This is a genomic window from Pseudomonas sp. Pdm06, from assembly GCF_014851795.1.
Lineage (GTDB): Bacteria > Pseudomonadota > Gammaproteobacteria > Pseudomonadales > Pseudomonadaceae > Aquipseudomonas > Aquipseudomonas fluorescens_AA.
In genome coordinates this window covers 113,593-168,598 of record NZ_JACVAH010000013.1, presented here as the reverse complement: position 1 = coordinate 168,598, position 55,006 = coordinate 113,593, and the positions used below count along the sequence as shown (strand labels likewise).

The window sequence follows — 55,006 nt, the reverse complement described above, 5'->3', positions numbered from 1 at the left end:
ACTACGACTTCGAGCCTATGCCGATCCACTAGCCGGTAGCGACCGTTATTTCTCTGAGGTCCAGCGAATGCGGGCGATGGATATAGAAGGTTGGGAAGTTGTACTTGATTTAGGCGTTGCTCGCTATGAGGCGATTCAAAATCAATATCCCTGGCCTACCGAATTAAGCAATTTGCCGGGTATGCACACCGTCGAGTCTCGCCCGGATAATCTCGATGTCTGGGGGGATAACATTCGGGTATTTGACGAGCCGCTACAACTGGCTGACCTCAAGCGAGAAGCCTTGGCAAAACGCGAAAAACTGTTGCTGGAGGCTGTTCAGAAAGTTGCTCTCTTTCAGTACGCCAAAGACATTGGCGACGCGAGCGATCAGGAGCAACTGGCGCTGATGGAGTGGAAACTCTACAGCGTTGAATTGAATCGCATCCAGCATCAGGTCGGTTTTCCAACCGATATCGACTGGCCTGTCATGCCTGAGCCTGCTGCTTAAGCAATCGCCAGAAAATTCTCAATTTCCCGTGCCACCGCCGAATGAACAACAGGTGAGGTTTTTTATCGCCTTCATTTTGGTCGCTGGCTAATCAGGAGCGAAAATTTGGATTACCCAAAAAGTGTGCCTAGTGCGGGCCTGTCGAACGGCAGGTTTGTGGACGAAGATCCCTTGGCGGGTAAGCCGGGGTCCTTGATCCCCGCCAGTTGGGGCAACGGTGTGACGCAGGAATTACTCAATGTCATTCAAGCCGCCGGGATAGCGCCGTCGGAAGCTCTCTCCAACCAATTGCTTACAGCCTTGCGGGGGAGCGGGTTGTTTCTCACCGCGCCGCTATTCGATAACAGCCGGGCCGTCGCAACGACTGAATACGTACTCCGCCGAGGGGTGCAATATGGTGGGTTCGATGTCTACAACACCGGTGCGACATTGACAGTGTCGGATGTTGGCGGAGTTGCCAGTTTCGCCAGTAACACACCGGTTACCGCCAGACTGCCGGCTACCGCCGAAATTATACAGGGCGCCACAGTGACGATTGTCAATGCGGGAACCGGCATGGTCACCGTTTCAACGGCATCCGCTATTGATGTGCTATGCGCGTCGAATGGTGCGCAGGGGGCAATCACTATTGGTCTGGGCGAAACGGCGGAGTTCATTAAACTCACTAACCAATGGCGTCTTATTGGCGGTACTGTTGCCTTGAAGTATTCGGCCATGTCCATTTCGTCATTGCAACCCAATGGCTGGAAGCGCACGCCTGATGCAACGAGTCCGACGGGATATGTTATCGAGCAGTGGGGCATTTCTTCCAGCGGAGCGGATGCCAACGGCGTTATCGTAACGTTTCCAATGTCCTTCCCTAATGCCGTCAGAAACATTGTAGTGACCGACGGAGGCCCCACTTGTGCGTCTTTTGGAGTCTCCACAGGCTCGCTGAGCCAATTCAGGCTTTATGGGCGGGACTACAATGGCGCCTATTCAAATTGGACTGGATTATGGCGAGCGATAGGTTATTGAGGGGGAGATGAATATGTTGATTTATTACGCTCAATCCACGGGCGGGTTTTACAACTCTATCGATCACGCTAACAATCTTCCTGAAGACGCGATCAAGATCACCGATGAAGAATATAGAGCGTTATTTGCCGCACCCTTTCTGAACAAATGTATCGAGTCGGACGCCAAAGGTCGTCCGGTGCTCTCGGATATGTCCGTTAATGAGCTCACGGTACGAGCGACCAGTGAAAAGAATTGGCGTGATGCATTGCTCACAGCAACCGACCGCCTCATAGCGAGAGATCGCGACGAAATGGATGACGGTGGCGGTACGACGCTGGACCAAACACAGTACACGCAGCTTCAGGCTTATCGCCGGGCTTTGAGGGATTGGCCACAGGATGAGCACTTTCCAGCCACTGAACATCGTCCGGTTGCGCCGTCCTGGCTGGCCGGACATCTTTGATCATGCACTTGCGATGACCTGAACATGGATCTTACGCAGCAGCAACTCATCAACATCATGCCCGACGCCCGCGCCCAAGCGGGCGTTTTTATTTCCGCGCTAAACACCGCGATGTCCCGCTATCGTATCGACACACCCAAACGCATGGCCGCGTTCCTGGCCCAGGTCGGTCATGAGTCGGGGCAATTGCGTTATGTCCGCGAGCTGGGCAGTGAGCAATATCTGAGCAAGTACGATACCGGAACCCTGGCCGTTCGCCTGGGCAACTCACCCCAGGCCGACGGTGACGGCCAGAAATATCGTGGCCGAGGACTGATCCAGATTACCGGCCGCGACAATTACCTTCGTTGCAGTCAGGGCCTGTTTGGCGACGCGCGTCTGCTGACGTTGCCGCAGTTGCTGGAGCAACCGCAATGGGCCGCTGAGTCCGCGGCGTGGTTCTGGGAGCAGAACGGCTTGAACGAACTGGCCGACCGCGATCAATTCAACACCATCACCCGCCGTATCAACGGTGGTTTGAATGGCTTGGAGGAGCGCCTGCAACTCTGGGCGCGGGCGAGGGCGGTGTTATGCCAGTCTTCGGCCTGATGCCTTTTTCTGCTCGCACCCTTGGCATTGTCGTTTTACTGACAGTGTTGGCGGGTGGTCCGGCAATGCTCGCGTGGCGACTCCAGGATTGGCGTTATGGCCAACAATTGGCGCAATTGGCACAAGCCCAGACTGCGACGTTGAGTCAGATAAGCCAGGCGGCCGCGATGCAGCAAAAGGCCGAGCGGGACAAACGCCTCGCCCTTGAGCAACAACTCTCCACCAGCGAACAAACCCATTACCGAGCCTTGAGCGATGCCCAACGTGACCAGGATCGCCTGCGCGATCGCCTTGCTACTGCCGATGTCCGGCTGTCAGTCCTCCTCGACGCCAACGATGTTGCCGCCGGTTGTGCAGTGTCTGCCGCCACCGGCGCCGGCGGCCTGGATCATGGCGCCCCACGCGCCCGACTTGACCCGGCGCATGCTCAACGAATTATCGCCATCACCGACGCCGGTGATCGCGGACTGATTGCCTTGCAGGCCTGTCAGGCCTATATCAGAGCGCTGGGTCGGTAATCCGGCGAGCCTTGCAAGCGTCGCCTGCTCGTGTACGGTAGGTCTCAATCGTGGGGAATCAGGAGAGCACCATGGACGACATTACCGAACTGGCCGCTGAATTGGGCAGACGCCTGCAGTTGCTCAATGCCCACGTCACCACGGCCGAGTCCTGTACGGGCGGCGGGATTGCCGAGGCGATTACCCGGATTCCGGGGAGTTCCGCCTGGTTCGAGGCCGGTTATGTCACCTATTCCAATCGCCAGAAAAGCCAGCAACTGGAGGTGCCGGCCCAGTTGTTCGAGAAGGTCGGGGCGGTCAGCCGCGAGGTGGTCGAGGCCATGGCACAAGGCGCCCAGCGCAAAAGCCTGGCGCGTTTTGCCGTGGCGGTCAGCGGGGTGGCGGGGCCAGATGGGGGCTCGCCGAGCAAACCGGTGGGCACCGTGTGGCTCGCCTGGGCCGTCGGCCAGACGTTGATCAGCGAGCAGCGCTTCTTTGCAGGCAACCGCGACGAGGTCCGCCGACAAACGGTGAAGGCCGCGCTAGAGGGGCTGCTGCAACATGCCGCTGTAGAAATCTCAAATCAGGGGTAGGCGATCCTCAATCGCTGTGGAATAATACTGGCTACTTATACAGGTGTTGGCCGTCAGGCCTTATTGATTACGTGAGGACTTTAATGGACGACAACAAGAAGAAAGCCTTGGCTGCGGCCTTGGGTCAGATCGAACGTCAATTCGGCAAGGGTGCCGTAATGCGTATGGGCGATCAGGACCGTCAGGCTATTCCTTCCATCTCCACCGGCTCCCTGGGCCTGGACATTGCGCTTGGCATCGGCGGTCTGCCAAAAGGCCGAATCGTTGAAATCTACGGTCCTGAGTCTTCCGGTAAAACCACACTGACCCTGTCCGTGATCGCCCAGGCCCAAAAAGCCGGCGCGACTTGCGCCTTCGTCGACGCCGAACACGCCCTGGACCCGGAATACGCCGGCAAACTGGGCGTCAATGTCGACGACCTGCTGGTTTCCCAGCCGGACACCGGCGAGCAGGCCCTGGAAATCACCGACATGCTGGTGCGTTCCAACGCGGTCGACGTGATCATCGTCGACTCCGTGGCGGCACTGGTGCCAAAGGCTGAAATCGAAGGTGAAATGGGCGACATGCACGTGGGCCTCCAGGCTCGTCTGATGTCCCAGGCCCTGCGCAAGATCACCGGTAACATCAAGAACGCCAACTGCCTGGTGATCTTCATCAACCAGATCCGTATGAAGATCGGCGTGATGTTCGGCAGCCCGGAAACCACCACCGGTGGTAACGCACTGAAGTTCTACGCCTCGGTTCGCCTCGACATCCGCCGTACTGGCGCGGTGAAAGAAGGTGATGAGGTTGTCGGTAGCGAAACCCGCGTCAAGGTCGTGAAGAACAAGGTGGCTTCGCCGTTCCGTCAGGCCGAGTTCCAGATTCTTTACGGCAAGGGCATCTACCTCAATGGCGAGATGATCGACCTGGGTGTGTTGCACGGTTTCGTCGAGAAGTCGGGCGCCTGGTATGCCTACAACGGCACCAAGATCGGTCAGGGCAAGGCCAACTCGGCCAAGTTCCTGGCGGATAACCCGGAAGTCGCCGCTGCTCTCGAGAAGCAACTGCGTGACAAGCTGTTGAGCCCGGTTGCAGACGTCAAGTCCGTGGCTAATCGCGAGACCGCTGACGATCTGGCTGACGCTGACATCTGATCGATCCGATGACCGCCGTACTCGATACCCTCGTCGCGGTGCGGCGAACCGCGATGGACCTGCTCGCCAGGCGCGAGCACGGTCGGGTCGAGCTGACGCGTAAACTGCGTCAGCGCGGCGCGCCCGATGAATTGATCGACACGGCCCTCGACCGTTTGACTGAAGAGGGCCTGCTGTCGGAGTCCCGTTACCTGGAAAGCTTCGTCGCTTATCGCGCGCGCTCCGGCTACGGTCCTTTGCGCATTCGTGAGGAACTGGGCCAGCGCGGTTTGCAGCGCCCGGATATCGAACTCGCCTTGCGCGAAAGCGGTATCGATTGGCAGGAGCAACTGACGGACACCTGGCGTCGCAAGTTCTCCGGACATTTGCCCATCGATGCACGAGAGCGAGCCAAGCAAGGGCGTTTCCTGGCGTACCGAGGCTACTCCATGGAAATGATCAACCGCTTGTTCAGCGGTCGCGGCATGGATGATTAAATAAAAACGGCCCGCTATTTCGATAGCGGGCCGTTTTTTTATGGGCTCAGGTTACCTTGATCGGCTCCCAGGTAAGGGGATGGGTCTTTGGGGCGGGTTGGGCCCAGTTTTCCGGCAGGTTGATGTAGTCTACCAACTCCCTCAAACGACCATGATTGCGGGCGTTGAAGGTAAACGTCAGGCGTGTCAGGTGACTGAACCGGGCCTCGTCGTGCTCTTCACCGCTGTAGTCATGTTGATGAAAACAGTCGTTCAGGCACAGGTCGGCGAAATCTACCTGCATCTGCTGCAGTGCCTGTTCGCTTAGCTTGTGATTCATGCGGATCACGAACTGATGCTTGAGCCAGCGACTGGAGTGGAAGTTGCGGTAGAACTGATTGATCTCCTCCACGGCCTCTTCGGCGTTGTACACCAGGCGCATGAGCTTCATGTCGGTGGGCAGGATGTAGCGATTTTCTTCCAGCTGCTCGCGGATAAAGTCCAGGGCGCTTTGCCAGAACTTGCCCCCGGGAACATCCAGCAGGACCACCGGTACCAGTGGGCTTTTACCGGTCTGGACCAGCGTCAGGACTTCCAGCGCCTCATCCAGCGTGCCGAAACCGCCAGGGCAGAGCACCAGTGCATCGGCCTCCTTGACGAAAAACAGCTTGCGGGTGAAGAAGAAGTGGAACGGCAGCAGGTTCGACGTGCCTTCGACGGTCGGGTTTGCGTGCTGTTCGAAAGGCAGGGTGATATTGAATCCGAGGCTATGGTCACGCCCCGCGCCTTCATGGGCAGCGGCCATGATGCCACCGCCGGCACCGGTGATGACCATCATGTCCGAGCGGGCCAGCGAAGCGCCCAACTCTCGGGCCAGTCCGTACAGCGGATGTTCGATAGGCGTTCGGGCCGAGCCGAAAACCGTGACCTTGCGCCGGCCCTTGAATTGTTCGAGCGTACGGAAGGCGTGTTCCAGTTCCCTCAGGGCCTGCAGCGTGATCTTGGCATTCCAGCGGTTGTGATCTTCCTGGGCCATGCGCAGCACAGTCAGGATCATGTCACGGTAAATGGGGAGGTTGGGGCTGTTGGGAGACACCAGGTTGAGTTGTTCTTCGACCTTGCGGGTGAGGTCGTGGCCGTGGTTCTCAAAATGACGACTGAGCAGGTCATTCGGTTTATAAGGCATTCAACTTCTCCTTCTTAACAGGACCCTGGCCCGGATGAGAGATTCATCAGGGCCACGACACCTCGTGTGTCGTCGTCAGCCCAGGCAGAGGCCTGGCGGTTGACCTGGCTTGACGCGGTCTGCAGCACGGCGACCAAGCCATCCAGCGGGTTCTGTTTTTCCCTTTTGATGAAAACAAGCACGCCAAGGTGTTGGTCGGGCAGCCTCTTTCTGCCCGATGCAAATACTCAGAATACTTCTGAATCTAGCCGATCTTTGCTGTCCTGATCATGGCGCTCAAAAGTGACCGTTGGCAACCGCTGGATAAGTGCACCGCAATATCGCACCGCTCGTCAGATTGCCGGCCGGGTGTGTGCCGCTCTGATTTACTGATAACAAGCGTGCCAATGCAATTTGGCGCTCAGGGCTGGTGCTAGGTGATGGATTGAAGCGGACGGGCATGGAGGCGGGAGAGATGACCAGGGTGACTCTGGAGCTCGACAGGCAGTTGTACTTGATGCTGTTGGAATCGGCGCAGGCCAATCGGGTGAGTCTTGAGGAGGAATGCTGTCGTCGACTGGGAGGGCGGGCATGGCGCTCGCGCTACCTGCAGGCGCTGGTAGCGGAGTTGCGCGCCGACGATGAGCAACGGCGCGCAAGCTCGGGTTGATTACTTCTTCGTCTTGGCGGGTTTCGGGCAATCCGATTCCTGGAAGCGCTCGGTCGCGACCGGGCGGTTGGTCTTAACCTCGGTGAATTCGTAGCGCATTGTCGCGCCCTTGGCCATCAACTTGCGAAAGCCCGGATTGGTGCACACCGTGGAGCCCAGCTGGAAATACACGGCCTTCGGATCGGCACGCATTTTCTGGGCATGGCTGCTTTGCACGCTGAGGTGGTTGATCAGCTCGGTGCCTTCGACGGTATACCCCTGGTCGAGAATGTCTTCGTTGATCGCCCGCGGCGTACCGACGCTACTTTCCTTGGCAACGTTCTGCAGCATCTTGTTCAGTTCGAGTTCTTTCAGCGAGGCAGCCTGAGCGCTGAAGGACGTCGCCAGCAGAACGGCAACGGTAGGGACGATAAGGCGCAGCATGAAACTCTCCTGGTTCAGTGACTGGTGGTTCGACCGATCACATGACTGTGCGTTCAGTGGCCGGGGATTATAGGGGAGCCCGGGTGGACGGTACAGGCTCGTGCGCTCTGGTAGACTGCCGGCCTTTATTGCCCTGCCGAGTGTTGTTCGTGTCGAGTTTTCCTGTCTGTCGGCGTCGCCCACGATGAATCACGCCCCTAACGCCGTAGCCCGCCTGCGCGACCAGCGCATCGATGAAGGGATCAGGCCGATCCAGGCCCGAGGCTGGCGCGCCCCCCGTTGCAGCGCCTGTCGGGTGATCGAGAGCCATTGCCTGTGCGCCTGGCGTCCGAGCGTCGAAACCCGTTCCGGGGTCTGCCTGATCATGACCAACAAGGAAGTGTTCAAGCCGAGCAACACCGGTTGGCTGATCGCCGATGTGGTGCGCGACAACCATGCCTTCATCTGGTCGCGCACCGAGGTCGATGAGCAACTGCTGGCGTTGCTGAACGATCCGCAATGGCAGCCGTACCTGGTGTTTCCGGGTGAATACGTCGAGCCATCGCGGGTCACCCACACGGTGGACCTCGATCAGTCCAAGCGCCCGTTGTTCATTCTGCTGGACGCGACCTGGACGGAGGCGCGGAAGATTTTCCGTAAGAGCCCGTATTTCGACCGGCTGCCGATCCTGAGCCTGCTGCCCGACAAACTGTCGCGCTACCGCTTGCGTCGTTCGACCCGCAGCGAGCACCTGTGCACTGCGGAAGTGGCGGCGTTGTGTCTGGAGTTGGCGGGGGACAGCGATGCCGCGTCGGCCCTGGATGCCTATTTCGATGTGTTCAGCCAGCATTACCTGGGCGCCAAGGGCCAGCAGGAGGTCAACGTGTCGACCCCGGCCCATGCCGAGTTGCAACCCTTCATTCGTACGCCGCACACAGTATTGGCTCAATAGTGGCCCATACTGGACTCAGGGGCGGCCGTGCTGCTTGACCACCCCGGCTTCGCTGGGCATGCTTGGCGCCGACCAGGGCGCCGCCCGTGTTGAAACGTCATGTTTGGCGTTGCACGTGCCCTGTGGATGCCACCGCAGGGTGGTGTCTTGAGTTGTCTTGGCGAGGCGCGAATGCTTCGGGCCTGCCATTAAAAACAGGATCATTTGAAAAATGGCCACATACGAAATCCTGATTGCCGATGACCACCCGCTCTTTCGCAGCGCGTTGCATCAGGCGGTGACCCTGGGCCTTGGCCCGGATGTCCGATTGACGGAGGTGGCCAGTATCGCCGAACTGGAGGTCCAGTTGACGGCGAAGTCCGATTGGGACCTGGTGCTGCTGGATCTGAACATGCCCGGTGCCTATGGTTTTTCAGGACTGGTGCTGTTGCGCGGCCAATACCCGCAGATCCCCGTGGTCATGGTCTCGGCCCAGGAAGAAGCGTCAGTGATGGTCAAGGCCCGGGAGTTCGGCGCCAGTGGCTTCATCCCCAAGTCCAGCTCCCTTGAAATGATTCAAAAGGCCGTGAAGGCGGTCCTGGACGGCGATGTCTGCTGGCCGCCCCAGGCGTTTGAGGCCGTGAGCGTGTCCGAAGAAGCCAAGGCCGCCAGCGCGGGCCTGGCCAGCCTCACGCCGCAGCAGTTTCGGGTGTTGACCATGGTCTGCGAAGGCCTGCTGAACAAGCAGATTGCCTATGAATTGAACGTGTCGGAGGCCACTATCAAGGCCCACGTCACGGCGATCTTCCGTAAACTGAACGTACGCACCCGGACCCAGGCGGCCTTGCTGCTGCAACAACTTGAGTCAATTTCGCCGCCGGCTTAGTGTTCGGGTTCACGCTTTTTTGACCGGGTTTGAATTAGTTTCTCCACTCCTTTTCGATCAGTTGCTCACTCTATGTCACCTTTTAAAGGCCAGACCGGCCTGAAACGCATCCTCAACGCCTCCGGCTATTCCTTGGACGGGCTGCGCGCGGCTTTTGTCGGCGAAGCGGCTTTCCGTCAGTTGGTACTGCTCAACGTCGTGCTGATTCCGTTGTCGTTCTTCCTGAACGTCAGCCGTGTCGAACAGGCGCTGCTGATTGCCGTGTGCCTGCTGGCATTGATCGTGGAATTGCTCAACTCGGCGGTGGAAGCGGCCATCGACCGCATCTCCCTGGAGCTGCACCCATTGTCGAAAAACGCCAAGGACATGGGCAGCGCTGCCCAGTTCGTCGCCCTGACGATGATCGCGTTGGTGTGGGGCCTGATCCTGCTGTAACGGCTCAGGCAATGGCCGGTAGCACGATTTCGTCGCTGCGCTGGGCCCCGGCGGTGAACGCCCGGCACAATTCGAGAAATTCGCGCATGGCGGAGGTCTGGTACTTCTGTTTATGCCAGATGAAATAGAACTGCCGCGCCAGGTCCATGTCCGGTGTTTCCACCGCGACGAGGCTGCCGCGGCGGAAGGCATCCCGCAGGGCCAGGCGTGAGATGCAGCCAATGCCCAGGCCGGATTCAACGGCGCGCTTGATCGCTTCGGTGTGTTCCAGCTCCAGGCGGATGTTCAACGCGCTGCGGTGGTGGCGCATGGCCTGGTCGAAAGTCAGTCGTGTGCCCGAACCCTGTTCCCGCAGAATCCAGGCTTCATGGGTCAATTCCTCCATGGTCGCCTGGCCGCGTTTGGCCAGCGGGTGTTGAGGGGCGCAGAACACCACCAGTTCGTCCTCGACCCAGCTTTGCACTTCGATGTCCGGATGGCTGCAGTCGCCTTCGATTAGACCCAGATCAATTTCATAGTGGGCAACCTGGTGCACGATATTGGCAGTGTTCTGCACATGCAGCTTCACCTGGCTTTCCGGATGGCGCTGCATGAACCCGCCGATCAACAAGGTCGCCAGGTAATTGCCGATGGTCAGCGTCGCGCCGACCGCCAGTGAGCCGAAACCGGACTTGCCATTGAGCAGGTCTTCGATCTCCTTGGCCTGGTCCAGCAACGCCACTGCCTGGGGCAGCAGCTGTTTGCCCAGGGCATTGAGGCTCAGGCGTTTGCCGGCACGGTCGAACAGCTGGCAGCTCGATTGCCGCTCCAGTTCGGTGATGGAGGTGCTGGCCGCCGACTGCGACAGGTTGAGTTGGCCCGCAGCGCGAGACACGCTTTCTTGCTGGGCGACGGCGACGAAGACTTGAAGTTGACGTAGAGTAAATCGCATATCGATATAACCGATAACCCTTATCTTAATAATCCATTTAACAGATATTGTCGCCGCCATTAGAATGCGATGCAATTGCGCAGATTATCGGCGCAGGCATCATTCCCAGGAGTCCCCGTACATGAGCAACATGAACCACGAGCGTGTCCTCAGTGTTCATCACTGGAACGACACTCTGTTCAGCTTCAAGTGCACCCGCGATCCGGGCCTGCGCTTCGAGAACGGTCAGTTCGTGATGATCGGCCTGCAACAGCCCAACGGCCGCCCGCTTATGCGCGCTTACTCGATTGCCAGCCCGAACTGGGAAGAGCATCTCGAATTCTTCAGCATCAAGGTGCCCGATGGTCCGCTGACTTCCCAGTTGCAGCACCTGAAGGAAGGCGACGAGATCATCATCAGCAAGAAACCCACCGGCACCCTGGTGCTGGACGATCTCAAGCCTGGCAAGCATTTGTACCTGCTCAGCACCGGTACCGGCCTGGCGCCGTTCATGAGCGTCATCCAGGATCCGGAAACCTACGAGCGTTTCGAAAAAGTGATCCTGTGCCACGGCGTGCGTTACGTCAATGAAGTCGCTTACCGCGAATTCATCACCGAGCACTTGCCGCAGAACGAGTTCTTCGGCGAAGCCCTGCGTGACAAGCTGATCTACTACCCGACTGTGACGCGCGAGCCGTTCGAGAACGAAGGCCGCCTGACCGACCTGATGCGCAGTGGCAAGCTGTTCCGCGACATCGGCCTGCCACCGATCAACCCCCAGGACGATCGCGCCATGCTGTGCGGCAGCCCGAGCATGCTCGACGAGACCAGTGAAGTGCTCAACAGCTTCGGCCTGACCGTTTCGCCGCGTATGCGCGAGCCGGGTGACTACCTGATCGAGCGGGCGTTTGTAGAGAAGTAAGCTGTTGTGGTGGCTGATAGATCGCCATCGCGAGCAAGGGATGTTCATTGAACACAGATTCTCTGTTCACAACAGACCCAGTGTGGGAGCGAGCTCGCTCGCGATGGCAGCGACTCGGTCTAACTGACACAGCATAAAAAAGCCCGCGCCGCCTGATAAAGGCCGCGCGGGCTTTTTCGTTCCCGGGTTTTATTTAACGGCAGGAACGACTTCCAATACCCGGATCACCCCCGGTTGCGGGTAATGCCAACGAACGTCCACATCCCAGAACTGCGCACCATATTCCCGTTCGGCTGTGGGCATCTGGTACGCCGGGCGTGGGTCTTGGGCCAGGCATTGTTCGATCAGCTCCACCAACGGCTCTTCCAGGCGCGTGGCGTGCTCGTGTGCTTGAACCAGGGCGGTGTCCGCCCATTGCACCGCAATCAACTCAGGCGCGGCGCTGGCGATGCTGTTGGAGGCCGAGTCGATGATGTCGGCGTAGGGCACGTAGGGCTTGATGTCGAGCACCGGCGTGCCGTCCAGCAAATCGATACCCGAGAGCCACAGGCGCCCGGCTTCGACCCGTTCCAGCTTCACGACCGACTGGCCAATGCCGTTGGGGCGATGGGTGGCGCGGGTGGCGAACACGCCCATGGACTTGTTGCCGCCCAGGCGTGGCGGTCGCACTTTCAAGCGTGGCTTGTCCTCCAGGGCCTGGTGGAACAGGAACAGCAGCCAGACATGGCTGACCTGCTCCAGGCCTTGCACCGCCTCGCCCTGGTCGAACGGCGCCACCAGCTCCAGCACACCGCGTGCGGCCGGAGCCAGTTGCGGTTGGCGGGGGATGGCGAACTTCTCCTTGAAGCAGGAGCGGACGAAGCCGATGGGAGAGACGCTGTAGGTCATGGGATGGGATCGAGGCGAGGTTGAAAGGGCATCATAACGCGAGGGGCGGGGTTGGCACTGTTCTCTGTGGCGAGGGAGCAAGCTCCCTCGCCACAAAAGCCCCCAGGATTCAGCGGTTCTTCAAAGTCAGCCGCGAACGCGCAGCGTCAGGCCCTTGAGGAAGTTGCGCAGTAATTGGTCGCCGCACGGGCGGTAGTTGGTATGGCCGAACTTGCGGAACAGCGCGCTCAGTTCCGGCTTGGACACCGGGAACTCGGCGGCCTTGAGGATGGCGTGCATGTCGTCTTCCTTCAGCTCGAAGGCCACCCGCAGTTTCTTGAGGATGATGTTGTTGGTCACCGGCACTTCGATCGGCTGCGGCGGACGGCTTTCGTCCTTGCCACGCTTGAAGATCACCAGGCCATCGAGAAAATGCGCCATGACCTCGTCAGGGCAGAACACGAAGCCTTCTTCCTCGTCTTTCTTGAGGTAGCCCGCCAGATCCGCCAGGGAGACGTCCAGGCCGCCCAGCTTGATGATCTCGATGACTTTCTTGTCGCTGATGTCGAGCATGTAGCGCACGCTGCGCAGTACGTCGTTGTGAATCATGTGTGCAGTCCTGATCAATCGGCAGTGGGCGCGCGCGTTCGGTGCGGCGCCGGAAAAAATTAGAATTTCTCTTTCGCAGACAGGTAGCGCCACTGGCCCAGCGGCACCTTGCCGATGGACACGCCGCCGATGCGGATGCGGCGAATGGCGACGACCTTGAGCCCGACCGCCTGGCAGAACAGAGCGATCACGCCGGGCTGCGGGTTTTTCATGGCAAAGCGCAGGCGGTTCTCGTTCTGCCAGCTGGCCTTGACCGCCGGCAGCTCCTTGCCCTTGTAGGTCAAGCCATGGTTCAGGCGATTGAGGCCATGGGCGACCATGTCGCCTTCGACTTCCACCACGTATTCCTGCTCGATCTTGGCGGCGTCGGCGGTAAGCTTTCGCAAAATTTTCCAATCCTGGGTGAACACCAGCAGCCCGCTGGCGTTGGCTTGCAGGTCGGCACTGGCGGTCAGGCGCAGGAAATGGCCCTTGAGCGGCCGCTTGCCGAAGCGATGTTCTTCGCTCAGGGTCTGCGGGCCGAGGGAGGCCATCGCGGTGTCTGCGTCCATGCCGGCCGGGACGTTCAGCAGGAGTGTCACCGGCTCCGGCGCGGTGGCCTTGGCCTCGGCGTCGAGTTCGACCTTCTGGGTCGTTACCTTGAACTGCGGCTCGTCGATCACTTCGCCATCCACGGTGACCCAGCCGCCCTCGATGAACAGCTCAGCCTCGCGACGGGAACAGCCGACGAGTTCGATGAGGCGTTTGGAGAGACGAATCGGGTCAGTCATGACGGGGGCCGTAACAAAAAGAGGGTGGGCATTGTACCTGCCTGGGGCCGGTTAATCGCGGGTCCATTTGCCTCATGCAGCTTTTAGCCGCGTCCGGCCTTCAGGTCGGGCTGCTTGTAGCGCATGTGCAGCAGAGGGTAGGGCTGGTTCATGCCATCTTTTGCCGAGCGCCCGACCACTTCGAAGCCTTGCTTGAGGTAAAAGCCCAAGGCTTGCGGGTTCTGTTCGTTGACGTCCAGTTGATCGGCGTTCAGGTGTTCCATGGCATAGCGCAGCAACAGCTTGCCCAGGCCCTGGCCACGGTGTTGCGGGTCGATGAAGAGCATCTCGACCTTGCCAGCCGCGACACCGGCGAAACCGGTGATCCGCTGGCGTGCGTCCCGGGTGCAAATGAGCATCACCGCATCCAGGTAACGGGTGAGCACCAGGTTTTTCAGCAGTTCGATGTAGCTGTCGGGCAGAAACTCATGGGTGGCCCGCACCGAGGCTTCCCAAACCTGGGTCAGTTCCTGGTAATCGCTCGGTTTCGGTGTATGGATGACCGAATGCTGGCGCATGTCCGCCTGTTCCTTGTGCTGGATGTGCTGGGTTTCTCCATACGATAGCCGTAAAAAAGCCCCGCATCCTGTGAGGATGGCGAGGCTTTTCAATTTTTCGGCGATGAAAGAACTTGTGGGAGCCGAGCTTGCTCGCGATAGCGTCGTGTCAGCCAACATTCATGCTGATTGATGCACCGCTATCGCGAGCAAGCTCGGCTCCCACAGGTATTGCAGCAGCCTGTAAAGCGCGGCAGATCAACCGATCTGCTCAGCCCACAAGTCATATTCATCGGCGTCGGTCACCTTGCACCAGACCTTGTCCCCTGGCTTGAGGTTGCTGCCGTTGTCGATGAAGACGTTGCCGTCGATTTCCGGCGCGTCGAAGAAGCAGCGGCCCACGGCACCTTGCTCGTCCACTTCATCCACCAGCACTTCGATTTCACGGCCGATGCGCATTTGCAGGCGCGCCGAGCTGATGGCCTGTTGGTGCGCCATGAAGCGTTCCCAACGGTCCTGCTTGACGTCGTCCGGCACCACGTCCAGGTCCAGGTCGTTGGCCGGTGCGCCTTCCACAGGGGAATACTGGAAGCAACCAACGCGGTCGAGCTGGGCTTCGGTCAGCCAGTCCAAGAGGTACTGGAAGTCTTCTTCGGTTTCGCCGGGGAAGCCGACGATGAAGGTCGAGCGGATGATCAGGTCCGGGCAGATTTCGCGCCAGTTCTTGATGCGGGCCAGGGTCTTGTCTTCGAAAGCCGGGCGCTTCATGGCCTTGAGGACTTTCGGGCTGGCGTGCTGGAACGGGATGTCCAGGTACGGCAGGATCTTGCCGGCCGCCATCAGCGGGATCAGTTCGTCGACATGCGGATACGGGTAAACGTAATGCAGGCGGACCCAGACGCCAAGGGTGCTGAGGGCTTCGCACAGTTCGGTCATGCGGGTTTTCACCGGCGCGCCATTCCAGAAGCCGGTGCGGTATTTCACGTCGACGCCATAGGCGCTGGTGTCCTGGGAGATCACCAGCAGTTCCTTGACGCCGGCCTTGACCAGGCGCTGGGCCTCGTCGAGCACATCGCCCACCGGACGGCTCACCAGCTTGCCGCGCATCGACGGGATGATGCAGAAACTGCAGCTGTGGTTGCAGCCTTCGGAAATCTTCAGGTAGGCGTAGTGGCGCGGAGTCAGCTTGATGCCTTGTGGCGGCACCAGGTCGATCAGCGGGTTGTGGTCCTGGCGCGGTGGCACCACGTCATGCACGGCGTTGACCACCTGCTCGTACTGCTGCGGCCCGGTCACGGACAGCACGCTTGGGTGCACGTTGCGGATGTTGCCTTCTTCCACACCCATGCAGCCAGTGACGATGACCTTGCCGTTTTCCTTGATGGCTTCGCCGATCACTTCCAGGGACTCGGCCTTGGCCGAATCGATGAAGCCGCAGGTGTTGACCACGACCACGTCGGCGTCCTGGTACGTGGACACGACGTCATAGCCTTCCATGCGCAGCTGGGTCAGGATGCGCTCGGAGTCGACCAGAGCCTTCGGGCAACCCAGGGATACGAAGCCAACCTTCGGATTGGCTGGCGCGGTAGTGGTGGACATGTCTAACCTCGGTGTAGGGGGGATCGTCTCTTGCCGAGACAGGGCGCCTGGCGCGCCTCTGATCAAAAAGTGCGCAATTCTATCCAGGGTCGACGCACTTGACCAGCTTTATACCGGGAAATGCGACGAGTGCTGCGCTATGCTTCGCGCCTTTGCGTTCTGGCGATTGCTACAGTCAATAAAACGTCTGTAACAATACGTAAAACAGCGCATGCTGCCGCAACAAAACATAGCGCTTCGTTCAAGAAGCCAGGTCTGGGAAACGGGAGTGTTGGATGGGTCATGCAAGTAGTCAGGTGGCAGGTGCCGAGCATTCGGCAGCGAAGCCGCTGAGCATGCTGGTCGCGGCGGTCGGAGTGGTTTATGGCGACATCGGTACGAGCCCGTTGTACACCCTCAAGGAAGTGTTTTCCGGTGCCTATGGCGTGCCAGTCAATCACGATGGGGTGCTGGGGATTCTGTCGCTGATTTTCTGGTCGCTGATCTGGGTCGTGTCGATCAAGTACATGATGTTCGTGCTGCGCGCCGACAACCAGGGCGAGGGCGGGATCATGGCGCTCACCGCCCTGGCGCGGCGAGCCGCGGCGGGAAGGGCGCGACTGCGGACCTTCCTGGTGATCTGCGGCTTGATCGGCGCGGCGCTGTTCTACGGCGACAGCATGATCACGCCAGCGATCTCCGTGCTCTCGGCCATTGAAGGCCTTGGCCTGGCGTTCGAAGGTATCGATCACTGGGTGGTGCCCTTGTCGCTGGTGGTGCTGGTGGGGCTGTTCCTGATCCAGCGCCACGGCACTGCACGGATCGGCACCCTGTTTGGCCCGATCATGGTGACCTGGTTCTTGGTGCTTGGCGCCCTGGGCGTGTACGGCATCGCCCAACATCCGGAAGTGTTGCAGGCGGTTAACCCGGTCTGGGCCGTGCGTTTTTTTATCGTCCACCCGGGCATGGGCGTGGCGATCCTCGGTGCCGTGGTACTGGCGCTGACCGGCGCCGAAGCGCTGTACGCCGACATGGGCCATTTCGGCCGCAAACCGATTGCCCGTGCCTGGTTCATTCTGGTGTTGCCGGCGCTGGTGCTTAATTACTTCGGTCAGGGCGCGTTGTTGCTGGGCGACCCGGAAGCGGCGCGCAACCCGTTTTATCTGCTGGCGCCGAGCTGGGCGCTGCTCCCGCTGGTGGGCCTGTCGACCCTGGCCACGGTGATCGCCTCGCAAGCGGTGATTTCCGGCGCGTTCTCCCTGACGCGCCAGGCGATCCAGCTCGGTTACATCCCGCGCATGTACATCCAGCACACCTCCAGCGCCGAGCAGGGCCAGATCTACATCGGTGCGGTGAACTGGTCGTTGATGGTGGGTGTAGTGCTGCTGGTGCTGGGTTTCGAATCTTCCGGCGCGCTGGCTTCGGCCTACGGCGTGGCCGTGACCGGTACGATGCTGATGACCACGATCCTGGTGTCCGCCGTGATACTGCTGTTGTGGAAGTGGCCGCCGCTGTTGGCTGTTCCGTTGCTAATCGGTTTTCTTTTGGTGGACGGCCTGTACTTCGCCGCCAACGTGCCGAAAATCATTCAGGGCGGTGCATTCCCGGTCATCGCCGGTATTGCCTTGTTCGTGCTGATGACCACCTGGAAACGCGGCAAGCAATTGCTGGTGGAGCGCCTGGATGAAGGGGCGCTGCCGCTGCCGATCTTCATCAGCAGCATCCGTGTGCAGCCGCCGCATCGGGTCCAGGGCACCGCCGTGTTCCTGACCGCGCGTTCGGACGCTGTGCCTCACGCGCTGTTGCACAATTTATTGCACAACCAGGTGCTGCATGAGCAGGTGGTGCTGCTGACCGTGGTGTACGAAGACATTCCCCGGGTGCCACCGCAGCGGCGCTTCGAGGTCGATGCCTATGGCGAAGGGTTCTTCCGGGTCATCCTGCACTTCGGTTTCACCGACGAGCCGGACGTTCCGCAGGCGCTCAAGCTCTGTCATCTCGATGACCTGGACTTCAGTCCGATGCGCACTACCTACTTTCTCAGTCGCGAGACCGTCATCGCCTCCAAGCTTGAGGGCATGGCCCGCTGGCGCGAGATACTGTTCGCCTTCATGTTGAAAAATGCCAACGGCAACCTTCGTTTCTTCAATCTGCCGTTGAACCGGGTGATTGAACTGGGGACGCAGGTCGAGATGTAGCATCAGGAAAACAAAAGCCCTCGTTGCCTTGCGGCGGCGGGGGCTTTTTTGTGGGCGACACAGAAGCTGATGCCAGGATGAAGCCCCTGTGGGAGCGAGCTTGCTCGCGATAGCGGAGTGTCAGTTTGCAAAGATGTTGAACATGCCACCGCCATCGCGAGCAAGCTCGCTCCCACAGGGTAATGCTGTTCACTTAAGGCAATCGACAAGCCTGTGGCGAGGGAGCAAGCTCCCTCGCCACAGGTCCATCATTTCTCTTGAATGAACAGTATTAGCTCCCACAGTGGGGGGCAGTCGAGCACAAAAAAGCCCCGGCAACCTTGAGGCTGCCGGGGCTTTTTGTCAGGCGTGTATCGACTTACTGTTCGGCGACCTTGTTCTGCCGCTCGTTGATCTCATCGATCAGGCGCTTGGCCAGGGCCGGGTAGTTTTCGTCGAAGTGATGGCCGCCAGGCAGCTTGATGGCTTCGCCAACGGCGGTCTTGTCGGTGCAGCCGCTTTCGTCGGCTTCTTCACCGCCGTAGATGCACACCACTTTCTCGGCTGGCAGCTTGGCCATTTCCGGGCCGGTGGCGGCTTCGGTGCCGGCGTTGCCGAGCCAGCCTTCGACTTCGATCTCGAAGCTGCCGGTGCGGGCGAAGGCCAGCAGGATGATCGCATCGACTCGCTGTTGTTCGGTGGCCGGCAGGCGATTGTAGATGGCCGGCAACACGTCGGCGCCGAAGGAGTAGCCGGTCAGGATGAAGCGCTTGGTGCCCCAGATCTGCCGGTAGTGCTGCATCAGCTCGGTCAGGTCCGCCGCGCTCTGCTCCGGACTCTTGTGTTGCCAGTAGTAGCGCAGGGTGTCGATGCCGACCACCGGGTAGCCGATCTTGGCCATTTCATCGGCCACGTCGCGGTCCAGGTCGCGCCAGCCGCCATCTCCGGAGAGAAACAGGGTGACGGTGTCCCGTGTCTGGCTGGCCGGGACTTCCACTACCGGGATGCTCAGGCCGCCCTTGGCCTTGTCAGTGCCCACCAGGATCTTGCGCAGTTCGTTGTTCAGCACTTGCGGCAGGTTGATGTCGTAGTCGCTGATGCTGGTCTCGGCATTCGATTGGTCGCGTACGAAACCGGCGCTGGTGTCGTCAGGGTTATCGTTCCAAGCCACCAGCCAATGGCCGTGGGCTGCCTTTTTAGGCAGCAGATGGGTGCAGCCGGGTTTTTCCAGGGCCAGGTCCACTGAAACGGCCTTGGCCTTGTCGTCCTTCTGTTCAGCCAGCCAACGCCAGGCCAGCACGGCGCCAGGGCCGATGCCGCTGACCAGCGTGGCCGGGCCCTGGAGCTCTCTCAGGCCGGCCTGCAGGGCACGCCCTTGCAACATGCAGTCCTTGGGCAGGATCACCTGGACGATCTGCGCCGAGCCGCTGCGGCTGAGGGTCGTCAATTGCGTGTCGTTGAGCTTCTGGTCTTCATTGACTGCCACCAGCACCCGGGCACGTGCCTTGGTGCCGGGGGTGACCCGGGTCAGCGCTGCGCCATCGGCGGGCGCCAGTTGTTCCAGGGTCGGTTGCGGGGCCGGGCGGTTCCAGTACCAGTAACCGCCACCGAGAATCACCGCCAGCACCAGCAGGGCGGCCACTACGTATCGCCAGGAGCGTTGCATCATCAGCGTTTCACCAGTCCAGTCAGGCCGCCCGCAATCAGGGCGGCAGTATCGGCCAGCGCCACCAGCGGATCGAGTCCGGCGGGCACGGCCATGTAACGAGGTTCCCAGTTTGGCTGGAATTTGTCTTTGAAGCGGCGCAGCCCCTGGAAGTTATAGAGCTGCTCGCCACGGCGGAACACCATCGAGCCCAGGCGCTGGGTCAGTGGTGCGCCGCGCCGCGGTTGCAGGCCCGACAGCGGGACCATGCCGAGGCTGAAGCGGGCGTAGTCATGGTTTTTATAATGTTGGATGAGGCCGACCATCATGAACTCCATGGTCAGTTTCGGCGCCTCGGGGTGGGCGCGCATCAGGTCGAGGCTGGCCAGTTCGTGGCTGTGGGTTTCCAACAGGTTGGCGAACGCCACCGGCCGGCCCTCGAAACGAATCACCGCGATGCGGAAATGCTTGAGGTAGTCATCGCTGAAACGCCCCAGGGAGAAACCTTTTTCCCGCACGTTCTTGCCAGTCAGCCAGGCATCGGAGATGACCTTGAGCTCATCCATCGGCGCCTGGCCCGGTTCGTGGATCTCCAGCGACAGGCCGTCACGGGTGCCGCGGTTCCAGGTGTAGCGCAAGTCCTTCATCTCTTTGCCCTTGGCTTCGAGATCGAAACGCTTGAGGTCGACCCGTGCTTCCTCGCCCAGCTTGATGGCCGTCAGGCCGATGTCCATGTAGTACGGCAGGTTTTCGGCGCGCACCTGATAGAACACGGGACGGGCATGGTAGATGTCGCACAGGTCGCGGAACTGCCAGATCATTTCGGCCCGTTGCTGGGTCGGCCCAATCGGGTCATACAGCGCCACCAGGCTGCGACCACGACGGGCATACATCAGGAACGCCTCGTCGTTGGGGTGGAACAGCAGCGCCTTGTCACCGGTCAGGGCCAGGCCGCCGTCGGGTTGCGAGGAGGTCATGAGAATCGTCTTGGCCCGCTCCAGTTCCTCTGCCGTCGGCAGATGGATCACCGGACGCGCGGTGCGCAGCAGCCAGGTCAGGGACACCACCACCAGCAGCACCGCGGCGCCCAGTAGCGAGCGCAGGCCGCGAGGGGCGTCGGCATCGAGGGTGAACTGCCACCACAGTTGGTGGCTGTAGGGCACGTCCTGATAGGCAAACAGCAGAAGCCAGATCGACGCGCCGAGCACGCAGAGGCTGGCGATCAGGAACAGCGGGGAAAACGGCAGTTCAGTCAGGCGGCTCGGACGATAAAAGGAGCGCCGGAATACCGCCAGCAGGGCGGCTGTCAGGGTCAGTAGCGTGGCTTCTTCCCAGTCGAAGCCCTTGAGCAGCGAGAGCAGGGCGCCCACCAGGAGCAGAACCGTGGTCAGCATCCAGGCGGCCGACAGGCGACGGCGCAGGCCTTGGGCGAGCAACAGGCACAACACGCCCACCAGGCTGGCGCCGAAGTGCGAAGCGTCCACCAGCCGATGGGGGATCAGGAAGCCGATGTGCTCCAGGCGGGTGTCGATTTCCGGTGTCACGCCGGAAAACAGCAGTACCACGCCGGAGAGAAACACCAGCACCGCCAGGATCGGCGCGGCGAAACCCGATGCCGCCCGCAGGCTCTGGCGCGTCTGGAACAGCCGTTGCGCCTCGTTGATCAACAGCAACACGCAGGCCACCAGCATCGGCAGCAGCACGTAGATCAAGCGATACAGCAACAGCGCGGCGGCCAGCGGTGCGGCGCCGAGTTTGTCGGCAAACGCGGCCAGCAGGATCGCCTCGAACACCCCGACCCCGCCCGGTACATGGCTGAGCACGCCGGCAGCCAGGGCCAGCAGGTACACCAGCAGGAAGGCGCCGAACGGTGGCGCCTCGGGCAGCAACAGATACAACACGGTGGCGGCCGCGGCGACATCCAGCGCGGTGATCACCAGTTGCAGGAAGGTCAGGCGTCGGCCCGGCAGGCGCAGCGTGCGACGCCCGGCCTTTACCAGAAGGCTGTCCCGATGCGGCTGTTCCGGCAGGCGCCGGCGGTAAATGCCGATGGCCAATACGCTGGTGAGCAGCAGCACCGCCACGGAAATGCCCCCCAGCAAAGCGGCAGGCAAGTGCAGCGCGGCAGACGCGGCGGGCAGGTTGCTGAGTGTCGCCAGGGCCGCCAACGGCGGCAACGCGCAGCCCAGGGACAGGCTGGCGAACAGCGTCATATGGGCGACATCCGATGCCCCCAGGCCATGGCGCGCATACAGACGGTAGCGAACCGAACCGCCCGACAGCAGTGACAGGCCAATGGCATTACCGATGGCGAACGCGGTGAACCCGCCCAGGACCATGGTTTGTGGCGGCAGCGTCACACCGGCGTAACGGCTGGCGGACCATTCATAGCCCAAAAGAATGATGAAGCCGGCGACCGTGGCGGCGATCGCACCAAGCAGGGCAGGCCGGGGCACTTCAAGAATCGAGTCGTGCAGAGCGTATAGATCGAGCTCGCTCAGCAGATGGCGGCAGGCAATCAATGCAATCGCAAACAGCAGCAGCGTGACCGCGAGGCCAATGGGCTGGCGGTACTGACTGATCCGATCCAGCCAGCGCAGTCGCTCGGCTTTGATTGGGTGTGTCGCGGTAACGGAGTCTTGCGGGTCAGACGAGTGGGCGCGCATCAATCACCTCTTGAGCTATGCGCGACAGGATGGGGGTATCCAGCCAAGTTACCAATCCCCGCGAAGGAAAATAATTACAAAATCTTTGTAATGTAGAGCTTTTTTCGCCAGACACAAAAAAGGCCACTCTTTCGAGTAGCCTTTCTTGGTATTTGGTTGCGGGAGCCGGATTTGAACCGACGACCTTCGGGTTATGAGCCCGACGAGCTACCAGACTGCTCCATCCCGCGTCTGTGTGGCGGCATTCTACAGGCGAACGCCCGAGTGTCAACCGATAAAAGACGCCGGGGTCAAATAAACGGCCGATCCGTCCCTTGCCTTCCTAAATGCGCGGAATCAAAGGGAAATTGTCCTACAACTTGCAGTGCGTAGAGGGTCGCAGGCAGCGTGTCTCTGATCGTGTGGTCAAAAAACGAGCACGCACAAAAAAGGCCACTCTTTCGAGTAGCCTTTTTTGATGTTTGGTTGCGGGAGCCGGATTTGAACCGACGACCTTCGGGTTATGAGCCCGACGAGCTACCAGACTGCTCCATCCCGCGTCTGTGTGGCGGCATTCTACAGAGGATCGAGCCGCTGTCAACCCTAGCGTCACAAAAAACTGTTCCGCTTCAAGCGCTTAGCCTTGCGTGTGGGCATTGTGACAGCGCTGTGACGCAGGCCTGGCAAGGGCTGAGGCTCTATTGGAGGGAGCGTTGCGATTGAAGAAGTAAATTTGTGTAGGCGTTTTCGAAGTCCCACGAAGGATCTTTCAAACTACTGGTGCTATATACAGGTGCCGGTGCGATACTGGTGGCCCGATTCGTCCCACGCCCTGTTCTTCTATGACGCAACGTAAAATCATCCATGTCGACTGTGACTGTTTCTATGCCGCTATCGAGATGCGCGATGATCCGCGGCTGGCCGGCAAGCCCATGGCGGTGGGGGGCTCGGCGGATCGGCGGGGGGTGATTGCCACCTGCAACTACGAAGCGCGGGCCTACGGCGTGCGCTCGGCCATGTCTTCCGGCCACGCCTTGAAGCTCTGTCCGGACCTCACCATCGTCAAGCCACGAATGGAGGCCTATCGGGAAGCGTCGAAGGAAATTCATACGATTTTCAGCGATTACACCGACCTGATCGAGCCGCTGTCCCTGGACGAGGCCTACCTCGACGTCTCTGCCAGTGCTCATTTCGGCGGCAGCGCCACCCGCATCGCCCAGGACATTCGCCGACGTGTTTCCAACCAGTTGCACATCACCGTGTCCGCCGGCGTCGCGCCGAACAAGTTCCTGGCCAAGATCGCCAGTGACTGGAAAAAGCCCAACGGATTGTTCGTCATCACCCCGGACCAGGTCGAGGACTTTGTCTCGGCCCTGCCGGTCAGCAAGCTCCACGGTGTAGGCAAGGTCACCGCCGAGAAGCTGAACCGGCTTGGTATCGTCGATTGCCTGCAATTGCGTCAATGGGACAAGCTGGCGCTGGTGCGCGAATTCGGCAGTTTCGGTGAGCGGCTCTGGAGCCTGGCCCGTGGGATCGATGAGCGTCTGGTGCACAACGACAGTCGACGGCAGTCCATCAGCGTCGAAAATACCTACGATGTCGACTTGCCCGACCTGGTGAGTTGTCTCGACAAACTGCCGGAACTGATGGAAACCCTCAAAGGACGCATGGCGAGGATCGACAGCAGCTATCGACCGGGCAAGCCGTTCGTCAAAGTGAAGTTCCACGACTTCACCCAGACCACACTGGAGCAGGCCGGGGCAGGGCGGGACCTGGGCAGTTACCAGTTGCTGCTGACCCAGGCGTTCAACCGGGGCGGTAAGCCGGTGCGGTTGTTGGGGATCGGGGTGCGGCTGGAAGATTTGCGGGGAGGGTTCGAGCAGTTGGAGTTGTTCGAGCGGTGAGACTGACGATGAGTGTCCTGTTTGGCGCGGTCCTTGTGGCAAGGGAATCCTTTGGGAGCAAAGCTTGCTCGCGATAGCGTCCTTGAGAACGTCTTCGCGGGCAAGCCTTGCTCCCACAGGTCTTGCCCTCACACAATCCCCTTGCCACAGGGGATATTTCAGTTAGTGCCAGGATCCGCCACCAACCGCCCGCCGTCCTTGGTCAGGGCTTTCATGAACTCGGTCTGCAACTCCGGATCGTTGCGCGTCAGTTCGATCAGGCTCTGTTCCAGTTCGCTGGCCTCTTCTTCAAGTCCCAGTTCCGACAGGCGCTTGACCCGATGAACCCACTGGCTCACCTCGTCGTCTTCCAGGTCGTCGTAGATCAGCGCATGAGCTTCCACCAGTTTGCTGCGCAAGGTACTGCTGATGCTCAGGGATGAGTCGGTGTGCACTTCGTCCTGGGCATCCGTCACGCTGATCTGCAATTTGCCGAACTGGCTCAGGTCCTGCTCGGCGAACGGGCTTTCCAGCAGGTTCAAGCGCAGCACGCCATTACGGTCAGTGCTCAGCTCGAAGGTCTGCCGGGCGGCCTTGACCTCCACCGGGCGTTCGCTCCAGGGCAGGCTCGAGTGTTCCGTGCGCTTGTCGCGCTGGACTTCGTCGATGCCCGCCAGGTTCTGCTGGGCGCGGCCATGGGAGGGGACGTTCATGAACGGGTTGAGCCCGGCGAAACCGTAGCTGATCCAGTCACGGGTCGCCGTGTCCGGCAGGTTGCCGAGGGCGAACACATTGACCACGTTCGCACCGACACCGGCCACCACGGCCACCGCGCCCAGGGGAATCTCGTAGATCTCCCGCCAGGGTTGGTACGGCGTGTAGCGATCGTAATGGCGGGTAACCTCGAACTCGGTGACTTCGAAGGTTTTCTGCTCATTGATGCGCACCCGACGCTGCGGCAGGTCGAGCACCTTGGGTTCGCCCACGTCGATTTGCAGGCTGTGGTCGAGCAATTTGCGCTCGACCCGCTCTTCGTGCTCGCTGCGTTGTGACATTTGGTTGGCACAGCCGCTGACCACCAGGGCGCCGCACAGGGCGGCGCCACCGAGGCCTAAGGTGTTTCGCTTGAACATGACGTCTCTATCTGGTGTCAGCGGCGGATACGGGCCTGGAGGAACGACAGCACGTCGGCGACCGGCAGCGCTTGCGGCTCGGCCTCGGTGCGGCTCTTGTATTCCAGGTTGCCTTCGGCCAGGCCACGGTCACTGACGACGATCCGGTGGGGGATGCCGATCAGTTCCATGTCCGCGAACTTGATGCCGGGGCTGGTTTTCTTGTCGCGGTCGTCCAGCAGCACTTCGAAGCCGGCGGCCGTCAGTTCGGCGTAGAGCTTGTCGGTGGCTTCACGCACCAGGTCGGTCTCGTAGCGCAGCGGCACCAGGGCCACCTGGAACGGCGCCAGTGTGTCGCTCCAGATGATGCCTTTCTCGTCGTTGTTCTGCTCGATGGCGGCGGCTACCACGCGGGAAACGCCGATGCCGTAGCAGCCCATTTCCAGGGTGACCGGCTTGCCGTTCTCGCCCAGCACTTCGCACTTCATCGCCTTGCTGTACTTGTTGCCCAGCTGGAAGATGTGCCCGACTTCGATGCCTCGCTTGATTTCCAGGGTGCCCTTGCCATCGGGGCTTGGGTCGCCGGCCACGACGTTGCGCAGGTCCGCGACGGTCGGAACCGGCAGGTCGCGTTCCCAGTTCACGCCGAAGTAGTGCTTGTCGTCGATGTTGGCGCCGATGGCGAAGTCGCTCATCAATGCTACCGAACGGTCGATGATGATCGGCAGTGGCAGGTTCAACGGGCCAAGGGAACCGGCACCGGCGCCAATGGCGTCGCGCAGGTCGGCTTCGGTGGCCATGACCAGCGGGCTGGCGACGCCTGGCTGGTTGGCGGCCTTGATTTCGTTCAGTTCGTGGTCGCCACGGACGATCAGGGCAATCAGCTTGCCGGCTTCTTCCGCCCGCACGATCAGGGTCTTGATGGTGCGCTCGATCGGCAGGTTGTAGCCTTCCACCAACTGGGCAATGGTCTTGGCGTTCGGCGTGTCCACCAGGCGCAGCTCTTCGGTCGGCGCGGCGCGGGACGTTTCCCGAGGCACGGCTTCGGCCTTCTCGATGTTCGCGGCGTAGTCGGAGCCGTTGCTGAAGACGATGTCGTCTTCGCCGGACTCGGCCAGTACGTGGAACTCGTGGGAGCCAGCGCCACCGATGGAACCGTTGTCGGCTTCAACCGGGCGGAATTTCAGGCCCAGGCGGGTGAACACGTTGCAGTACGCCTGGTGCATGCGGTCGTAGGTGACTTGCAGCGAGGCCAGGTCGGCATGGAACGAGTAGGCGTCCTTCATGATGAATTCGCGACCGCGCATCAGGCCGAAGCGTGGACGGATCTCGTCACGGAATTTGGTCTGGATCTGGTACAGATTGATCGGCAGCTGCTTGTAGCTGCTCAACTCGTTGCGCATCAGGTCGGTGATCACTTCTTCGTGGGTCGGGCCTGCACAGAAGTCGCGACCGTGACGGTCTTTGATGCGCAGCAGCTCGGGGCCGTATTCTTCCCAGCGCCCCGATTCCTGCCACAGCTCGGCCGGTTGGGTGCCCGGCATCAATACTTCCAGGGCGCCAGCGGCGTCCATCTCTTCACGAACGATGGCTTCCACCTTGCGCATGACGCGCAAGCCCATCGGCAGCCAGGTGTACAGGCCGGAAGCGAGCTTGCGGATCATGCCGGCACGCAGCATCAGTTGGTGGCTGATCACGACGGCGTCGGAAGGCGTTTCTTTCTGTGTGGCGAGCAAATATTGACTGGTGCGCATGGTTGGCCGTTGTCGGTTGCTGATGACGAGAAATGACGGAGCATTGTACGGGCGAGATTCCCTGGCGTACAGGCGCGTGGCCGGTCGCCAGGTGCGAACGCCGTTTTCCCGGCGTTTGCTGAAGTTTCCTACGACTCTTCCGCTGGCCGGGTGGGCGCCGGTTCCTCGGTGGGTGTCGAATCCTGGCGACGGTTCTCCTGGAACCAGTGCAAGGCGATCAGCAGCAGGGTTGGCACCCCCAGCAGGGCGGTGATCAGGAAGAAATTGTGGTAGCCGAACTTTTCCACCATCACCCCTGAGTAACCACCGATCAAGCGCGGCAGCAACAGCATGATCGAGCTGAGCAGGGCGTATTGGGTGGCGGAGAACTTCAGGTTGGTCAGGCTCGACAGGTAGGCGACGAACGCCGAAGTGGCCAGGCCGGAGCTGAAGTTGTCCAGGGAGATGGTGACAATCAACATCTTCAGGTTGGCGCCCATGTCGGTCAGCATCAGGAAGAGGATGTTGGTGGCGGCCGAGGCGACACCGCCGATGAACAGGATGGGCAGGATGCCGAAACGTACGATCAGCAGGCCGCCCATGCCGGCGCCGACGAGGGTCATGATCAGCCCGAAAATCTTGCTGACGCTGGCGATCTGGTCCTTGGTGAATCCTTGGTCGATGTAGAACACGTTGGCCATGACGCCCATGACCGTGTCGGACATCCGATAGGTTGCGATCAGCCCGAGCAGCAGCAGGGCCTGCCAGCGATAACGCAGGATGAAATCGTTGATCGGCGTCAGCACCGGCGCCAGTCCGCGCCGGCCCATGGCCGACAGGCACAGGGCGGTCAGGATGGTATAGAGGATGGCCCGCAGGAAGGCGCGGTCTTCGAGCAGCAGGTCGAGCAGGCTGACGCCCTCGAACAGCACGCTGGCGAAGTCGGTGTTGAACAACTGGGTGAACATCGCCGGGACGGAGACCAGCAGCACGATCAGCACGAATACCGACGCCAACTGATGAACGAACGTGTAGCGCCCGGCCTGCAATTGGGTGCGCAGCGGCACCGGCGGCTCGCGCATGAACAGTGAGGTGAGGAGCGCCGGGACCATCAACACGCCGAACAACAGGTAAGTACCGGCCCAGGCCGAGTGTTTGTAGCTGAAACCGGTGGAGCCAAAGCCTTCGGCGAAGAACAGGGCGCCGGCGGTGGCCAGTAGCGCAGCGATGCGGTAACCGGACATGTAGCTGGCGGCGAGGGCGGCCTGGCGGGTGTCGTCGGCGATCTCCAGGCGATAGGCGTCGACGGCGATGTCCTGCGTCGCGGAGGCGAAGGCCACGATCACGGCGATGGCGATCAACCATGACAGGTGTTTTTGTGGATCACAGAAACCCATGCCGATCAGGCCGAGGATCACCAAGGCCTGGGAGAGCACCAGCCATGAGCGGCGGCGCCCCAGTTTGCCCAGCAGTGGCAGGCGCCATTGGTCGAGCAGTGGCGACCAGACCCATTTAAAGGCGTACGCCAGGCCGATCAGGCTCGCGTAGCCGATGGTTTCGCGGGCCACGCCGGCTTCGCGCAACCAGACCGAAAGCGTGGAAAACACCAGCATGTATGGCAAGCCGGCGGCGAAGCCAAGCAGCAACAGCACGAGCGTTGAGGGACTGGCATAGGCGGCGAGGGCGGCGCGCCAGGTTTTACGGGGCATGGGCTGGAGTCTGCCTCAAAAATTGCGAAAACAAAGCGCGCACTCTAACCGCTGTGCTCTACCGGGCGCCAGCCATGGCGCTGAATATCAACACGATTGTTCAGGACACTGATGCCTTCCAGGCGCAGGCGTGCGCGCTGTTCATCCCCTGAGGCGCTGCCCGCCGGCAGGCTGATCCGACCACCGGCACCCAATACCCGATGCCAGGGCAGCTTGGTGTCGTTTGGCAACTGGCTGAGAGTTCGCCCGACCCAGCGCGCCGCCCGCCCCAGGCCGGCCATTTCGGCGAGTTGGCCATAGGTGACGACTTTGCCCGCCGGCACCTGGGCCAGGGTCAGGTAAAGGGTCGTGCGGCGGATTTGGGCGGCGTTCTCGGTATCCGCGGGTGTGTCAGTCACGTAAAGGGTTCCTGGATGGGATGTCCGTCCGTAGATTAATTCCTACAAGGCTGGTTGAGAAATGAACTCATCATCTATATGCAGGTCAGTCGTTGCTGAGGTGTCATCCTGGGGGATAATGCCGCCTTTTCACTGAAAACTTGAGCCCATTATCGCTTATGTTGTCTAGAACCCTGTTGTGCCTAGCTGTTACCAGCGCCTCCATGCCCTTGCTTGCCGATACCGTCTGGTTGAAGAACGGTGACAAGCTGACCGGTAAAATCACCGTTTTCGATGGCGGCAAGTTGCTGATCCAGACTGATTACGCCGGCGCGGTTCCCATTGACTGGAAGCAGGTCAAGACCCTCGAAAGCGACCAGCAATTGCTGGTCAAGCAGGATGCCTACACGGGCGAGAAAGCCAAGGCGCTGCAGGCGGCCGAGGACGGCAAGGTCACCCTGGCCAACGGTGATGCGCCCAAGACCGTGGAACTGGCCAGTATCCAGCAGATCCTCAAGCCCAAGCCGGTGGTCGAGGATCTGGTGTGGAAAGGCAATATCGATGCCGCGCTGGATTATCAGCGAGCGGAAAACGATACCGATGATTACGACATCGACTTCAAGACTTCGGCGCGCCATGGCAGATGGCGGCACACCGCCGAAGGCGAATACAACCGTGAATTCCAGGATGACGTGGTTTCCGCCGACAACTGGAGGCTGGAGTATTCCCTCGACCGGTTCCTGACGGATAAATGGTTCTGGCAAGGTCGCCTGAACTACAAGCGTGACAAAGTCGAAGACCTGGCCCGCCAGCGCGTGGTGGGTACCGGCCCGGGCTACCAGTTCTGGGATGACGAGCTGGGTGCGTTCTCCCTGGGCTCGCTGCTCAACCGCACCGATTACGAGTACCGCGACGGCGGCAAGGACAACTTCTATTCCGTGGCCATGAAGTGGGACTACAACCGCTACCTGATCGGCAAGCGCGTCGAGTTCTTTACCAATGGCGAAGTGGGCAAACCCCTGTCCGACGTGGCGGATTACGCCTACGACGCTGAAGTGGGGCTGCGCTACAAGGTCACTGACTGGGCTTCGCTCAATCTCAAGGCTGAGAAAGATGTCATCGAGGGCACTGAAGACAGTGACTTGAGCAAGACGCGGTACACGGCCGGGTTTGGCGTGACCTGGTAATTCGGGCTCACCCACACACACCTGTGGGAGCGAGCTTGCTCGCGATAGCGGTCTGTCAGCCAACGTTGATGTTGCTGATCCACCGTTATCGCGAGCAAGCTCGCTCCCACAGTTTTTTTGTGCGCTGGCAAAAACTCACAGGCACAAAAAAGCCCCGCTTTTGAGGGCGGGGCCTTTTTACTAAAGCAAGTGCAAGTTAGATAACTTGAACTTCTTCAGCTTGCATGCCTTTCTGACCGCGGGTAGCGATGAAAGAAACCTGTTGGCCTTCTTTCAGGCTTTTGAAGCCGTCGGATTGGATAGCTTTGAAGTGAACGAACAGGTCGTCACCGGATTGTGGGGTGATGAAGCCGAAGCCTTTTTCATCGTTGAACCACTTAACGGTACCGGTTTGGCGATTAGACATGGTGTAACTCCTTGAACAAAGATAACTGCGACTCAGGAAGAACCCTGGCCGAGACTGAGTGCAAAGAGCAGGAAAAATTCTTGTAGATGGTTGGATCGAAATTCAACATATCGTGTAGAGATTCTCAGTGACACAAGCAACACAGTGGCGCCACCTTAACCCTTTTTCCAGAATGTGCCAATGGTCTTTGCGAAGGTTTCTCTTAATTGGTGACTGACGGCGCGGGTGATGGCCGGCAGGACCCAGAAATCAAGGTGGATCGGCGAGATTTGCGTGCCGCGCTTTGAACCCGGCCCCGTGCCCCGGTAAGATGCCGGACGTATTTTTTCCACCTCGCTATTTCAGGAAACCGCCATGAGCATCAAATCGGACAAGTGGATTCGCCGCATGGCGCAAGAGCACGGCATGATCGAGCCCTTCGTCGAGCGCCAGATGCGTGGCGAAGGCGCCGACCGGCTGATCTCCTTCGGTGTCTCCAGCTACGGCTACGACGTGCGCTGCGCCGACGAATTCAAGGTGTTCACCAACATCAATTCGGCCACCGTCGATCCGAAGAACTTCGATGAGAAGAGCTTCGTCGACGTCAAGAGCGACGTTTGCATCATCCCGCCGAACTCCTTCGCCCTGGCCCGCACCGTCGAATACTTCCGCATTCCGCGCAACGTGCTGACCATCTGCCTGGGCAAGAGCACCTACGCCCGTTGCGGCATCATCGTCAACGTCACGCCGCTGGAACCCGAGTGGGAAGGCCACGTGACCCTGGAATTCTCCAACACCACGACCCTGCCGGCGAAAATCTACGCCAACGAGGGTGTGGCGCAGATGCTGTTCCTTGAATCCGATGAAGAATGCGAAGTCTCCTACAAGGATCGTGGCGGCAAATACCAGGGCCAGCGCGGCGTGACGCTGCCGCGGACCTGAATCTGACGAGCTGTTTGGAATTCCTGAGCGGGCAGACACTCTATTGCGTGTACTGCCCGTTTTTTTGCGTCAGCGCAGCGGGCCTTCGCTCAGGAGTTGCTCTATGAAGATCGATCCGCGAATCAGTGCCGAACTGGCAAGGCTTGAGCCCAATCAGATCGGCGTCATGGCCTGGTCATTGCTGGCCCATCCTGCCGAAGCGGCAGGCGGCATCCCCGGCCAGCCCGATCCCGATACGCCCAACGAACAGCCTACCGAACCCGGCGAACCCACCCTGCCGGACGAGCCGCCTCCTGCGCCTGTTGCCTGATGAGGCGCTGGCCCGCCAGCGGTAGCGCAGAGTGCTTCAGCTGACGGGCCATATTTCGTTATCGCCGATGACAAAAATCCTGCAGTCGCTGTCTTGCTCGACTCGATAACCGCCCGTGAACGCGCCGAAGGCCGGTAGCAGGCTGATCTCGCTGCCCAGCCGGAAGCAAGCCAGGCGCAGGCGTTGTCGGCCCTTGCCGCTCAGGTGGTAGACCGGGTGCACGTGGCCGGCCAGCACATGGCGGCTGGGGTGGGGGGTAGGCTCGTGTTGCACGGCGAAAGGGCCCAGTAGCAACGGCTCCGGTACGACGCGAATGTTCAGCGCTGGAGGTGGGTCGCCGGCGCGTTTGTCGTGGTTGCCACGAATCAGCGTCATGGCCAGGTGCGGATGTCGCTCACGCCAATCGGAAAGTGCCTTCAAGGTGCCGGGCGCATGGGAGCCGGGACCGTGGAGAAAATCTCCGAGAAAGATCAACTGTCGACACGCCAGGCTAGCGAGTAATGCATCCAGCACCGCGATGTTGCTGGCGGTGGTGCCGTGGGGCACCGGTTGCCCGAGGCGGCGATAAGCGGCGGCCTTGCCGAAATGAACGTCGGCCACCATCAAGGTTTCCTGGGCGGGCCAATACAAGGCTTTTTCCGCAAGCAACCAGAGTTCTTCGCCGGCCAGGCTGACAGGATACGGCGCTGGCATCAGGCGTCACCGCGATCGGCAGTCTTTTCCAGCTCACTGACCATCCGCTGGATGCGGTCGGCGAGTTTTTCCGAGCTCATGCTTTCCCGGAACCGCTCCACCAGCAGCGGGAACCCGAGTGGGGTGGGGCGTTTGATCATGTGCAGGTCCAGCTTCAGGGTATTGAGGCGTTGCAAGGTCTGCTCCAGTCGACGGATATCCAATTCTTCACGCAAGACTTCCTCCCCGGCCTGGGCCAGCAACAGATTGTCGGCGTCGTATTGTTTGAACACCTGGAAGAACAATCCGCTGGAGGCCTGGACTTGCCGGGTGCTTTTCGGCGCACCGGGGTAGCCGGCGAACACCAGCCCGGCGATCCGGGCGATTTCGCGAAAGCGCCGCAGGGCCAGTTCCCCGGCATTCAGGCTCGCGAGCACGTCGGCCAGCAGATGATCGACGCTCAGCAGGCTCGGGGTCAGGCAGTGCGACCAATCCACTGCCGTGGCGCTGAGCAGTTCCAGGCCGTAGTCGTTGACCGCGATGGAAAACGTCAGCGGCTGTTGCCGACTGACGCGCCAGGCCAGCAGGCTGGCCAGGCCCAGATGCACCTGACGCCCGGCAAACGGGTACAGGAACAGATGCCAGCCTTCCCGGGACTTGAGGGCTTCGGCCAGCAAGGTGTGCTGCGTGGGCAAACCGGACCAACGTTGCTGGGTCAACAGCAGGGGCTGCACGGCTTGCATCTGCGGGCCCTCGAAGCGGCCCTCGGCGGCTTCGCTCAAACGGGCCACGACGGCGGCCGCCAGTTCGCTGGAAAGTGGCATGCGCCCGCCGTTCCAGCGTGGCACAGCGGCCTTCTTGGCCTGGCTGCGTCGCACATAGGCGGTCATGTCTTCGACCCGGACCAATTCCAGCAGTCGCCCGGCGAACAGGAAACCGTCGCCGGGTCGCAGGCGGGCGATGAAGCCTTCCTCGACGCTGCCCAGGGTCTTGCCACCGCCGCCCTTGCTCCAGAACTTCAATTGCAGGCTGGCATCGCTGACGATGGTACCGATGCTCATGCGGTGACGCCGAGCCAGGCGGGCATCGGGCACGCGCCAGACCCCGTGTTCGTCCGGTTCGACCCGTCGGTAATCGGGGTAGGCGATCAATGACAGGCCGCCGTGGCGTACAAAGGCCAGGGCCCAGGCCCATTCGGCCGGGTTGAGGTCGCGGTAGGCCCAGGCACCCCGCACCTCCTTGAACAATTCGTCGGGAACGAAGCCGCCGCCCAGGGCCATGCTCACCAGGTGCTGCACCAGGACGTCCAGCGGCTTGTGCGGCGATTCGCGAGGTTCGATGCGGCGCTGGGCCACGGCGTCTTGCGCGGCGGCGGCCTCGATCAACTCCAGGCTATGGGTCGGCACCAGCGTCACCCGTGAGGTCCGCCCGGGGGCGTGACCAGAGCGCCCGGCCCGTTGCATCAGCCGCGCCACCCCCTTGGCCGAGCCGATCTGCAGCACCCGTTCCACCGGCAGGAAGTCCACTCCCAGGTCCAGGCTGGAGGTGCAGACCACCGCTTTGAGCTGGCCGTCCTTCAAGGCCTGCTCAACCCAATCCCGGGTGTCACGCGACAGCGAGCTATGGTGCAGGGCGATCAGCCCGGCCCAGTCGGGTCTCGCCTCAAGAAGCGCCTGATACCAGATTTCCGACTGTGCCCGGGTGTTGGTGAAGACCAGGCAACTGCGGCTGGCGTCGATTTCAGCAACGACCTGGGGCAGCATCTTCAGGCCGATGTGCCCAGCCCACGGGAAACGTTCGAGGGCCGGGGGTAGCAGCGTGTCGACCTGCAGCGCCTTGCTGTCGGCCCCCTGCACACTGATCCCGTTGCCTTGCGGGATCAACACCTGCTCGGCATGGGCTTGGTTACCGAGGGTTGCGGACACGCCCCAGACAATGAGTCCGGGGTGCCAGTGCCGCAAGCGCGCCAGGGCCAGTTGCAACTGCACGCCACGTTTGTTGCCGAGCAATTCGTGCCATTCATCCACGACCACCATGCGCAGGGTCGAAACGGCAGCTTGCGCATCGGCCCGGGCGAGCATCAGGGTCAGGCTTTCGGGCGTGGTGATCAGTACGGTGGGCAGGCGACGGCCCTGGCGGGCGCGCTCGCTGGCGCTGGTGTCGCCCGTGCGCAGACCGACACTCCAGGGCACTTGCAGGTCTGCCAGGGGCGCTTCGAGGGCTTTGCCGGTGTCGGCCGCCAATGCGCGCATCGGCGTGATCCACAGGACGGTCAGCGGTTCGGCCGGCGGCTTGCGTTTGCGCGGTTTGTCCGGCGGCGGTGCCGAGCGGGCGAAACGGTTGAGGGCGGCAAACCACACGGCATAGGTCTTGCCGGCACCGGTGCTGGCGTGCAACAGCCCGGACTCCCCCCGCTTGACCGCGGCCCATACCTGCTTCTGAAAGGCGAACGGCTTCCAGCCGCGGGCGCCGAACCACTGGTTTGCGAAATTGTTGGATGTCGCCATGCCTGCCGCGTGCGCCCTGGAAGTCCTTCTTCAGTGACCACGGCGGGATATGAAAGGTTTTATGCCCAAGGGGATCGTCTGGCTGGAAGGCTCTTGTGGCGAGGGAGCTTGCTCCCGCTGGGCTGCGAAGCGGCCCTCTGGTTCTGACTGACACACCGCAGGGGGCCGCTTCGCGCCCCAGCGGGAGCAAGCTCCCTCGCCACGGGGCTTGCCAGGGAGTTTATTTCAAGTTGCCACTGAGAAACTGCTTGAGCCGTTCGCTCTTGGGGTTGCCCAGTACGTCTTCCGGCGCGCCTTCTTCTTCCACCAGGCCCTGGTGCAGGAACAGCACCTGGTTCGAGACTTTACGGGCGAAGCTCATTTCGTGGGTCACCATGATCATGGTCCGGCCCTCTTCGGCCAGGCCCTGGATCACCTTCAGCACTTCGCCCACCAGCTCCGGGTCCAGGGCCGACGTGGGTTCGTCGAACAGCATCACCTCCGGCTCCATCGCCAGCGCACGGGCAATGGCCACGCGCTGTTGCTGGCCGCCGGAGAGGAATGCCGGGTACTGCTCGGCAACCCGTGCGGGCAGGCCGACCTTGTCGAGATAACGACGCGCACGGTCGTCGGCTTCCTGCTTGCTCACCCCCAACACCCGGCGCGGCGCCATGGTGATATTTTCCAGCACGGTCATGTGGCTCCACAGGTTGAAATGCTGGAACACCATGGCCAGGCGCGTGCGGATGCGTTGCAGTTCGTCGGCGTCGGCCACGTGCATGCCGTGGCGGTCCTTGATCATCTGGACCGGCTGGCCGTCCAGGGTCATGGCGCCGTCATTGGGTTGTTCCAGGAAGTTGATACAGCGCAGAAAGGTACTTTTTCCCGAGCCGCTGGCGCCGATGAGGCTGATGACGTCGCCGGTCTTGGCCTTGAGCGAAACGCCCTTGAGCACTTCATGTTCGCCATAGCTTTTATGCAGGCCTTCGATGGTCAGTTTGTACATGGAGCATGCATCCTCAAGGCGAAAGTAGGTAGCCGCTGCGGTAGGCCTCGGTGCCGGCGACATGGGCGATCACCATGCCGGCTGTGGCCATGCGGCGCAGCGAACGGGCGTACAGCAGCCCGGCGTTACGGCAATGAACGGGGGTGACGGTGTCGTTGACCGGGTCGATGACTTCCGCGATCAGTTGCCCCGCCTCCAGGTATTCGCCGGGCAGGGCGCTGTACACCAGCAACCCGCCCACGGGCGTGGCGACCGGCTCGACCGCGGCCAGCGGCGTGGCCGGGTAGGGCAGTTCGGGCATGGGCATCGGTTCGCCGTCGATGGCGCCGAAGCGGATCAGGTATTCGATCAAGGCCTGGCAGTCGAGGCTCGCCAGGCCATGGTTGACGTCACCCTGGCCACGCAACTCCACGGTCACCGAAAAACTGCCCAGGGGAATCTCGAAGCGTTCGCCGAAGCGTTCCTTGAGTTGCCACCAGAGCAGGGTGAAGCATTCGTCGAACGACTGGCCGCCCGAATCGGTCGCCAGCAGGCTGGCTTCGGCACCGATGTAGCGGGCCAGTGGCTCGACCTGCGGCCAGGCTTCGGGCGTGGTGTAGAGGTGGGCCACGGCTTCGAAGTCGCAATGCAGGTCCAGCACCATGTCGGCGTCGCAGGCCAGCCGTTGCAGGGCCAGGCGCAGGGATTGCAATTGCGTGCCTGGGGTCTGCCGGGCGAGGGCATCGCGCAGGCTGGTGCGGATCAGCATCAGGTTGTGCTGCGGATCGTCGGTGAGCAGGTCCTGGATTTCGTTGCCGATCTCTTCGCTCAGGTCGACGAAGCGGCGGTTGAAGTTCTGCCCGCTTTCGGTTTCGTAGCGCCCCAGGGGCACGTCCATCAGCACTTGTTCGAGGCCGATGGGGTTGGCGACCGGCACCAGCACGATCTCGTGGCGCAGGTGGCCCGACGCCTCGAGCTCGGCCAGGCGTTGCTTGAGGTGCCAGGCGACCAGCATGCCCGGCAGTTCATCGGCGTGCAGGGACGACTGGATATAGATTTTGCCGACGGCTTTTTCCGGGCCGAAGTGGAAGCTGTGGATCTTGCGTGCGGTCCCCGGTACCGGGGCCAGCAAGTCATGGATCTGGTGGCGCATGTGCGTGTGTGTCCTGGAACAAAAGCCCTAGTGGGTCGGCCCGAGGAAGGCCAGCCAGCGGCGTTCGGCGAGGCGGAAGAGGCCCACCAGCGCAAAGGTGACGGTCAGGTAGATCAACGCGGCGATCCCGAACGACTGGAACGTCAGGAACGTCGCCGAGTTGGCATCCCGGGCGACTTTCAGCACGTCTGGAACGGTAGCGGTGAACGCCACGGTCGTCGAGTGCAGCATCAAGATGACTTCGTTGCTGTAGTACGGCAGCGAACGGCGCAGCGCCGACGGCATGATCACGTAGGCGTACAGTTTCCAGCCAGTCAGGCCGTAGGCCTTGGCCGCTTCCACTTCGCCATGGTTCATGCTGCGAATCGCCCCGGCGAAAATTTCCGTGGTGTAGGCGCAGGTGTTCAAGGCGAAGGCCAGGATCGTGCAGTTCATCGCGTCGCGAAAGAAACTGTCGAGCATGGGCTGGGCGCGCACCGCCGCGATGCTGTAGATGCCGGTATAGCAGATCAGCAACTGGATGTAGAGCGGCGTGCCCCGGAACAGGTAGGTGTAGAACTGCACGGGCCAGCGTATGTAGAACTTGGGCGAAACCCGGGCGATGGACAGCGGGATCGACACCACGAAGCCGATCAGCAGCGAGGCGCTGAGCAGCCACAGGGTCATGGCCAGGCCGGTGATGTTGATGCCGTCGCTGTACAGGAATGGCCGCCAGTATTCTTGCAGGAGTTCGATCATCGCACCGCCTCCCGGGCTCCGGCGGCGTAGCGGCGTTCAAGCCAGCGCAGGATGAAATTGGACGCGCTGGTGATCAGCAGATAGATCAATGCCGCCAGCACCAGGAAGTAGAACAGCTGGTAGGTGCTCTTGCCCGCATCCTGGGCCGCCTTGACCAGGTCGGCCAGGCCGATGATCGACACCAGCGCGGTGGCCTTGAGCATCACCATCCAGTTGTTGCCGATACCCGGCAGGGCAAAGCGCATCATTTGCGGGAACACCACGAAGCGAAAGCGTTGGCCACGCTTGAGGCCATAGGCCGTGGCGGCTTCGACCTGGCCCCGGGGGACCGCGAGGATCGCGCCGCGAAAGGTTTCGGTGAAGTACGCGCCATAGATGAAGCCCAGGGTGATCACCCCGGCGCCGAATGGGTCGATCTCGATGTATTCCCATTCCATGAAGTCGGTGAACGAGGTCAGCCAGGTTTGCAGGCTGTAGAAGATCAGCAGCATCAGCACCAGGTCTGGCACGCCGCGGATCAGCGTGGTGTAGAGCTGGGCAGGAATTCGCAGCAGTTTGACGCGGGACAGCTTGGCACTGGCGCCCAGCAGGCCGAGCAAGACGCTCAACAACAAGGACAGGGCCGACAGCTTGATGGTCATCCAGGTGCCTTGCATCAGCAGCGGGCCGAAGCCCTGCAGGCTGAAGGCGGAGAGCCCCAGATTTTGTAGGAGTTGTTCGAACATGAAAGAGGCCTTTGGCAGGAAAAAAGCGCCCATCCGAGGCCGGATGGGCGCAGCGCATTATTTGCCGCTGTACAGATTCAGATCGCCAAAGTGTTTTTTCTGGATCTCGGCGTACTTGCCGTCGTCGTGTAACGCTTTGATACCTTTATCCAAAAGGGCCTTCAGCTCACTGTTACCTTTCTTGATACCGATGGCGGTCTTGGCGGGCAGCAGTTCGCTGTCCACCGGCTTGCTGACTTCATAGCCTTCGCCTTTTGGCGACTTCAGGAAACCCAGCTCAGCCTGGAGCATGTCCTGGATCGCCGCGTCGAGGCGGCCGGAGGTCAGGTCAGCATAAACCTGGTCCTGGTTCTGATAGGCCTGGGTCTTGACGCCGGCCTTGTCCAGCACGGCCTTGGCGTAGGCTTCCTGGATGGTGCCTTGCTCGTAGCCGATGGTCTTGCCTTTGAGCGAGGCAACGTCTTCGCTCAGGCCCGAGCCCTTCTTGAAGACATAGGCCGTTGGGCCGGAGAACAGCTCGCTGGAGAAGTCGATGACTTTTTCCCGGGCCGGGGTCACAGTCATGGAGGAGATCACGCCGTCGAATTTATTGGCCTTCAGGCCCGGGATCATGCCGTCGAAATCGCTTTCGACCCATTTGCATTTGACCTTCAGCTCTGCGCAGATCGCATTGCCCAGGTCGATGTCGAAACCGACCAGGCTGCCGTCGGCGGCCTTGGACTCGAACGGGGCGTAGGAAGGGTCGACACCAAAACGCAGTTCCTTGTATTCCTTGGCTGTGGCGACGCCAGCGGCCATGCACAACGCCAGTGCAGAAAGGGTCAGCAGTGCTTTTTTCATTATTGAGTCCCTAAAACCAATTTGAGCGCTTGTGGCGCATAAGATTGTTACCGGTGAAGGTCTGAACGGTATGACGGCATAAAGGTAGCAATTTCCGAACCATAGTGCCGAACAAGTGTTTTAAAAGCATATGCGGCAGATGGTGGAGCGCGGTGGTGCGCGGGGGAGATCGTACAACAAAAAGGTGCCCCAGGATGGGGCGGGCATGATAGGTCTTTGTGGGAGCAAGGCTTGCCCGCGATAAAGGTGATGCGATCTACCGGAAAACGAGGCGCCTGCTTCGCGAGCAAGCTTTGCTCCCACAGAGTGTTCGCCACCGAGGTGCTATTTCAACAAATCCTGTAGCGTTGCCAACGTGTCGGCTTCATCGACCCCCTTGTCCTGGCGCCAGCGCAACATCCGTGGAAAGCGCACGGCGATCCCGCTCTTGTGGCGTTTGGACAAGGCGATGCCTTCGAAGCCCAGTTCGAACACTAGGGTGGGGGTGACGCTGCTCACCGGGCCGAACTTCTCAACGGTGGTCTTGCGCACGATGCTGTCGACCTGGCGCATTTCTGCGTCGGTCAGCCCTGAATAGGCCTTGGCGAATGGCACCAGGGTGCGCTCGCGACTGTCTGGCGGGTTGTCCCACACGGCGAAGGTGTAGTCGCTGTAGAGGCTGGCGCGTCGGCCGTGGCCGCGCTGGGCGTAGATCAGCACCGCGTCGACGCTGAACGGGTCGATCTTCCATTTCCACCACACGCCCATGTCCTTGGTGCGACCGACGCCGTACAGCGCGTTGCGGGCCTTGAGCATCATGCCCTCGACACCGAGGCTGCGAGAGGCTTCGCGCTGCCGGGCGAGGTCGAGCCAGTCCTGCCCGGTTATGATCGGCGAGGGCAATAGCACCGGGCTGTGGATACGGCCGATCAGTGCTTCCAATTGTTCGCGGCGCTCGGCCTGGGGGCGGTTGCGCCAATCCTCGCCTTGCCATTCCAACAGGTCGTAGGCCATTACCACCACGGGGGCGTCGTCGAGGATTTTCTTGCCCAGGGTCTTGCGACCGATGCGTTGCTGCAACAGGGCGAAGGGTTGCACCGCCGGCTGCAACGGTGCGTCCGGGTCGAAGGCGTCCTCGGTGACCGACTGGGGGGCTTTCCAGACCACAATTTCACCGTCGATCACCGTGCCGTCAGGCAACGCCTGGGCCAGTGAATGCAATTCCGGAAATCGTTCAGTGACCAAGTCCTCGCCTCGCGACCAGACCCACAAATGGCCGTCGCGCTTGATCACCTGGGCGCGGATGCCGTCCCATTTCCATTCCACCTGCCAGTCGCTGGCCGGCCCCAGCAGCGCGTCGAATTGCTCCACTGGCGCAGACAACGCATGGGCCAGGAAAAACGGATAAGGCTGGCCGCCGCGCTGGGCATGTTCATCGTCGGACTCGGCCGCGATCAGCTTGAGGTAGCTGGTGGCTGTGGGACGATGGGACAGGTCGGTGTAGCCCACCAGGCGTTGGGCCACCCGTTTGCTGTCCACCCCGGCCATGGCTGCCAGGGCCCGGGTCACCAGCAGTTTGGATACGCCCACCCGGAAACTGCCGGTGATGAGTTTGATGCAAAGCATCAGGCTCGGCCGGTCGAGCTGCGCCCACAGCGCCGGAAGCCGTTCAGCCAGGACGTCGGGCGACTCACCGCGCAACGGCAGCAGTTTCTCTTCGATCCACAGCGCCAGGCCTTCATCGGAGCTGTGGGGCGATTCGGGTAATACCAGCGAAATGGTTTCGGCCAGGTCGCCCACGGCCTGATAACTTTCTTCGAACAGCCAGAGCGACAACCCGGATACCCGGACCGCCAACTCCCGCAGGATTTTTACCGGCACCAGTTGCCGTGGACGCCCGCCGGAAAGGAAATACACGGCCCACGCCGCGTCCTGGGGCGGGGCTTTGCTGAAATAGTCCTGCATGGCGGTGAGCTTGGCATTGCTGGAGGTGGTGGCGTCCAGTTCGGCGTACAACTCGGCGAAGGCTTTCATGGCGCCTCCTCACCGCTGTCGGTGGCTGTAGCGAGGTCTTCTTCGTCGTCGCCGTATTCGGTGGTGAACCCTTGGGCATCGAGGCCTTGCTCGCACAAGTGGCGTACCAGCACGGCGACTGACCCGTGGGTGACCATCACCCGTTCGGCGCCGGTCTGTTCGATGGCCCAGAGCAGTCCAGGCCAGTCGGCGTGGTCGGACAGCACGAAACCCCGGTCCACGCCGCGCCGCCGACGTGTACCGCGCAGGCGCATCCAGCCGCTGGCGAAGGCGTCGCTGTAGTCGCCGAAGCGGCGCATCCAGCTACTGCCTCCGGCAGAGGGCGGGGCGATGACCAGCGCCTGGCCCATGATCGGGTCGTTCTTCTTGATATCGCCGGCATAGATCGTTGGCGGCAGATGAACCCCGGCCTCGCGGTAGACCCGGTTTAGCGGTTCCACCGCCCCGTGGGCCAGGATCGGGCCGAGGCTTTCATCGATACCGTGGAGAATCCGCTGGGCCTTGCCGAAGGAATAGCAGAACAACACGCTGGCCCGGCCGACGGCGATGTTCCCGCGCCACCACTGGTTGATCTCGTCGAAAATCTGCACCTGGGGTTGCCAGCGGTAGATCGGCAGGCCGAAGGTGGATTCCGTGATGAAGGTATGGCATTTCACCGGCTCGAACGGGGTGCAGGTGCCGTCAGGCTCGACTTTGTAATCCCCCGACGCCACCCAGACCTCGCCTTGATATTCCAGCCGTACCTGGGCCGAGCCCAGCACATGGCCGGCAGGGTGAAAGCTCAAGGTCACGCCATGGTGCGACAGGCGTTCGCCGTAGGGCAGGGTTTGCAGGTTGATGTCCTGGCCCAGGCGTGATCGCAGGATGCCTTCGCCGGGTGCCGCTGCCAGGTAGTGTTGGTTGCCACTGCGGGCATGGTCGCCGTGGGCGTGGGTGATGACCGAGCGTTCCACCGCCCGCCACGGGTCGATGTAGAAATCCCCGGGCGGGCAGTACAAGCCTTCGGGGCGGGCAATGACAAGATCCATGCAATCACCGGAGCGATGGGCTTGTCAGGTAGAGGCGCGGGTGAGGGGGGAAGTTCTATCGGATTTAGTGGGGGATGGACTGACGCCATCGCGAGCAAGCTCGCTCCCACATTGGCTTTGTGTCGAATCGCAATACGGATCAACACCGGCCCCTGTGGGAGCGAGCTTGCTCGCGATCGGGTGCGCAGCACCCGCCAAAAAGGGCGCTGCTACTTGCCAGGCACCAACGTCAACCGCGTCTTGCCGTACGCCCGATCGAAGTTTTGCGATTGCAACGGCAGGCTCTGGTACTGCCCCTTGATCCACGGATCGATGCCATTGGCATAGTGCGGGCTGACCGGGTTGCCGGACTGGCCGGCGCCGTCCTGGATCATTAACGGTTCGGGCTGGCCGAAGTCAACGATAAAGCGCATGGCCGGCGCCAGGGTGGTGGTGAAATCCTGGCCCCAGGCGAACGCTGCCGTGTTGAGCGTGGTGGTGTCGCCACCGGCCGGCAGCGGGCCACGTACGATCTGGCCGTTGCTGTTCTTCCAGGCGTAGCGGTGCAATTGGCCCCATTGCCAGGCCTTGTGGTCACCGCCCAACTGACTGTCACCGGCGTTGATGGTGGCGGCCAGGCTGCGGGCGAGGATAACGGCCTTGTCTTCTTTCTGGGGTGTGCGCACATCGTCCCAGAACGGGCTGTCTTCACGCCCCAGCAGATGATCGGCCTGGGCCGAGTAGGACAATTGGCCGTTGGCGACCAGCGCCTGCCACGCCGGGCTGCTGTCCGGGCCCAGCTCGTCGAGGAAAATCTGCTTCATGCTTTCCTGAAGGAACAGCTCATAGATCGCCGCGTCAGCGGAGGTCGGGCTGAGCCGGCCATCGAATGCCATCAAGCGGGTATAGGCCTCGCGAGCCTTGGCCCGGTCAGCCACCGGCAGGGCTTCGATGGCCTGTTTGAGCGGCTGGGTCATGCCCGGCGCTTCGAAGACTTGCTTGAGCTTGGCCGCGAACGTCGTGGTCTGGTCGTATTGCATGGCGGTCAGGCTGCGGGTGTCGTGCTTGCCTGCGCCGGCCAGTTCGGCCATGCGTTCGCCACGCTCCGGCGAAGCCCAGGAATTGGACAGTTGCATGCCGTAGCCATGGGGAATGACCCGTTGGTTGGCCGTGCCGAGCCAGCCTTGGGCCGGGTCTTGATCGTAGGGGTGCAGCATCGGGTCGGCGTAACCGTCCCAATCGTAGCGACCTTCCCAGCCCGGCGACGGCAACAGACCCTCGCCTTCACGGCGGTTCGGGTAGCGACCGGTGACTTGCCAGCCGATATGGCTGGCGTCGGCAAAGACCAGGTTCACGGCCATGGCGCGGATTTCCCGGCTGGCGTCGGACGCTTTCTCGACGTTTTGCGCCCGGGACAGGTCGAAGAAGGCGTCCAGGGTCTTGTCGTCGCTGAAGCTCGGTGTCTGCAAGGCAAGGCCAAAGCCGTTGGCCATGGCGGTGCCTTGGGCGCTGTTGAGCAACGGGCCGTGGTGGGTTTCGAACACCGCTTCACGAATCGGACGCTGGCCTTTGATGAAGTAGGTTTCGTTGCGCACGATCGCCGGTTGCCATTTGCCGTTGACCTCGTAGGACAGACCATTGCCCTGGCGGCGGATTTTTTCCAGGAACAGGTCCTGGTTGTCCCCCAGTACGCTGGTCATGCTCCAGGCCACTTTGCCGTTGAACCCGGCCAGGATCATCGGGATGCCCGCCACGGAAACCCCGGCCGCCTGGTACTTGGGCGCACGGATCTGTACCGGGCTCCACAGCCCGGGCATGCCCAGCGGCCCGTGGCTGTCGCTGGCCAGCAGGCTCTTGCCGCTGCGGCTGCGTTGTGGCGCGATGGCCCAGTTGCTTGAAGACGCAGCACCCAACAGGTTCAGGCCGGCCAATTGGTGGGTGGCCTTGCTGATTTCGTTCAGGCCCGGGATCTGGCCATTGAGGCGCAGGCCCTGGAGCTTGTCGGCCTCGGCCACAGGCAGTTGCTCGTCCGGATAGGACGGGCTCAGCCAGGCGAGTTTGTCGGTGGTGACGGTCTGCGCCAGCACCAGGCTGGCGATTTCTTCCGGCAGGTTGGCTGACTGGCTGAAATTCAGCAGGCAGAACATCAGCGCCGAATCTTCCGGTTTCCAGTATTCAGGTTTGTAACCGGTGGCGGCCAGGTCCGACGGCAACTTGTCGCGGTAGCGGAACAGGTAGGCGTTGACGCCACGGGCATAGACTTCGAAGAAGCGCTTGAGCCGCGGCGAAGACGCCTTGTACAGCTCGTCGGCGTTTTTCTTCAGGTTGACGGCGCGCATGTAGCGGTCGACCTCCAGCCGTTCGGCGCCGGACATCTCTGCCAACCGTCCTTGGGCCAGCAGGCGCAGGGTCACCATCTGGGTGATGCGGTCGCTGGCGTGGACATAGCCGAGGGTGAACAAGGCGTCATGGAAGCTGTTGCTTTCGATCAGCGGCATGCCCGTGGCGTTGCGGCGGACCGAGACATTCTGCGCCAGCCCCTTGAGCGGCTGCACACCGGACGTGGGCGGGACCGTGTCCTGGGCATTCCAGGTCTGGCATCCGCTCAAACCGAGCACACTGGCCACCGCGGCGGCAACACCGAGCCGGGGGATAAAGGAAATAGAGGCTGGCGAGGCCATGGCAAAGCTCCTGCGGGAGGGGGGGGCACCAATAAAGGCGCTACGTTAGTGAGCAGGCGGGGGCCGCGCAAGCGGGGGCGAGGGTTATTTGTTGATTTGGCGATGAAAGCCCGGGACCGGGTCATCGCTTTTGCTCGAAGGCTTGCCTGTTGGAAGGGGTGATGCTCAAGTGTGGAACATACAAAGACCCAGCAAGAGAAACCGGCATGGAGCTACAGAACGACGCAGCGCTGATCCTCATCGATCAACAAAAAGGCATCCTTCACCCCAGGCTCGGCCCTCGCAACAACCCCGAGGCAGAGCTGCGCATGCTGGAACTGCTGGCTTTCTGGCGACACACGGCGCGCCCGGTGATTCACGTCCACCACCTGTCCCGTTCGCCGGACTCGGTGTTCTGGCCGGGGCAGTCGGGGGTGCAGGTCCAGCCACGGTTCGAGCCGAAGGCAGGGGAATGGGTGGTGCAAAAGCAGGTGCCGGATGCGTTCAGTGGCACCCACCTGGAGCAAGACCTGCGCAAAGTCGGAATCAGGCAACTGGTGATCGTCGGTGTGGCGACGCACAACTCGGTGGAGTCCACGGCGCGTACAGCCGGCAATCTGGGATTCGACACCTGGGTGGCCGAGGACGCCTGCTTCACCTTCGACAAGAACGATTACTTCGGCAACGCCCGTTCGGCAGCCGAAGTGCATGCCATGTCCCTGGGCAACTTGCACGGTGAGTATGCGACGGTGGTCGGTGTGAAGCGGATTCTGCAGGCGGGCTGATAGATAGGTACTACAGCGCCGGCCTTATCGCGAGCAAGCTCGCTCCCACATTGATCCTGCAGTGATCAGTAAATATCGCCTCACCGCAAATCCCCTGTGGGAGCGGGCTTGCTCGCGAAGAGGGCGTGTCAGGTTAATCAATGCCCGCTGACCCACCGCATTCGCGAGCAAGCCCGCTCCCACATTGATTCTTCGACGATCATTAAATATCGTCTCACCGCATATCTCCTGTGGGGGCGGGCTTGCTCGCGAAGAGGGCGTGTCAGGTTAATCAATGCCCGCTGATCCACCGCATTCGCGAGCAAGCCCGCTCCCACATTGATTCTTCGACGATCATTAAATATCGCCTCACCGCAAATCCCCTGTGGGAGCGGGCTTGCTCGCGAAGAGGGCGTGTCAGGTTAATCAATGCCCGCTGACCCACCGCATTCGCGAGCAAGCCCGCTCCCACATTGATTCTTCGACGATCATTAAATATCGTCTCACCGCATATCTCCTGTGGGAGCGAGCTTGCTCGCGATGACGGTCTAACAGGCGAAAAGCTTTTTCGCCCAGCCCCTCAAGCCCCGTGGCACTTCTTGAATTTCTTGCCATTGCCACATGGGCAAGGGTCGTTGCGACCGACATCCTTCAGGGCGTTGCGCACCGGTTCCTGGTGGGCGTGGCCGCAGTTCGGGCCGTGGACGTGGCCGTGGTCATGGTCGTGATGATGGTCGTGATCGTGGTTGCAATCAGGGCCGTGGACGTGGGGTTGCTGGGTCATCGGGGTTACTCCGCAATTAAATCGGCGGCGATTATCACGCCATTGCGCTCAAGGTGCACGTAGTGGGCGATGAATAATCCGGTTTCCAGCTCACCTTCCAGGCGATAGGGGATCTGTTCCCGGGGTTTCTCCAGCAGCTTCACCACTTCCCGCACCTGTGGCCACAGGTTGGTGCGCACCGGCACCTTGAAGTAGGCGCTGTGCTTGGGGCGCACGGTGAACCAGTGCTCGTGCTCGCCTTCGGTCAGCAACAGGTCGCCCAGGTGGATGCGGTAGGTCAGGCCGCGAACGGTGAGGTCGCTGTCGCCGGGGTTGTCGACGCGAAAGTGCAGCGTGAACCTCTGTTCCACCAGCCGGGCCCGCACCACCTCGACTTTGACCAGATGCACCTGTGGTTCCGGGGCTTCTTCACCTCGCCAGGATGCACAGCCGCCGAACCCAACGAACAGCAGCAGGCAGGTGATGCGCAGCAAGAATGATGGAGGGGTCATGTCCGTGCCTCTGGTTTATCCCCAGTCTAGCCCTATGGGCCGATGGACGAGTGTCGGACGTTTCCTAAAATCAGCGATTGAAGTAGCCGGCGCAGCACTTCTTGAATTTGTGCCCGCTGCCGCACGGACAGCTGTCGTTGCGTCCGGTCTTGACCGGCACGGTCGGGTCGATGAAGTACCAGCGCCCGTCGTTCTGCACGAACGAGGACTGTTCACGGTGGCTGTGCTCGCCCTGGCCGTCGTGCCAACGTGCCGTGAACGTGACGAAAGCGTGCTCCGGTTGACCGCCGAACACTTCGCTGCTTTCCACGTCCAGTCCCAACCAGGTGCTGTTGGCGCTCCACTCGCCGATGGACTGGCGGTCGAGGCCTTGCTGCTGGGCGGGCAGGGTAGTGGCGACCAGATAGTCCACCAGGCCCAGCACATAGGCGCTATAGCGCGAGCGCATCAAGGCTTCGGCGCAGGGCGCCGGATGACCGTCGTGGTAGTGGCCGCAGCAGGCCTCCAGTGAGTTGCCACTGCCGCAGGGGCAAATGGGCGAGTGCGAGCTTGTGTTCACGGTTACCACCAGTATTTTCCAAAGTTTTCCGGGTTGGCCCAAAAACGTGAATTGAGCCAGTCGGGGACCTGTTTGTATTCAAGCAGATCGTAGGTGAACAGGGTCAGCACCTGATCTTCGCGCTGGAATCGCTCACTGGCTTGCAGGGCCAGGGAAAAAAAGTCCGTCTCTTGCCAGCCGCAGGCGTTGAGGTCGGCGAGCACGGCGATGCGGCTGGCGTTGAGATTACGGATGCCGCCCAACAGGTTCAGACCCTCGCGCTTGGGCAAATGCTCCAGGCAATCGAGCGCCAGGGCCAGGTCAAAACGTCGCGCCGCCACGTCCGCCGGCAGCGCGCCGGGGCCGGCGTGGACCACTTCGGTGTCGGGATGGGCCTGCTGGAATGCTTCGAGTGCGGGAAAGCCGCTGGCACCGATCAGCAGCAGTTTTTGCGGGGCGTAACGGTCAAGCACGGCCGCCAGGGCTTGCTGGGGGGTACGCGAAGAAATGGCAACGGTCATCGAAGTTCCTCAGTCAGAACCACCACGATAGCCTGCCCGGACAGCATGGCCTAGAGCGGTTTGTCTCTGAACGTGCGGAATCTTCGCAAACACGGGGCGAAAACCCGCGATTGCTCAGGCTGGCGCAGATACCAAGACGGGTCTTTACTCCCCTGAATCGGCGACAAGCCGATCCCTCAAGGAGAAAACCCAATGAGCATAGTTCGGACAGCGTTACCCCTGGTTCTGCTAACCAGTGTGTTGACTGGTTGCGCAGGTTTGCAGAAAACCGACTGGCCGATCTGTGCGGCCACTGGTGGTGTCGTCGGCGCGGGATTGGGCGCTATCGAAAGCAGTTCCTGGATCGGCCCGGGAGCGCTGGTGGCCGGCACCGTGGCGGCGGGCTGGTGCTGGGCCCATGGCGACGGCGACGAAGACGGCGATGGTGTGCCGGACAGCCGTGACAAGTGCCCGGGCACACCGAAGGGCGTGCAGGTCGATGCCGACGGTTGCCCGCCACCCGCCCCGGCGCCGGTGGTCGAAGAGCCGGTCGTGGTCAAGGAAGAAACCATCGTGATCCGCGACGTGCACTTCGAATTCAACAAAGCCACGCTGACTCCGGCCGACAAAGAGGTACTGAGCACGGTCGCCACCCGGCTGAAACAGGAAACGTCCACCGCGCAACTGCGGGTCACCGGCCACACCGACAGCGTCGGCAGCGATGCCTACAACCAGAAACTGTCGGAGAGAAGGGCCAATTCGGTGGTGAAATACCTGGTTGAAAACGGCGTGCCGCAGGCCAGTTTTGTCTCGGTGTCCGGTGCCGGCGAGAGCCAGCCGGTGGCCGATAACAAGACCGCCGATGGTCGCGCGATGAACCGCCGCACGGAAATCAAGATAAACCGCTGAAACCCTTGTCATCCGCGGCTTGTTGAGTTGCGGATGCGGGTCTTTACTCCTGTGTGACCGGTATGGGCCGGTGACACAGGAGCCTTCACCATGAACGTTCTAATCAGGGCCGCCTTACCGGTACTGCTGGCAAGCAGTCTGTTGTCTGGCTGCGCCACTCACAGCGACGGCAGCGCACCCCTCAATCAACGCACCTGGCCAGTCTGTAGCCTGATCGGCGGCCTCGTCGGCGGCGGGTTGGGGGCCATTGAAAGCAGTGGTTGGGCCGCTGGCGGCGCTGCATTGGGGCTGCTGGGTGGTGGCTTGATCTGCTACGCCCAGGATGGCGATGAAGACGACGACGGCGTGTTCGACCGCCGCGACCGTTGTCCCGATACCCCGGCCAATACCCCTGTCGAACATCACGGTTGCCCGCTGCCGCAATACCCGGCCAGTGCGCCACCGGTCGAACCGCAAGCACCGGCGAGCGAGGTCATCACCCTCAACGACGCGGGCAAGGTGCTGTTCGATTTCGACAAGTCCGACCTCACCGCAGACGCTCGAAGCCAGCTCGATGGGCTGATGGGCAAACTCAGCCATGCCAATGTCGCCAGCATCCGGGTGGTGGGCCACACCGACAGTGTCGGCACTGATGCCTATAACCAAGGGCTGTCCGAACGTCGGGCCAGCAGCGTCGTGGAGTATTTGCTGACCCAGGGGCTGGCCCCCGGCAAACTCACCAGCGAAGGCAAGGGTGAAAGCGAGCCGGTGGCCGACAATGAGACCGACGAAGGGCGGGCGCAGAACCGTCGGGTTGAATTGCATATCCAGCGCTGAGGCGCGGCCCAGGGCTGCCGGATCGTCGGGAGGGCGATCCGGTGGGCCAGGGCCCGGGTTAGATTAAATTTACCGGACCCCCTGGCTTATCCTGCGCGCAAGCCGTTACTGTGCGGGCAAAGAATAATGCTCGATCAGGGGGGCGTATGAAGGTGTTTTGGGGGCTGGGGCGCTTGCTGACCCTGCTGTTCTGGCTGGTGGTGCTGGTCAATCTGGTGGTGCCGTTCGTCCATCCGCTGCATCTGCTGGTCAATGTCGCCGGCGGGTTTTTGCTGGTGCTGCATCTGCTGGAGCTGCTGGTGTTCCGGGCCAGTTTCCGTGGCCGCCCCGCGCCTGGCCGCGATCGCCTCAGAGTGCTGCTGTTCGGCATCTTCCACCTGCAAACCCTCCCGACCGCGCCAGAGGCTTCCCATGCGTAAATTGTGTCTGCTTGCCGCACTCGTATGCCCATGGGCTTCGGCCCAGGTGCTCCAGGTCGAAGGCCATTCGTTGATGCGCCTGCCCAACACCACCAGCACCCTGACCCTGGAACGACTGGACGTGGCCGATTACGGCACACTGCTGGTGCCTTCCAATGTCACTGAATTGACCATCGACCAGTTGCACCTGGGGCGTGAAGCGCGGATCGCCATCGTGCCGGCGCAGCAGGTACTGGAAATGAAAGTGGCCCAGGCTGAATTGGCCGAGGGCAGCCAGATCACTTCACGCGGCGCACCGGGGACCTACACCAAGGCCGCGCGGCCGGGGCGTGATCTCAATCTGCATTTCAAGGTGTTGAATGCGCCGTTGTTGTCGGTGGACGCCCGGGGCGGCACCGGTGCGCCGGGTTTTGTCGGTCTTGATGGGGCCAATGGCCAGGCGCCGGGTTGCACCTGGGGTTCGGCCGGTCGCGGTGCCGACGGCAGTAACGGCAGCGATGGGCAACCGGGTGCGGCCGGTGCGCTGGTGCGCCTCGAAGTGCCTCGTGAGTATCCCGCCGAACAGATCAAAGTGGCGGTGGACGGCGGTGCCGGTGGCGCTGCCGGACCCGGCGGCAAGCCCGGGGCGGGAGGCAAGGCCAAGGGGTGCCTGGTCTATACCGCCGATGGCGGCAAAAGCGGCCGTCCTGGCGCCGATGGCCAGCCAGGGCCTGCCGGAGCGGCGGGGGCGGTGACGGTGCAGCGGTTCTGACGAAAAATCTGATCTGAACCTGTGGGAGTGAGCTTGCTCGCGATGGCGTTGTGTCAGTCGATCAAGTATTGCCCGACGTGCCGCCATCGCGAGCAAGCTCGCTCCCACAGGGTGTTATGTGATTTTCAGAACATCGGCCGCGCCGCACCGATCGCCACCACCAGCAACCCGATCAACAGATTGATTCCCACCAACCGCCGGATCTTCCCCAGCACCGCCGCACCCGTCGGCCAGTCCTGCGCCGTCACGGCGTTACGCAATGCGGGCAGTTGCAAGCCCTGGATGCGGATAAACAGCGCCGTCATCACCACGTACAACCCCATCATCACCTGCACATAACGCGGCGCGGTTTCGAAACCGGCGAAGCGCAGATGGATCAGGCCTACGCCGCTGATCGGCAAAAGCACGACCGCGACCCAGACCCAGACGAAAAAACGCTGAAACACTTCTACCCACAACGTGAGCCGGGCAGGGCCATCAAGCGCCGTCATTGCGGCGGGGCGCAGGATCATCCAGGCGAAGAACATGCCGCCGACCCAGACCAGGGCCGCCAGTAAATGCAGGGTGTAGACAAGGGCAAAGGGTGTCATTGGGTTACTCCGTTCTGCGCAGGATTCATTAGCGGGGTATGATAGCCGCCGATCCGAACCACTGAAAATTTATCCAGCGTTTCTAGCGCCCGACCATTCATGATCAGCACCGAACTCAAAACCACGATCCAGGGCGCCTATTCGCGTTTTCTCGAAGCCAAGAGCCTCAAGCCGCGATATGGCCAGCGCCTGATGATTGCCGAAGTGGCAAAAGTCCTGGGTGACATCGACACCGACGACGAAGGCCGGCGCAGCGGCGAGCCTGCCGTCGTGGCGGTGGAGGCCGGCACCGGTACTGGCAAGACCGTGGCCTACAGCCTGGCGGCGATTCCCACCGCCAAGGCCGCCGGCAAGCGCCTGGTGATCGCCACGGCCACCATCGCCCTGCAGGAACAGATCGTCTACAAGGACCTGCCCGACCTGATGCGCAACAGTGGGCTGAACTTCACGTTCGCGCTGGCCAAGGGGCGCGGGCGCTACATGTGCCTGTCCAAGCTCGACATGTTGCTCCAGGAAGGCCACGCGCAGACTGCCACGGCCCAGTTGTTCGAAGAAGAAGGCTTCAAGATCGAGGTGGATGAAGCCAGCCAGAAGCTGTTCACCAGCATGATCGAGAAGCTGGCCGGCAATAAATGGGACGGCGACCGCGACAGCTGGTCCACGGCCCTGGAAGACGCCGATTGGTCCCGCCTGACGACCGACCATAGCCAGTGCACCAACCGCCATTGCCCGAACTTCGGCCAGTGCGCCTTCTACAAGGCTCGCGAAGGCATGGGCAAGGTCGACGTCATCGTCACCAACCACGACATGGTCCTGGCCGACCTGGCCCTGGGCGGGGGTGCGGTGCTGCCGGACCCGCGCGACACGATCTACGTGTTCGACGAAGGCCATCACCTGCCGGACAAGGCCATCGGCCATTTCGCCCATTACACCCGGCTGCGTTCCACCGCCGACTGGCTGGAAACCACCGCCAAGAACCTCACCAAGCTGCTGGCCCAGCATCCGTTGCCGGGTGACCTGGGCAAGTTCATCGAGCAGGTGCCGGAGCTGGCGCGGGAAATCAAGACGAACCAGCAGTTCATGTTCACCGCGTGCGAGCAAGTGGCCGATTTCAAGCCCGGCGAAGACGTCGAGGGCCGGGATCGGCCACGCCATCGCTTCGTCGGCGGAGTGATTCCTGAACACATGCGCGAAATGGGCATCGAGCTCAAGAAAGGTTTCGCGCGCCTGACCGACCTGTTCACGCGCCTGACCGACCTGCTCAAGGAAGGCATGGACGGCGAGGTCAACATCGGTATCGCCAGCAACCAGGCCGAGGAGTGGTACCCGCTGTTCGGCAGCCTGTTGTCCCGATCCCAGGGCAACTGGGAGCTGTGGACGGCATTCACCGTCGAAGACCCGGAAGACAACCCGCCGATGGCGCGCTGGCTGACCCTGGCCGAAAGCGGTTCGCTGTTCGACATCGAGGTCAATGCCAGCCCGATCCTGGCGGCGGAAATGCTGCGGCGCAACCTGTGGAACGTGGCCTATGGCGCGCTGGTGACGTCCGCCACGCTGACCGCCCTGGGTACGTTCGACCGCTTCCGCATGCGCGCCGGCCTGCCGAAGAAAGCCGTGACCGCCGTGGTTCCGAGCCCCTTCCATCACGCCGACGCCGGCGTGCTGCGGGTGCCCGACCTCAAGGCCGACCCACGGGATGCCGCCGCCCACACTGCGGCGATTATCCGCGATCTGCCGGAACTGGTGGAAGGCTCGCGGGGCACGCTGGTGCTGTTTTCCTCGCGCAAACAGATGCAGGACGTGTTCGATGGCCTTGATCGTGACTGGCGCAAGCAGGTGTTCATCCAGGGCAACCTGTCGAAGCAGGAAACACTGAACAAGCACAAGGCGCGGGTCGATGGTGGGGACTCCAGCGTGCTGTTCGGCCTGGCGAGCTTCGCCGAAGGCGTGGACTTGCCCGGTGCCTATTGCGAGCACGTGGTGATTGCCAAGATCCCGTTCTCGGTTCCTGACGACCCCGTGGAGGCGGCGCTGGCCGAGTGGATCGAGGCCCGCGGTGGCAACCCGTTCATGGAAATCTCCGTGCCGGACGCTTCGCTGAAGCTGGTCCAGGCGTGTGGCCGCTTGCTACGTACCGAAGAGGATCGCGGCACCATCACCTTGCTTGACCGACGGCTGGTCACCCAGCGCTATGGCAAGGCGATCCTCAATGCGTTGCCGCCGTTTCGGCGGGAGATTACCTGACGGAGTCGGCCTGGCGATGAACGCTTGTCGTGGCGAGGGAGCTTGCTCCCGCTGGGCTGCGCAGCAGACCTGAAGCCTGGCAGCGCGGTGTGCCAGGTTAGTCGAGACCAGCCTCTTGGGGTCGCTGCGCAACCCAGCGGGAGCAAGCTCCCTCGCCACAGGGACCGGTTTCGGGTTAACCAGCCGTCCCATGGCGGTTCCCAAAAACACCAATGCCTGAAACAATGCCAGCCACTCTGAAAAGTCTTTGTTTCAAGGGAGTTACGGGTGCAAATTCAAGGCCATTACGAACTTCAGTTCGAGGCGGTGCGTGAAGCGTTCGCGGCGCTGTTCGATGATCCCCAGGAGCGCGGCGCGGCGTTGTGCATCCAGGTGGGTGGCCGCACGGTGATCGACCTGTGGGCCGGTACCGCCGACAAGGATGGCCATGAAGCCTGGCACAGCGACACCATCGCCAACCTGTTTTCCTGCACCAAGACGTTCACCGCCGTTACCGCCCTGCAACTGGTGGCCGAAGGCAAATTGCAGCTGGACGCCCCGGTAGCCCGCTATTGGCCAGAGTTTGCTGCGGCCGGCAAGCAATCTATCACCCTGCGCCAACTGCTCTGCCACCAGGCTGGGCTGCCGGCGCTGCATGAATTGCTGCCGCCCGAAGCGCTTTATGACTGGCAAGCCATGGTCGATGCCCTGGCTGCCGAAACACCTTGGTGGACGCCGGGCGAAGGCCACGGTTATGCCGCGATCACTTACGGCTGGCTGGTGGGCGAGCTGTTGCGCCGGGCCGATGGGCGTGGCCCGGGGGAGTCCATCGTCGCCCGGGTCGCCAAGCCGTTGGGCCTGGATTTCCACGTTGGCCTGGCCGACGACGAGTTCCATCGCGTGGCCCACATCGCCCGTGGCAAAGGCAACGTCGG

At 61.6% G+C, this 55,006-nt stretch carries 55 protein-coding genes and 2 tRNA genes (2 of these 57 running past the window's edge); 25 read left to right on the top strand and 32 right to left on the bottom strand.

All coding sequences use genetic code 11. The features are described 5' to 3' along the window. From IB266_RS30755 to recX, 8 genes are all read left to right on the top strand, one after another. Window positions 1–490, top strand: partial view of a tail fiber assembly protein gene (locus IB266_RS30755; protein ID WP_225613606.1) — the 3' portion only. It extends 230 nt beyond the left edge of the window; 490 of the gene's 720 nt are visible here — the last part of the coding sequence; the start codon falls outside the window, past its left edge; the stop codon is at window positions 488–490. A gap of 105 nt (window positions 491–595) precedes the next feature. After that, window positions 596–1,507 (top strand): hypothetical protein, encoded by a 912-nt coding sequence (locus tag IB266_RS21075; RefSeq protein WP_060738950.1) that lies wholly within the window; start codon window positions 596–598, stop codon window positions 1,505–1,507. 7 nt (window positions 1,508–1,514) lie between these two features. Further along, a complete protein-coding gene (locus tag IB266_RS21070) occupies window positions 1,515–1,952 on the top strand; it encodes a phage tail assembly chaperone (protein WP_192262295.1) in 438 nt (145 codons plus the stop codon). Between the two features lie 24 nt (window positions 1,953–1,976). After that, window positions 1,977–2,540, top strand: coding sequence for a glycoside hydrolase family 19 protein (locus IB266_RS21065; protein WP_192262294.1), 564 nt, complete (start codon window positions 1,977–1,979; stop codon window positions 2,538–2,540). Beyond that, complete coding sequence (locus IB266_RS21060; RefSeq protein WP_192262293.1) at window positions 2,522–3,058, top strand: lysis system i-spanin subunit Rz; 537 nt, start codon at window positions 2,522–2,524, stop codon at window positions 3,056–3,058. Before IB266_RS21065 ends, IB266_RS21060 begins: the two co-directional genes overlap by 19 nt. Before the next feature lie 71 nt (window positions 3,059–3,129). After that, a complete protein-coding gene (locus IB266_RS21055; RefSeq protein ID WP_103308739.1) occupies window positions 3,130–3,630 on the top strand; it encodes a CinA family protein in 501 nt (166 codons plus the stop codon). Between the two features lie 83 nt (window positions 3,631–3,713). Beyond that, window positions 3,714–4,766, top strand: coding sequence for a recombinase RecA (recA, locus tag IB266_RS21050; RefSeq protein ID WP_003198351.1), 1,053 nt, complete (start codon window positions 3,714–3,716; stop codon window positions 4,764–4,766). Between the two features lie 8 nt (window positions 4,767–4,774). After that, window positions 4,775–5,242 (top strand): recombination regulator RecX, encoded by a 468-nt coding sequence (gene recX, locus IB266_RS21045; protein WP_053118941.1) that lies wholly within the window; start codon window positions 4,775–4,777, stop codon window positions 5,240–5,242. Window positions 5,243–5,288: 46 nt separating this feature from the next. Here recX and IB266_RS21040 read toward each other — a convergent pair whose 3' ends face one another. Further along, window positions 5,289–6,407 carry a TIGR00730 family Rossman fold protein gene (locus IB266_RS21040; protein ID WP_192262292.1) on the bottom strand — a complete coding sequence of 373 codons (1,119 nt, stop codon included), beginning with the start codon at window positions 6,405–6,407 and terminating at the stop codon, window positions 5,289–5,291. A gap of 454 nt (window positions 6,408–6,861) precedes the next feature. Here IB266_RS21040 and IB266_RS21035 point away from each other — a divergent pair, with 454 nt between their 5' ends. Beyond that, window positions 6,862–7,056, top strand: a complete 195-nt coding sequence (locus IB266_RS21035; RefSeq protein WP_003198357.1) for a hypothetical protein — start codon at window positions 6,862–6,864, stop codon at window positions 7,054–7,056. On the opposite strand, the gene IB266_RS21030 is transcribed toward IB266_RS21035, so the two are convergent. Beyond that, the gene (locus IB266_RS21030; RefSeq protein ID WP_003198359.1) at window positions 7,057–7,479 is read right to left on the bottom strand and encodes a quorum-sensing-regulated virulence factor family protein; all 423 of its coding nucleotides are present in this window, start codon (window positions 7,477–7,479) and stop codon (window positions 7,057–7,059) included. Window positions 7,480–7,663: 184 nt separating this feature from the next. On the opposite strand from IB266_RS21030, the gene IB266_RS21025 reads away from it, so the two are divergent. The 3 genes from IB266_RS21025 (at window position 7,664) to IB266_RS21015 (ending at window position 9,710) form a co-directional block, all read left to right on the top strand. Further along, a complete protein-coding gene (locus IB266_RS21025) occupies window positions 7,664–8,410 on the top strand; it encodes a tRNA-uridine aminocarboxypropyltransferase (RefSeq protein ID WP_192262291.1) in 747 nt (248 codons plus the stop codon). A 211-nt stretch (window positions 8,411–8,621) separates the two neighbouring features. Beyond that, window positions 8,622–9,275 carry a response regulator transcription factor ErdR gene (erdR, locus tag IB266_RS21020; protein ID WP_192262290.1) on the top strand — a complete coding sequence of 218 codons (654 nt, stop codon included), beginning with the start codon at window positions 8,622–8,624 and terminating at the stop codon, window positions 9,273–9,275. A gap of 72 nt (window positions 9,276–9,347) precedes the next feature. Beyond that, the gene (locus tag IB266_RS21015; protein WP_053118952.1) at window positions 9,348–9,710 is read left to right on the top strand and encodes a diacylglycerol kinase; all 363 of its coding nucleotides are present in this window, start codon (window positions 9,348–9,350) and stop codon (window positions 9,708–9,710) included. Between the two features lie 4 nt (window positions 9,711–9,714). Here IB266_RS21015 and IB266_RS21010 read toward each other — a convergent pair whose 3' ends face one another. Beyond that, entirely contained in the window at window positions 9,715–10,641 is a 927-nt protein-coding gene (locus IB266_RS21010) for a LysR family transcriptional regulator (RefSeq protein WP_024617637.1), read from the bottom strand. Between the two features lie 121 nt (window positions 10,642–10,762). Here IB266_RS21010 and fpr point away from each other — a divergent pair, with 121 nt between their 5' ends. Next, window positions 10,763–11,542, top strand: a complete 780-nt coding sequence (gene fpr, locus IB266_RS21005) for a ferredoxin-NADP reductase (protein ID WP_003184787.1) — start codon at window positions 10,763–10,765, stop codon at window positions 11,540–11,542. 189 nt (window positions 11,543–11,731) lie between these two features. On the opposite strand, the gene tsaA is transcribed toward fpr, so the two are convergent. From tsaA to rimO, 5 genes are all read right to left on the bottom strand, one after another. Then, complete coding sequence (gene tsaA, locus IB266_RS21000; RefSeq protein ID WP_192262289.1) at window positions 11,732–12,430, bottom strand: tRNA (N6-threonylcarbamoyladenosine(37)-N6)-methyltransferase TrmO; 699 nt, start codon at window positions 12,428–12,430, stop codon at window positions 11,732–11,734. 126 nt (window positions 12,431–12,556) lie between these two features. Further along, window positions 12,557–13,018, bottom strand: a complete 462-nt coding sequence (locus tag IB266_RS20995) for a DUF1456 family protein (protein ID WP_053182473.1) — start codon at window positions 13,016–13,018, stop codon at window positions 12,557–12,559. A 59-nt stretch (window positions 13,019–13,077) separates the two neighbouring features. Further along, entirely contained in the window at window positions 13,078–13,788 is a 711-nt protein-coding gene (locus IB266_RS20990) for an rRNA pseudouridine synthase (RefSeq protein WP_103311297.1), read from the bottom strand. Window positions 13,789–13,871: 83 nt separating this feature from the next. Next, on the bottom strand, window positions 13,872–14,345 hold the full coding sequence (locus IB266_RS20985; protein ID WP_122565408.1) for a GNAT family N-acetyltransferase: 474 nt from the start codon (window positions 14,343–14,345) through the stop codon (window positions 13,872–13,874). Window positions 14,346–14,582: 237 nt separating this feature from the next. Next, window positions 14,583–15,923: a 30S ribosomal protein S12 methylthiotransferase RimO gene (rimO, locus tag IB266_RS20980; RefSeq protein WP_003198379.1), complete on the bottom strand. Its 1,341-nt coding sequence runs from the start codon at window positions 15,921–15,923 to the stop codon at window positions 14,583–14,585. A gap of 275 nt (window positions 15,924–16,198) precedes the next feature. Here rimO and IB266_RS20975 point away from each other — a divergent pair, with 275 nt between their 5' ends. Further along, a complete protein-coding gene (locus IB266_RS20975) occupies window positions 16,199–18,100 on the top strand; it encodes a potassium transporter Kup (RefSeq protein ID WP_192262288.1) in 1,902 nt (633 codons plus the stop codon). A gap of 358 nt (window positions 18,101–18,458) precedes the next feature. Here IB266_RS20975 and IB266_RS20970 read toward each other — a convergent pair whose 3' ends face one another. The 4 genes from IB266_RS20970 to IB266_RS20955 all read right to left on the bottom strand — a co-directional run bounded on the left by IB266_RS20970 (window position 18,459) and on the right by IB266_RS20955 (window position 22,929). After that, window positions 18,459–19,748 (bottom strand): virulence factor family protein, encoded by a 1,290-nt coding sequence (locus IB266_RS20970; protein WP_060738938.1) that lies wholly within the window; start codon window positions 19,746–19,748, stop codon window positions 18,459–18,461. Beyond that, the gene (mprF, locus tag IB266_RS20965) at window positions 19,748–22,390 is read right to left on the bottom strand and encodes a bifunctional lysylphosphatidylglycerol flippase/synthetase MprF (RefSeq protein WP_192262287.1); all 2,643 of its coding nucleotides are present in this window, start codon (window positions 22,388–22,390) and stop codon (window positions 19,748–19,750) included. Before mprF ends, IB266_RS20970 begins: the two co-directional genes overlap by 1 nt. A 153-nt stretch (window positions 22,391–22,543) precedes the next feature. Next, window positions 22,544–22,620, bottom strand: a tRNA-Met gene (locus tag IB266_RS20960). A 232-nt stretch (window positions 22,621–22,852) separates the two neighbouring features. After that, window positions 22,853–22,929, bottom strand: a tRNA-Met gene (locus IB266_RS20955). A 282-nt stretch (window positions 22,930–23,211) separates the two neighbouring features. Between IB266_RS20955 and dinB the strand changes: the two genes are divergently transcribed. Next, window positions 23,212–24,273: a DNA polymerase IV gene (dinB, locus tag IB266_RS20950; protein ID WP_072409558.1), complete on the top strand. Its 1,062-nt coding sequence runs from the start codon at window positions 23,212–23,214 to the stop codon at window positions 24,271–24,273. 158 nt (window positions 24,274–24,431) lie between these two features. Here dinB and IB266_RS20945 read toward each other — a convergent pair whose 3' ends face one another. The 4 genes from IB266_RS20945 to IB266_RS20930 all read right to left on the bottom strand — a co-directional run bounded on the left by IB266_RS20945 (window position 24,432) and on the right by IB266_RS20930 (window position 29,204). Next, window positions 24,432–25,385 carry a hypothetical protein gene (locus IB266_RS20945; protein ID WP_192262286.1) on the bottom strand — a complete coding sequence of 318 codons (954 nt, stop codon included), beginning with the start codon at window positions 25,383–25,385 and terminating at the stop codon, window positions 24,432–24,434. A 17-nt stretch (window positions 25,386–25,402) separates the two neighbouring features. Then, a complete protein-coding gene (locus IB266_RS20940; RefSeq protein ID WP_192262285.1) occupies window positions 25,403–27,118 on the bottom strand; it encodes a proline--tRNA ligase in 1,716 nt (571 codons plus the stop codon). A gap of 128 nt (window positions 27,119–27,246) precedes the next feature. Further along, window positions 27,247–28,806 (bottom strand): AmpG family muropeptide MFS transporter, encoded by a 1,560-nt coding sequence (locus IB266_RS20935; protein ID WP_060738933.1) that lies wholly within the window; start codon window positions 28,804–28,806, stop codon window positions 27,247–27,249. 44 nt (window positions 28,807–28,850) lie between these two features. After that, window positions 28,851–29,204 (bottom strand): MGMT family protein, encoded by a 354-nt coding sequence (locus IB266_RS20930; RefSeq protein WP_060738932.1) that lies wholly within the window; start codon window positions 29,202–29,204, stop codon window positions 28,851–28,853. A gap of 158 nt (window positions 29,205–29,362) precedes the next feature. On the opposite strand from IB266_RS20930, the gene IB266_RS20925 reads away from it, so the two are divergent. Further along, window positions 29,363–30,370: a DUF481 domain-containing protein gene (locus IB266_RS20925; RefSeq protein ID WP_060738931.1), complete on the top strand. Its 1,008-nt coding sequence runs from the start codon at window positions 29,363–29,365 to the stop codon at window positions 30,368–30,370. A gap of 196 nt (window positions 30,371–30,566) precedes the next feature. Here the strand turns inward: IB266_RS20925 and IB266_RS20920 are convergent, their stop codons facing one another. Beyond that, window positions 30,567–30,776 (bottom strand): cold-shock protein, encoded by a 210-nt coding sequence (locus tag IB266_RS20920; protein ID WP_002554837.1) that lies wholly within the window; start codon window positions 30,774–30,776, stop codon window positions 30,567–30,569. Between the two features lie 354 nt (window positions 30,777–31,130). Between IB266_RS20920 and dcd the strand changes: the two genes are divergently transcribed. Both dcd and IB266_RS20910 read left to right on the top strand, forming a co-directional pair. Next, on the top strand, window positions 31,131–31,697 hold the full coding sequence (dcd, locus tag IB266_RS20915) for a dCTP deaminase (protein WP_003184751.1): 567 nt from the start codon (window positions 31,131–31,133) through the stop codon (window positions 31,695–31,697). A 103-nt stretch (window positions 31,698–31,800) separates the two neighbouring features. After that, window positions 31,801–32,007, top strand: coding sequence for a hypothetical protein (locus IB266_RS20910; protein WP_041022879.1), 207 nt, complete (start codon window positions 31,801–31,803; stop codon window positions 32,005–32,007). Between the two features lie 36 nt (window positions 32,008–32,043). Here IB266_RS20910 and pdeM read toward each other — a convergent pair whose 3' ends face one another. From pdeM to IB266_RS20860, 10 genes are all read right to left on the bottom strand, one after another. Continuing rightward, window positions 32,044–32,700: a ligase-associated DNA damage response endonuclease PdeM gene (pdeM, locus tag IB266_RS20905; protein ID WP_192262284.1), complete on the bottom strand. Its 657-nt coding sequence runs from the start codon at window positions 32,698–32,700 to the stop codon at window positions 32,044–32,046. Beyond that, window positions 32,700–35,186, bottom strand: a complete 2,487-nt coding sequence (locus IB266_RS20900; RefSeq protein WP_192262283.1) for a ligase-associated DNA damage response DEXH box helicase — start codon at window positions 35,184–35,186, stop codon at window positions 32,700–32,702. The genes pdeM and IB266_RS20900 overlap by 1 nt, the downstream gene beginning before the upstream one ends. A 220-nt stretch (window positions 35,187–35,406) precedes the next feature. Further along, complete coding sequence (locus tag IB266_RS20895) at window positions 35,407–36,171, bottom strand: ABC transporter ATP-binding protein (protein WP_060738928.1); 765 nt, start codon at window positions 36,169–36,171, stop codon at window positions 35,407–35,409. A 13-nt stretch (window positions 36,172–36,184) separates the two neighbouring features. Then, complete coding sequence (locus IB266_RS20890; protein WP_072409576.1) at window positions 36,185–37,303, bottom strand: succinylglutamate desuccinylase/aspartoacylase family protein; 1,119 nt, start codon at window positions 37,301–37,303, stop codon at window positions 36,185–36,187. Window positions 37,304–37,330: 27 nt separating this feature from the next. Beyond that, on the bottom strand, window positions 37,331–38,041 hold the full coding sequence (locus IB266_RS20885) for an ABC transporter permease (protein ID WP_192262282.1): 711 nt from the start codon (window positions 38,039–38,041) through the stop codon (window positions 37,331–37,333). Next, window positions 38,038–38,766 carry an ABC transporter permease gene (locus tag IB266_RS20880; RefSeq protein ID WP_060743074.1) on the bottom strand — a complete coding sequence of 243 codons (729 nt, stop codon included), beginning with the start codon at window positions 38,764–38,766 and terminating at the stop codon, window positions 38,038–38,040. The genes IB266_RS20885 and IB266_RS20880 overlap by 4 nt, the downstream gene beginning before the upstream one ends. Before the next feature lie 57 nt (window positions 38,767–38,823). After that, window positions 38,824–39,606, bottom strand: a complete 783-nt coding sequence (locus IB266_RS20875) for a transporter substrate-binding domain-containing protein (protein ID WP_060738925.1) — start codon at window positions 39,604–39,606, stop codon at window positions 38,824–38,826. A gap of 324 nt (window positions 39,607–39,930) precedes the next feature. Next, window positions 39,931–41,619: an ATP-dependent DNA ligase gene (locus IB266_RS20870; protein WP_192262281.1), complete on the bottom strand. Its 1,689-nt coding sequence runs from the start codon at window positions 41,617–41,619 to the stop codon at window positions 39,931–39,933. Further along, the gene (locus tag IB266_RS20865; RefSeq protein ID WP_192262280.1) at window positions 41,616–42,647 is read right to left on the bottom strand and encodes a ligase-associated DNA damage response exonuclease; all 1,032 of its coding nucleotides are present in this window, start codon (window positions 42,645–42,647) and stop codon (window positions 41,616–41,618) included. Before IB266_RS20865 ends, IB266_RS20870 begins: the two co-directional genes overlap by 4 nt. A 209-nt stretch (window positions 42,648–42,856) precedes the next feature. Further along, window positions 42,857–45,307, bottom strand: coding sequence for a penicillin acylase family protein (locus tag IB266_RS20860; RefSeq protein ID WP_192262279.1), 2,451 nt, complete (start codon window positions 45,305–45,307; stop codon window positions 42,857–42,859). Window positions 45,308–45,513: 206 nt separating this feature from the next. Here IB266_RS20860 and IB266_RS20855 point away from each other — a divergent pair, with 206 nt between their 5' ends. Further along, window positions 45,514–46,071, top strand: a complete 558-nt coding sequence (locus IB266_RS20855; RefSeq protein ID WP_192262278.1) for a cysteine hydrolase family protein — start codon at window positions 45,514–45,516, stop codon at window positions 46,069–46,071. Window positions 46,072–46,630: 559 nt separating this feature from the next. Here IB266_RS20855 and IB266_RS20850 read toward each other — a convergent pair. The 4 genes from IB266_RS20850 to IB266_RS20835 form a co-directional block, all read right to left on the bottom strand. Next, window positions 46,631–46,834, bottom strand: coding sequence for an SEC-C metal-binding domain-containing protein (locus tag IB266_RS20850; RefSeq protein ID WP_003198420.1), 204 nt, complete (start codon window positions 46,832–46,834; stop codon window positions 46,631–46,633). A 5-nt stretch (window positions 46,835–46,839) separates the two neighbouring features. Next, window positions 46,840–47,325, bottom strand: coding sequence for an LEA type 2 family protein (locus tag IB266_RS20845; RefSeq protein ID WP_060738920.1), 486 nt, complete (start codon window positions 47,323–47,325; stop codon window positions 46,840–46,842). A gap of 70 nt (window positions 47,326–47,395) precedes the next feature. After that, window positions 47,396–47,884 carry a YchJ family protein gene (locus tag IB266_RS20840; protein WP_060738919.1) on the bottom strand — a complete coding sequence of 163 codons (489 nt, stop codon included), beginning with the start codon at window positions 47,882–47,884 and terminating at the stop codon, window positions 47,396–47,398. Between the two features lie 2 nt (window positions 47,885–47,886). Next, window positions 47,887–48,384 (bottom strand): DUF6231 family protein, encoded by a 498-nt coding sequence (locus IB266_RS20835; RefSeq protein ID WP_060738918.1) that lies wholly within the window; start codon window positions 48,382–48,384, stop codon window positions 47,887–47,889. A 192-nt stretch (window positions 48,385–48,576) separates the two neighbouring features. Between IB266_RS20835 and IB266_RS20830 the strand changes: the two genes are divergently transcribed. From IB266_RS20830 to IB266_RS20815, 4 genes are all read left to right on the top strand, one after another. Then, the gene (locus tag IB266_RS20830) at window positions 48,577–49,272 is read left to right on the top strand and encodes an OmpA family protein (RefSeq protein WP_192262277.1); all 696 of its coding nucleotides are present in this window, start codon (window positions 48,577–48,579) and stop codon (window positions 49,270–49,272) included. Between the two features lie 90 nt (window positions 49,273–49,362). Beyond that, window positions 49,363–50,088, top strand: coding sequence for an OmpA family protein (locus IB266_RS20825; RefSeq protein WP_060738916.1), 726 nt, complete (start codon window positions 49,363–49,365; stop codon window positions 50,086–50,088). A 146-nt stretch (window positions 50,089–50,234) separates the two neighbouring features. Continuing rightward, window positions 50,235–50,507, top strand: a complete 273-nt coding sequence (locus IB266_RS20820; RefSeq protein WP_060738915.1) for a DUF1145 domain-containing protein — start codon at window positions 50,235–50,237, stop codon at window positions 50,505–50,507. Continuing rightward, window positions 50,500–51,258, top strand: a complete 759-nt coding sequence (locus tag IB266_RS20815; protein WP_192262276.1) for a collagen-like protein — start codon at window positions 50,500–50,502, stop codon at window positions 51,256–51,258. The genes IB266_RS20820 and IB266_RS20815 overlap by 8 nt, the downstream gene beginning before the upstream one ends. Window positions 51,259–51,383: 125 nt before the next feature. On the opposite strand, the gene IB266_RS20810 is transcribed toward IB266_RS20815, so the two are convergent. Further along, window positions 51,384–51,848 carry a CopD family protein gene (locus IB266_RS20810; protein ID WP_192262275.1) on the bottom strand — a complete coding sequence of 155 codons (465 nt, stop codon included), beginning with the start codon at window positions 51,846–51,848 and terminating at the stop codon, window positions 51,384–51,386. A gap of 99 nt (window positions 51,849–51,947) precedes the next feature. On the opposite strand from IB266_RS20810, the gene dinG reads away from it, so the two are divergent. After that, entirely contained in the window at window positions 51,948–54,092 is a 2,145-nt protein-coding gene (dinG, locus tag IB266_RS20805) for an ATP-dependent DNA helicase DinG (protein ID WP_192262274.1), read from the top strand. 267 nt (window positions 54,093–54,359) lie between these two features. Beyond that, a protein-coding gene (locus IB266_RS20800; protein WP_060738911.1) for a serine hydrolase domain-containing protein crosses the window boundary here: on the top strand, window positions 54,360–55,006 show its 5' portion. Its footprint extends 499 nt past the window's final position; 647 of the gene's 1,146 nt are visible here — the first part of the coding sequence; it begins with the start codon at window positions 54,360–54,362; the stop codon falls past the right edge of the window.

What these genes read in the sequence shown, in the direction of transcription:
- IB266_RS21070 (WP_192262295.1), top strand. Translation starts at nt 1,515, where the DNA reads ATGAATATGTTGATTTATTACGCTCAATCCACGGGCGGGTTTTACAAC.
- IB266_RS21065 (WP_192262294.1), top strand. Translation starts at nt 1,977, where the DNA reads ATGGATCTTACGCAGCAGCAACTCATCAACATCATGCCCGACGCCCGC.
- IB266_RS21060 (WP_192262293.1), top strand. Translation starts at nt 2,522, where the DNA reads ATGCCAGTCTTCGGCCTGATGCCTTTTTCTGCTCGCACCCTTGGCATT.
- IB266_RS21055 (WP_103308739.1), top strand. Translation starts at nt 3,130, where the DNA reads ATGGACGACATTACCGAACTGGCCGCTGAATTGGGCAGACGCCTGCAG.
- recA (WP_003198351.1), top strand. Translation starts at nt 3,714, where the DNA reads ATGGACGACAACAAGAAGAAAGCCTTGGCTGCGGCCTTGGGTCAGATC.
- recX (WP_053118941.1), top strand. Translation starts at nt 4,775, where the DNA reads ATGACCGCCGTACTCGATACCCTCGTCGCGGTGCGGCGAACCGCGATG.
- IB266_RS21040 (WP_192262292.1), bottom strand. Translation starts at nt 6,407, where the DNA reads ATGCCTTATAAACCGAATGACCTGCTCAGTCGTCATTTTGAGAACCAC.
- IB266_RS21035 (WP_003198357.1), top strand. Translation starts at nt 6,862, where the DNA reads ATGACCAGGGTGACTCTGGAGCTCGACAGGCAGTTGTACTTGATGCTG.
- IB266_RS21030 (WP_003198359.1), bottom strand. Translation starts at nt 7,479, where the DNA reads ATGCTGCGCCTTATCGTCCCTACCGTTGCCGTTCTGCTGGCGACGTCC.
- IB266_RS21025 (WP_192262291.1), top strand. Translation starts at nt 7,664, where the DNA reads ATGAATCACGCCCCTAACGCCGTAGCCCGCCTGCGCGACCAGCGCATC.
- erdR (WP_192262290.1), top strand. Translation starts at nt 8,622, where the DNA reads ATGGCCACATACGAAATCCTGATTGCCGATGACCACCCGCTCTTTCGC.
- IB266_RS21015 (WP_053118952.1), top strand. Translation starts at nt 9,348, where the DNA reads ATGTCACCTTTTAAAGGCCAGACCGGCCTGAAACGCATCCTCAACGCC.
- IB266_RS21010 (WP_024617637.1), bottom strand. Translation starts at nt 10,641, where the DNA reads ATGCGATTTACTCTACGTCAACTTCAAGTCTTCGTCGCCGTCGCCCAG.
- fpr (WP_003184787.1), top strand. Translation starts at nt 10,763, where the DNA reads ATGAGCAACATGAACCACGAGCGTGTCCTCAGTGTTCATCACTGGAAC.
- tsaA (WP_192262289.1), bottom strand. Translation starts at nt 12,430, where the DNA reads ATGACCTACAGCGTCTCTCCCATCGGCTTCGTCCGCTCCTGCTTCAAG.
- IB266_RS20995 (WP_053182473.1), bottom strand. Translation starts at nt 13,018, where the DNA reads ATGATTCACAACGACGTACTGCGCAGCGTGCGCTACATGCTCGACATC.
- IB266_RS20990 (WP_103311297.1), bottom strand. Translation starts at nt 13,788, where the DNA reads ATGACTGACCCGATTCGTCTCTCCAAACGCCTCATCGAACTCGTCGGC.
- IB266_RS20985 (WP_122565408.1), bottom strand. Translation starts at nt 14,345, where the DNA reads ATGCGCCAGCATTCGGTCATCCATACACCGAAACCGAGCGATTACCAG.
- rimO (WP_003198379.1), bottom strand. Translation starts at nt 15,923, where the DNA reads ATGTCCACCACTACCGCGCCAGCCAATCCGAAGGTTGGCTTCGTATCC.
- IB266_RS20975 (WP_192262288.1), top strand. Translation starts at nt 16,199, where the DNA reads ATGGGTCATGCAAGTAGTCAGGTGGCAGGTGCCGAGCATTCGGCAGCG.
- IB266_RS20970 (WP_060738938.1), bottom strand. Translation starts at nt 19,748, where the DNA reads ATGATGCAACGCTCCTGGCGATACGTAGTGGCCGCCCTGCTGGTGCTG.
- mprF (WP_192262287.1), bottom strand. Translation starts at nt 22,390, where the DNA reads ATGCGCGCCCACTCGTCTGACCCGCAAGACTCCGTTACCGCGACACAC.
- dinB (WP_072409558.1), top strand. Translation starts at nt 23,212, where the DNA reads ATGACGCAACGTAAAATCATCCATGTCGACTGTGACTGTTTCTATGCC.
- IB266_RS20945 (WP_192262286.1), bottom strand. Translation starts at nt 25,385, where the DNA reads ATGTTCAAGCGAAACACCTTAGGCCTCGGTGGCGCCGCCCTGTGCGGC.
- IB266_RS20940 (WP_192262285.1), bottom strand. Translation starts at nt 27,118, where the DNA reads ATGCGCACCAGTCAATATTTGCTCGCCACACAGAAAGAAACGCCTTCC.
- IB266_RS20935 (WP_060738933.1), bottom strand. Translation starts at nt 28,806, where the DNA reads ATGCCCCGTAAAACCTGGCGCGCCGCCCTCGCCGCCTATGCCAGTCCC.
- IB266_RS20925 (WP_060738931.1), top strand. Translation starts at nt 29,363, where the DNA reads ATGTTGTCTAGAACCCTGTTGTGCCTAGCTGTTACCAGCGCCTCCATG.
- IB266_RS20920 (WP_002554837.1), bottom strand. Translation starts at nt 30,776, where the DNA reads ATGTCTAATCGCCAAACCGGTACCGTTAAGTGGTTCAACGATGAAAAA.
- dcd (WP_003184751.1), top strand. Translation starts at nt 31,131, where the DNA reads ATGAGCATCAAATCGGACAAGTGGATTCGCCGCATGGCGCAAGAGCAC.
- IB266_RS20910 (WP_041022879.1), top strand. Translation starts at nt 31,801, where the DNA reads ATGAAGATCGATCCGCGAATCAGTGCCGAACTGGCAAGGCTTGAGCCC.
- pdeM (WP_192262284.1), bottom strand. Translation starts at nt 32,700, where the DNA reads ATGCCAGCGCCGTATCCTGTCAGCCTGGCCGGCGAAGAACTCTGGTTG.
- IB266_RS20900 (WP_192262283.1), bottom strand. Translation starts at nt 35,186, where the DNA reads ATGGCGACATCCAACAATTTCGCAAACCAGTGGTTCGGCGCCCGCGGC.
- IB266_RS20895 (WP_060738928.1), bottom strand. Translation starts at nt 36,171, where the DNA reads ATGTACAAACTGACCATCGAAGGCCTGCATAAAAGCTATGGCGAACAT.
- IB266_RS20890 (WP_072409576.1), bottom strand. Translation starts at nt 37,303, where the DNA reads ATGCGCCACCAGATCCATGACTTGCTGGCCCCGGTACCGGGGACCGCA.
- IB266_RS20885 (WP_192262282.1), bottom strand. Translation starts at nt 38,041, where the DNA reads ATGATCGAACTCCTGCAAGAATACTGGCGGCCATTCCTGTACAGCGAC.
- IB266_RS20880 (WP_060743074.1), bottom strand. Translation starts at nt 38,766, where the DNA reads ATGTTCGAACAACTCCTACAAAATCTGGGGCTCTCCGCCTTCAGCCTG.
- IB266_RS20875 (WP_060738925.1), bottom strand. Translation starts at nt 39,606, where the DNA reads ATGAAAAAAGCACTGCTGACCCTTTCTGCACTGGCGTTGTGCATGGCC.
- IB266_RS20870 (WP_192262281.1), bottom strand. Translation starts at nt 41,619, where the DNA reads ATGAAAGCCTTCGCCGAGTTGTACGCCGAACTGGACGCCACCACCTCC.
- IB266_RS20865 (WP_192262280.1), bottom strand. Translation starts at nt 42,647, where the DNA reads ATGGATCTTGTCATTGCCCGCCCCGAAGGCTTGTACTGCCCGCCCGGG.
- IB266_RS20860 (WP_192262279.1), bottom strand. Translation starts at nt 45,307, where the DNA reads ATGGCCTCGCCAGCCTCTATTTCCTTTATCCCCCGGCTCGGTGTTGCC.
- IB266_RS20855 (WP_192262278.1), top strand. Translation starts at nt 45,514, where the DNA reads ATGGAGCTACAGAACGACGCAGCGCTGATCCTCATCGATCAACAAAAA.
- IB266_RS20850 (WP_003198420.1), bottom strand. Translation starts at nt 46,834, where the DNA reads ATGACCCAGCAACCCCACGTCCACGGCCCTGATTGCAACCACGATCAC.
- IB266_RS20845 (WP_060738920.1), bottom strand. Translation starts at nt 47,325, where the DNA reads ATGACCCCTCCATCATTCTTGCTGCGCATCACCTGCCTGCTGCTGTTC.
- IB266_RS20835 (WP_060738918.1), bottom strand. Translation starts at nt 48,384, where the DNA reads ATGACCGTTGCCATTTCTTCGCGTACCCCCCAGCAAGCCCTGGCGGCC.
- IB266_RS20830 (WP_192262277.1), top strand. Translation starts at nt 48,577, where the DNA reads ATGAGCATAGTTCGGACAGCGTTACCCCTGGTTCTGCTAACCAGTGTG.
- IB266_RS20825 (WP_060738916.1), top strand. Translation starts at nt 49,363, where the DNA reads ATGAACGTTCTAATCAGGGCCGCCTTACCGGTACTGCTGGCAAGCAGT.
- IB266_RS20820 (WP_060738915.1), top strand. Translation starts at nt 50,235, where the DNA reads ATGAAGGTGTTTTGGGGGCTGGGGCGCTTGCTGACCCTGCTGTTCTGG.
- IB266_RS20815 (WP_192262276.1), top strand. Translation starts at nt 50,500, where the DNA reads ATGCGTAAATTGTGTCTGCTTGCCGCACTCGTATGCCCATGGGCTTCG.
- IB266_RS20810 (WP_192262275.1), bottom strand. Translation starts at nt 51,848, where the DNA reads ATGACACCCTTTGCCCTTGTCTACACCCTGCATTTACTGGCGGCCCTG.
- dinG (WP_192262274.1), top strand. Translation starts at nt 51,948, where the DNA reads ATGATCAGCACCGAACTCAAAACCACGATCCAGGGCGCCTATTCGCGT.